The organism is Vibrio ouci, from assembly GCF_004551525.1.
Taxonomy (GTDB): Bacteria; Pseudomonadota; Gammaproteobacteria; order Enterobacterales; family Vibrionaceae; genus Vibrio; species Vibrio ouci.
On sequence record NZ_SATR01000012.1, the window covers coordinates 57,672 to 115,342 of the forward strand.

The 57,671-nt window shown below is 45.1% G+C and carries 47 protein-coding genes (2 of these 47 cut by a window edge); 35 read left to right on the plus strand and 12 right to left on the minus strand.

Annotation, left to right across the window (positions count from 1 at the left end):
- On the minus strand, window positions 1–1,005 hold the 5' portion of the coding sequence (locus ELS82_RS09825; RefSeq protein WP_134835326.1) for a methyl-accepting chemotaxis protein. 993 nt of this gene lie to the left of the window's left edge; only the first 1,005 of its 1,998 coding nucleotides appear in the window; its start codon is at window positions 1,003–1,005; its stop codon lies off the left edge, out of view.
- A 254-nt stretch (window positions 1,006–1,259) separates the two neighbouring features.
- On the opposite strand from ELS82_RS09825, the gene ELS82_RS09830 reads away from it, so the two are divergent.
- The gene (locus ELS82_RS09830; RefSeq protein WP_134835327.1) at window positions 1,260–2,726 is read left to right on the plus strand and encodes a protein adenylyltransferase SelO; all 1,467 of its coding nucleotides are present in this window, start codon (window positions 1,260–1,262) and stop codon (window positions 2,724–2,726) included.
- Here ELS82_RS09830 and ELS82_RS09835 read toward each other — a convergent pair.
- On the minus strand, window positions 2,723–5,836 hold the full coding sequence (locus tag ELS82_RS09835) for a response regulator (protein WP_134835328.1): 3,114 nt from the start codon (window positions 5,834–5,836) through the stop codon (window positions 2,723–2,725). The two genes, ELS82_RS09830 and ELS82_RS09835, sit on opposite strands and share 4 nt — an antisense overlap.
- Window positions 5,837–5,842: 6 nt before the next feature.
- Window positions 5,843–6,808 carry an ABC transporter substrate-binding protein gene (locus tag ELS82_RS09840; RefSeq protein WP_134835329.1) on the minus strand — a complete coding sequence of 322 codons (966 nt, stop codon included), beginning with the start codon at window positions 6,806–6,808 and terminating at the stop codon, window positions 5,843–5,845.
- Window positions 6,809–7,010: 202 nt separating this feature from the next.
- Here ELS82_RS09840 and ELS82_RS09845 point away from each other — a divergent pair, with 202 nt between their 5' ends.
- The 9 genes from ELS82_RS09845 to ELS82_RS09885 all read left to right on the plus strand — a co-directional run bounded on the left by ELS82_RS09845 (window position 7,011) and on the right by ELS82_RS09885 (window position 17,152).
- The gene (locus ELS82_RS09845) at window positions 7,011–7,733 is read left to right on the plus strand and encodes a response regulator (RefSeq protein ID WP_134835330.1); all 723 of its coding nucleotides are present in this window, start codon (window positions 7,011–7,013) and stop codon (window positions 7,731–7,733) included.
- Window positions 7,723–9,177: an ATP-binding protein gene (locus tag ELS82_RS09850; RefSeq protein ID WP_134835331.1), complete on the plus strand. Its 1,455-nt coding sequence runs from the start codon at window positions 7,723–7,725 to the stop codon at window positions 9,175–9,177. The genes ELS82_RS09845 and ELS82_RS09850 overlap by 11 nt, the downstream gene beginning before the upstream one ends.
- 143 nt (window positions 9,178–9,320) lie before the next feature.
- Complete coding sequence (locus ELS82_RS09855) at window positions 9,321–10,568, plus strand: ABC transporter substrate-binding protein (RefSeq protein WP_053438328.1); 1,248 nt, start codon at window positions 9,321–9,323, stop codon at window positions 10,566–10,568.
- Between the two features lie 115 nt (window positions 10,569–10,683).
- Entirely contained in the window at window positions 10,684–11,607 is a 924-nt protein-coding gene (locus tag ELS82_RS09860) for a carbohydrate ABC transporter permease (protein WP_134835332.1), read from the plus strand.
- Window positions 11,604–12,461 carry a carbohydrate ABC transporter permease gene (locus tag ELS82_RS09865; protein WP_134835333.1) on the plus strand — a complete coding sequence of 286 codons (858 nt, stop codon included), beginning with the start codon at window positions 11,604–11,606 and terminating at the stop codon, window positions 12,459–12,461. The genes ELS82_RS09860 and ELS82_RS09865 overlap by 4 nt, the downstream gene beginning before the upstream one ends.
- A 5-nt stretch (window positions 12,462–12,466) precedes the next feature.
- Window positions 12,467–13,582 carry an ABC transporter ATP-binding protein gene (locus ELS82_RS09870; RefSeq protein ID WP_134835334.1) on the plus strand — a complete coding sequence of 372 codons (1,116 nt, stop codon included), beginning with the start codon at window positions 12,467–12,469 and terminating at the stop codon, window positions 13,580–13,582.
- A 425-nt stretch (window positions 13,583–14,007) separates the two neighbouring features.
- The gene (locus tag ELS82_RS09875; RefSeq protein WP_134835335.1) at window positions 14,008–15,003 is read left to right on the plus strand and encodes a TRAP transporter substrate-binding protein; all 996 of its coding nucleotides are present in this window, start codon (window positions 14,008–14,010) and stop codon (window positions 15,001–15,003) included.
- A 97-nt stretch (window positions 15,004–15,100) separates the two neighbouring features.
- Window positions 15,101–15,787 carry a TRAP transporter small permease gene (locus tag ELS82_RS09880; protein WP_134835336.1) on the plus strand — a complete coding sequence of 229 codons (687 nt, stop codon included), beginning with the start codon at window positions 15,101–15,103 and terminating at the stop codon, window positions 15,785–15,787.
- 3 nt (window positions 15,788–15,790) lie between these two features.
- Window positions 15,791–17,152 carry a TRAP transporter large permease gene (locus ELS82_RS09885; RefSeq protein WP_134835337.1) on the plus strand — a complete coding sequence of 454 codons (1,362 nt, stop codon included), beginning with the start codon at window positions 15,791–15,793 and terminating at the stop codon, window positions 17,150–17,152.
- 163 nt (window positions 17,153–17,315) lie between these two features.
- Here ELS82_RS09885 and ELS82_RS09890 read toward each other — a convergent pair whose 3' ends face one another.
- Both ELS82_RS09890 and ELS82_RS09895 read right to left on the minus strand, forming a co-directional pair.
- Complete coding sequence (locus tag ELS82_RS09890) at window positions 17,316–18,659, minus strand: sigma-54-dependent transcriptional regulator (protein WP_134835338.1); 1,344 nt, start codon at window positions 18,657–18,659, stop codon at window positions 17,316–17,318.
- Window positions 18,660–18,675: 16 nt separating this feature from the next.
- Window positions 18,676–20,457 (minus strand): sensor histidine kinase, encoded by a 1,782-nt coding sequence (locus tag ELS82_RS09895; protein WP_134835339.1) that lies wholly within the window; start codon window positions 20,455–20,457, stop codon window positions 18,676–18,678.
- 506 nt (window positions 20,458–20,963) lie between these two features.
- Between ELS82_RS09895 and tig the strand changes: the two genes are divergently transcribed.
- From tig to ELS82_RS09965, 14 genes are all read left to right on the plus strand, one after another.
- Window positions 20,964–22,268 (plus strand): trigger factor, encoded by a 1,305-nt coding sequence (tig, locus tag ELS82_RS09900; RefSeq protein ID WP_134835340.1) that lies wholly within the window; start codon window positions 20,964–20,966, stop codon window positions 22,266–22,268.
- Window positions 22,269–22,373: 105 nt separating this feature from the next.
- On the plus strand, window positions 22,374–23,000 hold the full coding sequence (gene clpP / locus ELS82_RS09905) for an ATP-dependent Clp endopeptidase proteolytic subunit ClpP (protein ID WP_053438318.1): 627 nt from the start codon (window positions 22,374–22,376) through the stop codon (window positions 22,998–23,000).
- Window positions 23,001–23,065: 65 nt separating this feature from the next.
- Entirely contained in the window at window positions 23,066–24,349 is a 1,284-nt protein-coding gene (gene clpX, locus ELS82_RS09910) for an ATP-dependent protease ATP-binding subunit ClpX (protein ID WP_053438317.1), read from the plus strand.
- A gap of 129 nt (window positions 24,350–24,478) precedes the next feature.
- Window positions 24,479–26,830, plus strand: a complete 2,352-nt coding sequence (lon, locus tag ELS82_RS09915; RefSeq protein ID WP_134835341.1) for an endopeptidase La — start codon at window positions 24,479–24,481, stop codon at window positions 26,828–26,830.
- A 193-nt stretch (window positions 26,831–27,023) separates the two neighbouring features.
- Window positions 27,024–27,296 (plus strand): non-specific DNA-binding protein Hbs, encoded by a 273-nt coding sequence (gene hbs / locus ELS82_RS09920; RefSeq protein WP_004414742.1) that lies wholly within the window; start codon window positions 27,024–27,026, stop codon window positions 27,294–27,296.
- Between the two features lie 177 nt (window positions 27,297–27,473).
- A complete protein-coding gene (gene ppiD / locus ELS82_RS09925; protein WP_134835342.1) occupies window positions 27,474–29,333 on the plus strand; it encodes a peptidylprolyl isomerase in 1,860 nt (619 codons plus the stop codon).
- Window positions 29,334–29,468: 135 nt separating this feature from the next.
- Window positions 29,469–29,762, plus strand: coding sequence for a ComEA family DNA-binding protein (locus ELS82_RS09930; protein WP_134835343.1), 294 nt, complete (start codon window positions 29,469–29,471; stop codon window positions 29,760–29,762).
- A 141-nt stretch (window positions 29,763–29,903) separates the two neighbouring features.
- Entirely contained in the window at window positions 29,904–30,584 is a 681-nt protein-coding gene (gene cmk, locus ELS82_RS09935) for a (d)CMP kinase (protein ID WP_134835344.1), read from the plus strand.
- A gap of 103 nt (window positions 30,585–30,687) precedes the next feature.
- Window positions 30,688–32,358, plus strand: a complete 1,671-nt coding sequence (gene rpsA, locus ELS82_RS09940) for a 30S ribosomal protein S1 (protein ID WP_134835345.1) — start codon at window positions 30,688–30,690, stop codon at window positions 32,356–32,358.
- 211 nt (window positions 32,359–32,569) lie between these two features.
- Window positions 32,570–32,851: an integration host factor subunit beta gene (gene ihfB, locus ELS82_RS09945; RefSeq protein ID WP_053438311.1), complete on the plus strand. Its 282-nt coding sequence runs from the start codon at window positions 32,570–32,572 to the stop codon at window positions 32,849–32,851.
- A gap of 138 nt (window positions 32,852–32,989) precedes the next feature.
- Window positions 32,990–33,268: a LapA family protein gene (locus ELS82_RS09950; RefSeq protein ID WP_134835346.1), complete on the plus strand. Its 279-nt coding sequence runs from the start codon at window positions 32,990–32,992 to the stop codon at window positions 33,266–33,268.
- Window positions 33,269–33,298: 30 nt separating this feature from the next.
- A complete protein-coding gene (lapB, locus tag ELS82_RS09955) occupies window positions 33,299–34,468 on the plus strand; it encodes a lipopolysaccharide assembly protein LapB (RefSeq protein ID WP_053438309.1) in 1,170 nt (389 codons plus the stop codon).
- An 89-nt stretch (window positions 34,469–34,557) separates the two neighbouring features.
- On the plus strand, window positions 34,558–35,253 hold the full coding sequence (gene pyrF / locus ELS82_RS09960; RefSeq protein ID WP_134835347.1) for an orotidine-5'-phosphate decarboxylase: 696 nt from the start codon (window positions 34,558–34,560) through the stop codon (window positions 35,251–35,253).
- 242 nt (window positions 35,254–35,495) lie between these two features.
- Window positions 35,496–36,683: a hypothetical protein gene (locus ELS82_RS09965; protein WP_134835348.1), complete on the plus strand. Its 1,188-nt coding sequence runs from the start codon at window positions 35,496–35,498 to the stop codon at window positions 36,681–36,683.
- 32 nt (window positions 36,684–36,715) lie between these two features.
- Here the strand turns inward: ELS82_RS09965 and miaE are convergent, their stop codons facing one another.
- Both miaE and ELS82_RS09975 read right to left on the minus strand, forming a co-directional pair.
- A complete protein-coding gene (gene miaE / locus ELS82_RS09970) occupies window positions 36,716–37,486 on the minus strand; it encodes a tRNA isopentenyl-2-thiomethyl-A-37 hydroxylase MiaE (RefSeq protein WP_134835349.1) in 771 nt (256 codons plus the stop codon).
- Window positions 37,487–37,561: 75 nt separating this feature from the next.
- Entirely contained in the window at window positions 37,562–38,326 is a 765-nt protein-coding gene (locus ELS82_RS09975) for a DNA repair protein (protein WP_134835350.1), read from the minus strand.
- 296 nt (window positions 38,327–38,622) lie between these two features.
- On the opposite strand from ELS82_RS09975, the gene cysB reads away from it, so the two are divergent.
- The 6 genes from cysB (at window position 38,623) to ELS82_RS10005 (ending at window position 45,499) form a co-directional block, all read left to right on the plus strand.
- Window positions 38,623–39,597, plus strand: coding sequence for an HTH-type transcriptional regulator CysB (gene cysB / locus ELS82_RS09980; RefSeq protein ID WP_053438304.1), 975 nt, complete (start codon window positions 38,623–38,625; stop codon window positions 39,595–39,597).
- 54 nt (window positions 39,598–39,651) lie between these two features.
- Entirely contained in the window at window positions 39,652–40,845 is a 1,194-nt protein-coding gene (locus ELS82_RS09985) for a methyltransferase (RefSeq protein WP_134835351.1), read from the plus strand.
- Window positions 40,846–41,151: 306 nt separating this feature from the next.
- Window positions 41,152–42,117 carry an ABC transporter substrate-binding protein gene (locus tag ELS82_RS09990; protein WP_134835352.1) on the plus strand — a complete coding sequence of 322 codons (966 nt, stop codon included), beginning with the start codon at window positions 41,152–41,154 and terminating at the stop codon, window positions 42,115–42,117.
- Window positions 42,118–42,186: 69 nt separating this feature from the next.
- Entirely contained in the window at window positions 42,187–43,113 is a 927-nt protein-coding gene (locus tag ELS82_RS09995; protein WP_134835353.1) for an ABC transporter permease, read from the plus strand.
- A complete protein-coding gene (locus ELS82_RS10000) occupies window positions 43,110–43,904 on the plus strand; it encodes an ABC transporter ATP-binding protein (protein WP_134835354.1) in 795 nt (264 codons plus the stop codon). The genes ELS82_RS09995 and ELS82_RS10000 overlap by 4 nt, the downstream gene beginning before the upstream one ends.
- 134 nt (window positions 43,905–44,038) lie before the next feature.
- A complete protein-coding gene (locus tag ELS82_RS10005; RefSeq protein ID WP_134835355.1) occupies window positions 44,039–45,499 on the plus strand; it encodes a sensor domain-containing diguanylate cyclase in 1,461 nt (486 codons plus the stop codon).
- Here the strand turns inward: ELS82_RS10005 and dusC are convergent.
- Both dusC and ELS82_RS10015 read right to left on the minus strand, forming a co-directional pair.
- Entirely contained in the window at window positions 45,496–46,449 is a 954-nt protein-coding gene (dusC, locus tag ELS82_RS10010) for a tRNA dihydrouridine(16) synthase DusC (protein WP_134835356.1), read from the minus strand. The two genes, ELS82_RS10005 and dusC, sit on opposite strands and share 4 nt — an antisense overlap.
- Window positions 46,450–46,511: 62 nt before the next feature.
- A complete protein-coding gene (locus ELS82_RS10015; RefSeq protein WP_134835357.1) occupies window positions 46,512–47,066 on the minus strand; it encodes a prepilin-type N-terminal cleavage/methylation domain-containing protein in 555 nt (184 codons plus the stop codon).
- A gap of 262 nt (window positions 47,067–47,328) precedes the next feature.
- On the opposite strand from ELS82_RS10015, the gene ELS82_RS10020 reads away from it, so the two are divergent.
- The 4 genes from ELS82_RS10020 to serS all read left to right on the plus strand — a co-directional run bounded on the left by ELS82_RS10020 (window position 47,329) and on the right by serS (window position 51,510).
- Window positions 47,329–47,943: a YecA/YgfB family protein gene (locus ELS82_RS10020; RefSeq protein WP_134835358.1), complete on the plus strand. Its 615-nt coding sequence runs from the start codon at window positions 47,329–47,331 to the stop codon at window positions 47,941–47,943.
- A gap of 93 nt (window positions 47,944–48,036) precedes the next feature.
- Window positions 48,037–48,633: an outer membrane lipoprotein periplasmic chaperone LolA gene (gene lolA, locus ELS82_RS10025; RefSeq protein ID WP_053438296.1), complete on the plus strand. Its 597-nt coding sequence runs from the start codon at window positions 48,037–48,039 to the stop codon at window positions 48,631–48,633.
- A 2-nt stretch (window positions 48,634–48,635) separates the two neighbouring features.
- Entirely contained in the window at window positions 48,636–49,982 is a 1,347-nt protein-coding gene (locus tag ELS82_RS10030; protein ID WP_134835359.1) for a replication-associated recombination protein A, read from the plus strand.
- A gap of 220 nt (window positions 49,983–50,202) precedes the next feature.
- On the plus strand, window positions 50,203–51,510 hold the full coding sequence (serS, locus tag ELS82_RS10035; RefSeq protein ID WP_134835360.1) for a serine--tRNA ligase: 1,308 nt from the start codon (window positions 50,203–50,205) through the stop codon (window positions 51,508–51,510).
- A 138-nt stretch (window positions 51,511–51,648) separates the two neighbouring features.
- Here the strand turns inward: serS and ansA are convergent, their stop codons facing one another.
- Together ansA and sppA are read right to left on the minus strand one after the other, a co-directional pair.
- On the minus strand, window positions 51,649–52,665 hold the full coding sequence (gene ansA / locus ELS82_RS10040; protein ID WP_134835361.1) for an asparaginase: 1,017 nt from the start codon (window positions 52,663–52,665) through the stop codon (window positions 51,649–51,651).
- Window positions 52,666–52,823: 158 nt separating this feature from the next.
- Complete coding sequence (gene sppA / locus ELS82_RS10045) at window positions 52,824–54,674, minus strand: signal peptide peptidase SppA (protein WP_134835362.1); 1,851 nt, start codon at window positions 54,672–54,674, stop codon at window positions 52,824–52,826.
- 208 nt (window positions 54,675–54,882) lie between these two features.
- Here sppA and ELS82_RS10050 point away from each other — a divergent pair, with 208 nt between their 5' ends.
- A complete protein-coding gene (locus tag ELS82_RS10050; RefSeq protein ID WP_134835372.1) occupies window positions 54,883–56,886 on the plus strand; it encodes an NADPH-dependent 2,4-dienoyl-CoA reductase in 2,004 nt (667 codons plus the stop codon).
- A 47-nt stretch (window positions 56,887–56,933) separates the two neighbouring features.
- Here ELS82_RS10050 and purU read toward each other — a convergent pair whose 3' ends face one another.
- Window positions 56,934–57,671: the 3' portion of a formyltetrahydrofolate deformylase gene (gene purU, locus ELS82_RS10055; RefSeq protein WP_004414684.1), read on the minus strand. The gene runs 96 nt beyond the window's last position; 738 of the gene's 834 nt are visible here — the last part of the coding sequence; its start codon lies off the right edge, out of view — the gene reads right to left on this strand; its stop codon occupies window positions 56,934–56,936.

The following is a 57,671-nucleotide window of genomic DNA, read 5'->3' on the forward strand; positions in this document are numbered from 1 at the left end:
AGTGCGTAATGACGCCACTAGTACTGAAATCAGCACCAAGCCTGCACAAAGCATTGTCGCCAGCAAAGTACTCATTTGCCACGTTGCCGCGCTAGCTTGGCTAGTCGCGATTTCCGTCATGTCGGCTTGTAGGCGATTACGAATTTGATTGACCAGCTTGATACGTTCCGTTGCTGCACTAAACCAAGCTAAAGGAGAAGGGCCTTGTAAATGAGCTAGAGTGTCTTTTTGCGCTAGGTAACTTTGCTGAATTTCCTCAACTTGTTGCCAAGTCGCATTGCCTTTGGCAGCGTTTAGCTGATTGATATACGCTTGTGGCATCGTCAGTAGAGTCATTCTTTCACTGTAGTCACCTGATGCGAGGTATTGCTGGATAGCCGCATATTGCGCTGGCGACGATTGTTTTCTTGCGAAAGCCCCGTTTAACGCACCACGAACTTGGCCGGCTCGCTCTTTAATAACCATGATGGCGGTGAGTGAGTTGCCAAGGCGGGTTATTTCTTGGTTGTTTACCGCTGAGATTAAAATCGATGAGTTATCAATCGCTAGCTGATTCAGATTGGAATAATAGCCAAATGGTGAAATCGTCGGAGATAATGTATCTACTTGGGCGCGAACATCCGATAACTTGGCCAGCTGCGTCAGCAAATCTTGCTTGAGTTGATTAGTTAAACTTGCCGCAATGTATTCAGGGTTGAACGCTTTAAATGCACGGATATGTTGATCGGCTTTTTGGCGCTGTTCAGAGAGTTTACTCACTTGCTCTGGCGAACCTTTACTGCCTAATACGCCTGCAGTTAAACCACGCTCTACTGCTAGGTTGTGCGCAAGGTTATCGTACAGTAACGTCAGTTGGATAATTTCTTGATCTTTATGGGCTTGATCGACCGTTGTTTTTTGACTGAGAAAAAGCTCTACAGACAAGAATACGGCAATGAGTAGCGGAACCCCTGCGAGGGCAGTAACAATGTGGTGTATCGAAAAGCGCTTCATCAATGAATGCATACCTAGTCTCCTGACAAAGTTGTTATATTTTTATATATGCAACTATAGACGAAACGGATATTTTTTAGAGTGACCAAACACCAATAGTTATTGATAACCCTATTATAAGTATTGAATTGTGCGGAAAATAATCTTTAGCTGTTCGACAATTATCATCAAAAATAGGCTAAGGTATTGATAGATAAAGGCTGGCGTTAATTTATAAAATAGACGTATGCTGGCTTCATAATATTGGCTTTTTTCATGGTTTGTATATGTCCACAACTGTCACACTCTCTCAGCGTTATGCTTCTCTGCCGCAATGCTTTTACACGTTCGTTAAACCACAGCCGTTAGACGATTCCCGTTGGGTCGCTTGGAACGAGGCGTTGGCGATTCAGTTTGGACTGCCACAGTCGGCTCCAACTGGCGAACTTAAAGCTTTACTAAGCGGCGAACAGTGTGATGAAAGTAGACCGCCACTTGCCATGAAGTATGCCGGGCATCAATTTGGAACGTATAACCCAGAGCTAGGTGATGGACGGGGCTTGTTACTCGGTGAAATGACCGCCCAAAACGGTCAAGTATACGATCTGCATATTAAGGGCGCAGGATTAACCCCCTATTCGCGTATGGGAGATGGCCGAGCAGTACTGAGATCAACCATTCGCGAGTACCTATGCAGTGAGGCGATGGCGGGACTAGGTATACCTACCACTCGAGCGCTTGGAATGCTGGTGAGTGACACGCCAGTGTATCGCGAGAAAATGGAGCAGGGCGCTTTGTTACTTCGAGTGGCAACTACTCACATTCGTTTTGGTCATTTTGAGCATTTCTTTTACACCAATCAACTTAGCGAACTAAAGCTATTGGCCGATAAAGCCATTGAGTGGTATTGGCCAGAGTGCCTAGAGCACGATAAACCTTATGCGGTGATGTTTAATAATATCGTCGAGCGTACCGCAGAGATGATTGCGCTGTGGCAGGCTTATGGTTTTGCGCACGGTGTGATGAACACCGATAATATGTCGATTGTCGGCGAAACCTTTGATTATGGGCCGTTTGGCTTTTTGGATGATTATGAGCCTGGCTATATTTGTAACCACTCTGATTATCAAGGCCGCTATGCTTTCGATCAGCAACCAAGAATTGGGCTGTGGAACTTATCTGCATTGGCGCATAGCTTATCGCCGTTAGTTGCGCGAGAAGACCTAGAGAGATCATTATCTGGCTATGAAACAAAACTTGGCCAACACTTTAGCCGCTTAATGCGCGATAAGTTGGGTCTGCAAAGCAAGCATGAGGGAGATTCTCAGTTGTTCGCTTCGATGTTCGAATTGCTGCATCAAAACCGAGTCGATTACACCCGCTTCATGCGCACGTTATCCTGCCTTGACCGGAGTGATATTAGTGAGGTATACGATCTCTTTATTGACCGAGAGGCCGCGAAGTTGTGGCTAGCGAACTATTTGCAGCGCTGCGAGGCAGAAAGGGATGAGCAAGGCCAACAAATTAGTGATGCACAGCGCTGCGTACAGATGCGTAAAGCGAACCCTAAATACATCCTGCGTAATTATCTTGCTCAATTAGCGATTGATAAAGCTGAGCAGGGGGACTTTTCCGAGGTTTATCAATTAGCGCAGCTATTACGTCAACCCTATGCAGAGCAGCCAGAGATGGAAGTGTATGCCAACTTACCTCCAGACTGGGGTAAGAAAATGGAAATCAGCTGTTCCTCTTAGTCCGACGGACTCCACACTTGGAGTTTCTCTTTGAGCAAGGTGCGATTTAATGGCTTGGTTAGAAAGTCGTTCATGCCTGCGTCTTTGCAGGCTTTGCGATCACTTTCCATTGCATTGGCTGTCATCGCAATAATCGGGATATTTCTTACTTCGTTCCCCCCCTCTCCGTTGCGAATTCGGTGGGTGGCTTCGTAGCCATCCATTTCGGGCATTTGGCAATCCATCAATATCATATCGAATGACTGTGAACCTGAAAGCGCATCGAGTGCTTCTTTACCATTATTGGCAATCGTGCTGTTGAGCCCCATCTTGTGTAAAACGCCGGTGATGACCATTTGGTTGACACGATTATCCTCGACAACCAGCAGCTTTAAGCCGCTTTTCAATTCGGGTTCTGGCTGTGGGGCGGGCTCTAACGCAGATAAATAGTTGTGGGTGACCAATTGCTCCCCAGGTGAGAAATCAGGGCTGGCAATGACCTTTAGCGCGTTAAGTAAATCTTGAGTAGTTGCCGGCTTAACGAAGTAGCCGCTGAAGCCATAAGTCTGAAACGCATTTTGCTGAGAGATAGCTTCGATATAGGTCATCATGATGAGTTTGATCGATTGAGTCTTTGGATTGGCTTTCAGATTTTGGCTCAACTCGAGCCCACTTACATCGGGCATCTGCATATCTAATAGAGCAATATCAAACATCGGGAATTGCTCGTCATTGCGGCGTTGGCAAAGTTCAAGGGCTTCTTTCGCACTAGAAGCAGCAATGACTTTTGCGCCCCAGTGTTGTAACTGTCGCGTAATGGCTTCGCGGTTAATCGCATTATCATCAACAACCAAGATATTGAGCAATGACACGTCGACAGATGGAATGACTTTTGTCGATTGGTCCGATTTACCGACCAGAATATGAAATGAAAACTCGCTCCCTTTGCCCGTTTCACTATTGACCGTAACACGGCCTCCCATGGCATGGCATAGGCGCTTAACAATCGCTAGCCCTAAACCAGTACCGCCATAGCGACGTGTGGTAGACGCGTCAACTTGACTGAATTTATCAAACAGGGAATTGAGTCTATCTTGGGGTATGCCGATACCTGAATCTCTCACCGAAGCTATGAGCTGCCAGTTGTCCCCATCGTGCTCTTCCAAGCGTGCGCTAATCACCACTTCGCCCTGTTCTGTAAACTTCAACGCATTGCTGACTAAGTTAGAGAAAATCTGCCTAATTCGAGTACTGTCGGCAAGAATCATTGAGTGTTCAACTTGGACCATATCTAGAATGATCTCGACATTCGGGTTGGTTAAGCTCGCCGCCATCTGTTCAGAGAAATCACCGAGCATATGCCTTAAATTAAAGTGTTGGCGCTCAAGCTCAAGCTTGTCGGCATCGATTTTGGAGAAGTCCAAAATATCGTTGAGTAATGCCAAAAGGGAGAGGGCACTAGTATGAGCAAGGTAAGCTTGATGTGATTGAGAGGTGTTAAGATTGTTCTCTAATAGCAGGTCGAGCATACCAATGATGCCATTCATCGGTGTGCGGATCTCGTGACTCATCACAGCCAAGAATTCGCTTTTTGACTTCGCTGCTTCTTCGGCTTCTTCTTTGGCCGCGATCAACGCTTGCTCTCCATCCTTCTGCTTGGAAATATCTTTGATTACACCAGAAAATATCACGCCGTCATTGGTTTCGACCTTGGCAATGGATAAAAGGATTGGGAACTGCTCGCCTTCTTTATTTACCGCTTGAAACTCTCTGCCAAGACGGCCTTCCTTGTCTTTAACACCAATGATTTTGCTGCGTCCTGTCGCATTATGTTGGTCGATAAAGGTTTGGTGCATGGAGGCGTACTTTTTAGGCATTAAGTTTTCTACAGGCATGCCAATCGCATCGTGCTCTAAATAGCCAAACATTCTCTGGGCAGCTTGGTTAAAGCTAAGGATCTTGCCTCTTTGATCAATGGTGACGATGCCGTCAGCAGCGGTATCCAAGATGGCCTCAAGTTTTTGACTAAGCAGTATTTGGCTTTCTTCGGATACTTGTTTTAGCTTCATCTCCTCATCAAGTCTCTTTATCGAGATGGTGTTGGTATGGATACGTTGCAGTAAGTGGTTAATCGTTGAGGCGATAGTATTTGCTTCTGGGCTAGCAAAATTAGGCAGTCTCTGTTCTGGCCGATTAGAGCTGATTTTACGAATACGTGAGTCGAGTTGATTGAGGGGCTGAACGATCAGAGCCCGTAAAGAAATCCATAACGCCAAAGTTAATATGACTGCCGAAAGGGAAAAAATGAACAACATCATTTGCTTGATGGCACTGAGACTACTGAGTGCTTCTTCCTCATCGAATGTGACGGATAGCAGGTAGTTAACTTGATCAAAGAACATATCCTTTTCAGCACTTATTGGCATTGCTGGTGGCGTTGCATTACCAACGGTGATGGGCGCAATATTACTCAATTCGTCAGATAGCTTGATTTGAGTGACAGGATAGAAGGCGTGCTCAAGACGCAGCAGCGTAGCATCGAGTAAATCCTTCATACTGGTTTGCCAGTCAAATGAGATTAGAGTCCAGCCGATCACTTGCTCGCGGAATAATATTGGGCTGACAACCCACTGAGAAATTGCCTCCTTGTCTACAAGGAAAGGGTCAATGCCTGGCGTGCTGATGACGGTATTACGGATAAACAAAGGACTAAACATACTGCGGGTAAGCAATTTTTCGTATAGCCATTGCTCACCATAGAACTTATCTTTTTGGTAATTGATGGTGGAGGTTGAAAAAACATGACCGTCATAGTCGACGATAAAGATGTAATTGACGAACTGACTGTTTTTTATCGAATCATTCAACTCCTGAGCAACACCTCGATTGATGCCGAGATCAAGTGCTTTGATGACTCTACGATTCTGACTGTTGAGGTTGGCAATTGACGTCACTTTTTGGTTATAGCCATCAATAATGCCTTCTGCGAGCTCTAGTGACCCATTAAGATTTTGGTGAGCGTTATAGCGAATGGTCCGTTCTGAGAAACTAGCAATGTAATAACCCGCGCCAAGGAAAATACAGACGATAAGCAGGGTAACGATGGCCAGAATTTTCTGCGTTAAGCCCATAATTGATTAGTACCATTGGAAACGCAATGAAGTGAGGTCTTCTGTATCAATCCCCAGCCGCTCCATACTGTTACGATTAATCAAAAAGGTGGGTTGATCTTGTAAGCTCGATTGAAGATGTCGCGGTTCTTTACCATTGAGAAGAATATCGGCAGCCAAGGAACCAGACTGCTTACCCAGTTGATAAAAGTCAGCGACGGGTCCAAATGTCGCGCCTTTTTGTATGCCTTTTTTGTTTGAACTCAAAATCGGGATATTCGATTGATCGGCAATAGTGATTAAGACCTCTTCTCCACCATTTTGCAGCAACGTGTCGGTAGTTGTAATGAACAAGTCGATACTGGGCGCGATAAGTGAAGCTTGCTGTTTGAGTTCCTGAAGGTTGTTCACTTCAATATCATGAACTGCGATGTTTTTTCTCTTTAATAGGCGGATTAGGTTTGATGCTTGGATCTTGGAGTTAGGCTCACCAATACGATGAAAAATAGCGGCAGACTGTGTGTTAGGGACCAGAGTGTCAATCAATTGAATATAGTGTTGCAGTGGGATGTAGTTACTGGTGCCAACAAGGTTATTACCTGAATATTCAAATGAATCGATAAGCCCAGAGTCAGCAGGGTAGGTGACGATAGAAAACACGATCGGTGTTGTTTCCGGAAATGTTCGTTTGACAATGATGGTACCGGGGGTCGTCAGAGAGTAAACCAAATCCACCTCTCGAGCCGACATGGATAAAATCATTTGTTCTTGGACTTGTTTATCACTCGATGGTTGAGCTGAGATGAAGGATACATTGTCCAAATTCACCCCATTTTCAGCTAACCCATCTTTGAACCCTTGAACGTTCTCGGGGTATCCAGTCCAAGTCGCGAGCGCGATCTTATATGAAGGCGCTGCATATAAAGAAAACGGAACAAATAAAATCACCAATGTAGTTAATAAAGAGCGGGATAACCTTGTGCCGATTTTCATTGCGTCACCTAGCGTAATTGTCCTATTTATTTGTTTAGCTTAGACGGAAAGCGGGTGTTTTGAAGAGTTTACGTTGCTAATTTTGTTAATGAGATGTGACCTGTGTCCGCGAGAGTTTCAAATTATGGCCATTTGTCGATCAATGAGTCTCGGATAAATGATTACACTCGCTTTATAAATTGAAGTAGTAGTAGGTAAGGGTATGACAGCCAAGATCCTCGTTGTCGATGACGATCAAGAAATTTGTGAGTTGTTAGAAGAGTATCTAACTAAGCAAAGTTACCAAGTGAGTGCGGTTAATGATGGCGAGCAAATGAAGGCCGAGATTGATCATCATGGTTATCCTGATCTGATTTTGCTTGATGTTATGCTGCCTGGTGACGACGGGTTTACCCTATGTCAGCACATCCGTCGTCAATCTTCGGTTCCGATTATCATGCTGACAGCAGTCTCAGATGATACTGACCAAATCATTGGTTTAGAAATTGGTGCTGATGACTATATTGCCAAACCCTTTAACCCTCGTCATTTAAATGCACGCATCAAAGCGGTCATGCGCAGAGTCTCTCAAGCCGAAGAACTCCCTGCCAGCTCAACGGCTAAATCGATCGTGTTTGGCGATTGGCAGCTAGATCCTTTAGCGCATCGTATTACCCATTTAGAAAACCATCAGAGTCATGACCTATCTGGTAGTGACTTTGCGCTGCTGATGTTGTTTTTGAAGCGACCCAATGAAGTACTTGATCGAGATACGATATCTTTCGCTACTCGAGGGCGCGAGGCGTTACCATTTGAGCGAGGTATCGACGTACAACTGAGTCGACTTCGCCAGCGTTTAGGTGACAGTGCTCGATTTCCTCATTACATAAAAACCATGCGAGGCAATGGCTATATCTTGGCGGTTCCGGTGAGCTATGAGCAATAGGTCTTGGTTGCGGTTATTTAAGCCCAATTCACTGGTTGGTCGCACGTTAGGATTGACGCTACTAGCGGTCATTTTAGCGCAGGGTGTTGCCACCAGTATTTGGTATACCGAATCCAAACACAAAGAGTTGGCGGGCATACGAGATGCGTCAGAGAGCATGGCGAACATGTTCGCTTCAACCGTGACTTTCTTCCAATCCCTGCCAGTAAAGTATCGCCATATCGTGCTAGACCAGATTCGCAATATGGGCGGGACAAGGTTCTTTGTTTCGTTTAATAAAGAGCAGTTGATTGTCGAACCGATCAAAGATACGCCGTTAAAGTTGGCGTCGATTCACGCCATAGAATCCGTCCTGAACAACAAGTTACGTAAAGCAGAAAGTATCTCAGTCGATTTTTCTCACCCTGATAATCTACGTCTGCTTAAAAACGATATCTACCTGCACGATCTGCCTAAGTCATGGGCGCATCACACATTGACCCTAAAGCCCATCGACCCGCCGATTCTTGTGGTACAGATTGAGCTCGCGACTCATGAGTGGCTCTATATAGCTGCGTTATTGCCAGCCCCGTACGTCACCCTTGACGATACCTTGATTGGGCGTGAGCAAATACTGTTTCTCATTTTCTCAACGACGATTTTATTGGCGTTGACCTATCTGCTGGTACGCAGGCAAGTTAAACCTCTAAAGCGCTTAGCAAAAGCGGCCAATGAAATGAGTATGGACATTGACCAAGCGCCACTTAAAGAAGAGGGAGCGAGCGAGCTAGTGACCGCGACGCGAGCATTTAATCGTATGCAGCAACGCATTCGTCGCTATGTCGCCGATCGAGAACATCTGTTTTCGGCTATCTCCCATGACTTGAAAACCCCGATTACTCGTTTACGACTTCGTGCAGAGTTGCTTGAAAGCGATGAGAAACGTTCGAAGTTTAACCGCGATCTTGATGAGTTAGAGATGATGGTGAAAGGGGCATTGCAGTGTGTAAGAGATACTGACTTACATGAAAATAATGCTTATATCGATCTCAGTGAATTAATTACTTCCATTGTCGAGCCGTTGAATCAGTACCAGCAGCAGGTTGTGTTTACGCCTTCTGATATGGAGCCGATTGTGGCTAAGCCGCTCGCCATGAAACGTGTACTAAGTAATTTAGTTGATAACGCAGTGAAGTATGGCATGAAAGCGAGCATCGAAATCAGCACTGATGAAGAGTGGATTAAAGTGGTGATCTGCGATCAGGGACCGGGCATACCAGAAGATAAGCTTGAAGCTGTGTTTGAGCCCTATTTCCGCTTAGCGACAGATGATGACGGGCACGGCTTAGGGCTCGGAATTTGCCGTAATATTCTCCACGGACATGGTGGAGATCTCATTATTGACAACTTGCCTACTAAGGGGCTTCGCGCGCAAGTCTTTATTCCTTCTAGCTTAGAAGTCTAATGTAACATTGTTGTTACATTGTCTTTACGGTTTGTTTCAATCAAAAAATTCTATTTGGTTAGACTCGTTTTAGTACAAGCAAGAACGCTTGGGGTCATTGAGCTGTTGGCCTGAATGTCTAATCCAATACATGGAAGATAATAATGAAACTTAATAAAACCCTACTTACTCTATCCCTTCTTTCTGCTGCGAATGTTGCAAGTGCTGGCGAAGTTGAAGTGCTTCACTGGTGGACCGCAGGCGGCGAAGCGAAATCGGCAGCTGTGCTTAAAGATATGCTTGAGCAGCAAAACCATACTTGGAAAGATTTTGCGGTTGCTGGTGGCGGCGGTGAGTCAGCGATGACAGTACTGAAAACGCGCGCCGTATCAGGTAACCCACCTTCTGCTGCGCAGATCAAAGGGCATGACATTCAGGAGTGGGGTGGTTTAGGCTTCTTAACTTCTCTTGATAGCACAGGTAAACAAGAAAACTGGGATGAAATCCTACCTTCAGTCGTCACCAAAGTGATGAAGTTTGATGGTGAATACGTAGCAGTACCTGTCAACGTACACCGAGTGAACTGGATTTGGGCTAACCCAGAAGTGCTAAAAAAAGCGGGCGTAGAGCTGCCAACTACATTGGATGAGTTCTTTGTCGCGGCTGAAAAAATTAAGGCTGCGGGCTATGTTCCATTGGCACACGGTGGCCAGCCATGGCAAGACGCGACTGTATTTGAAGCTGTCGCGCTCGATGTACTAGGCAGTGAAGATTATAACAAAGCCTTTGTTGATCTCGATATGAGCGTATTGTCTGGCGACAAGATGGTTGAAGTGTTCACCAAGTTCCAAAAAATTCGTGATTACATTGATGCAAACTCGCCAGGTCGTGATTGGAACGTTGCAACTTCTATGGTGATCAATGGGGAAGCTGCAATGCAAATCATGGGCGACTGGGCGAAAGGTGAGTTTACTGCAGCGGGCAAGGTTCCAGGTAAAGATTACATCTGTGCACCAGCGCCAGGTACAGCTGGCCAGTTTACCTTCAATATCGACAGCTTTGCCTTCTTTGAGCTCAGCGACAAAGGCAATCAAAAAGCGCAGCAAGATCTTGCGCGCACCATCCTAACCAAAGACTTCCAAGAAGTATTCAACCTCAACAAGGGCTCTATCCCAGTACGTTTGGATATGGACATGGCGAAGTTTGACCAATGTGCTCTAGATTCAATGGCAACCTTTAAAGCCAGTGCGAAGTCGGGTGACCTTGTACCAAGTATGGCGCATGGTTTATCAACAACAAGCTACGCTCAGGGCGCTATCTACGACGTTGTGACTAATTTCTTTAACGATGCTGACGCCGATCCTCAGCAAGCTGCACAGAAACTAGCCAAAGCGGTTAAAGCAGCGATCTAAATCTTCGTTGATATCAAACACCCCCAAAGGGCGTTCAGGCTTGTGGGGAGCCTGTTCGCCCTTTTCCTTTACCCAAATAGCAATTTGATTTGGGTTGATGACGTAAGGATTCGTTATGGAGCATGTTGTAAATCGGTACGAGAAGAAGTCTACAGCGAAGCCAAATTTGGCCGATCGACTTCAACACTGGCTACCGAAAATAGTTCTTGCCCCGACCGTGTTAGTAACTGTGGTATGTATCTACGGCTACATTTTTTGGACGGCGGCACTTTCAATGACCAACTCCCGTTTTCTACCAAGTTTCAACTTCGCTGGCTTTGTGCAATATGAAAAGTTGATGGAAAACGATCGTTGGATCACTTCAATTACCAATTTAGGCATTTTCGGTTTGCTGTTTATGCTGGTCGCAATTGGCCTTGGCGTTGGCTTAGCCATCTTGCTTGACCAAAATATTCGCCAAGAAGGGGCAATTCGCACCATTTACCTCTACCCAATGGCGCTTTCGTTCATTGTGACGGGTACTGCTTGGAAGTGGATTTTAAACCCGGGTTTAGGCATCGAGAAGTTGATGCAAGACTGGGGCTTTACCGACTTTAAATTTAACTGGCTAGTTGATTCAGATATGGCGGTTTATACCTTAGTGATCGCCGCAGTATGGCAATCGTCAGGGTTTGTGATGGCGATGTTCCTTGCTGGCTTGCGTGGTATTGATGCTTCCATTATCAAAGCAGCGCAAATCGATGGCGCTAATCTGCCGACCATTTACTGGCGCATCATTATGCCATGTTTAAGACCGGTGTTTTTCAGCGCAGTGATCATTACGTCACATATCGCAATTAAGAGTTTTGACCTAGTTACTGCTATGACCGCTGGTGGACCGGGTTATTCATCAGACTTACCAGCGCTATTTATGTATGCCCATTCCTTTACCCGTGGCCAAATCGGCCTTGGTGCAGCCAGTGCGATGATGATGCTGGCGGGTATCTTAGCGATTCTTGTGCCGTATCTTTATTCTGAACTTAGGGAGAAGAAGTCATGATGCAGAGTATCAATTTCTCTCGACTGTTTATTTACTCGACATTGCTGTTCTTCTGTCTTGTTTATTTAATGCCACTGTTTGTGATGGTGATTACCTCGTTCAAAACGCTGCCTGATATCAAAGCGGGTAACTTAATGAGTTTGCCAACCGAGTGGGTGTTTGATGCATGGTTTAAAGCGTGGGACAGCGCGTGTACCGGCGTAAAGTGTGAAGGGGTAAAAGGCTACTTTTGGAACTCTTTCCAGATGGTGATTCCTGCCGTGGCGATCTCTACCTTGCTTGGCGCATTTAATGGTTACGTTGTGACCAAATGGCAGTTTAGAGGCTCTAACCTATTTTTCAGCTTGTTGCTGTTTGGTTGCTTTATTCCGTTCCAAGTTGTCCTTCTGCCAATGGCAACGGTACTTGGCAAACTAGGCTTAGCGAACACCACCGCAGGTCTTGTGATTGTGCATGTTATCTACGGCATGGCGTTTACGACGCTGTTCTTTAGAAACTTCTATATCAGCATTCCTGATGAGTTAGTCAAAGCGGCTAAATTGGATGGAGCGGGCTTTTTTACCATCTTCTTCAAAATCCTATTGCCGATCTCTACGCCAATCATCATGGTGACGGTGATCTGGCAGTTCACAGCGATTTGGAATGACTTCTTATTTGGTGTGGTTTACTCCGGTTCAGAAACGCAGCCAATAACGGTGGCACTGAATAACTTAGTCAATACCAGTACTGGGATTAAAGAGTACAACGTCGACATGGCGGCGGCGATCATTGCGGCACTGCCTACCTTATTGGTTTACGTCTTAGCAGGAAAATACTTTGTTCGCGGCTTAACGGCTGGATCGGTAAAAGGATAATTATCATGGCAACTCTAGAACTAAAACAAATCCGTAAAACCTACCCGAAAGCGGATCAAGAAACACTCAAAGGGATAGACATCAGCATTGATTCAGGCGAGTTCCTTATCCTTGTCGGGCCGTCAGGGTGTGGTAAGTCAACCTTGATGAACACCATTGCAGGGCTAGAGAATATCAGCTCGGGTGAAATCGTGATTGATGGTAATGATGTGTCTGTGGTTGAACCGAAAGATCGTGATATCGCAATGGTGTTCCAGTCTTACGCGCTCTACCCAAATATGACGGTACGCGGCAATATCGAGTTCGGCCTAAAGATTCGCAAGATGGCAAAAGAAGAGATCGATGCTGAGGTTAACCGTGTGGCAGAGATGCTGCAAATTGACCACCTTTTAGATCGCAAGCCCTCGCAACTGTCGGGTGGTCAGCGTCAACGTGTGGCAATGGGGCGCGCGCTTGCTCGACGACCTAAGTTGTATCTATTTGATGAGCCACTTTCAAACCTTGATGCGAAACTGCGTGTCGAGATGCGTCATCAGATTAAGCGCTTACACCAGCAGCTTAACACCACCATTGTTTATGTTACGCACGATCAAATCGAAGCAATGACACTAGCTGATCGAATTGCCGTGATGAAAGATGGCGAGCTGCAGCAACTTGGTACGCCACAAGAGATCTACAACAAACCGAATAATATGTTTGTGGCCGGCTTTATGGGGTCACCATCGATGAACTTCATTAAAACCATGGTCGATCTTGATGCACAAGAAAAACCAGTGATTAAGGTTACTGGCGGTAATGGGCAAGAACATCACATTAAGCTGCCAGCCTCAATGCGCGAGCAAGACGGCAAGGAAGTGGTGATTGGTCTGCGTCCTGAGCACATTACAGATACCGAAAACCAAGAGTCTGGCGCGACCACTCAGCTAGATTTAACGTTAGAAGTTCTTGAGCCAACAGGGCCAGATACTATTGCGATGATTAAAGTCAACGAGCAGGAAGTCGCATGTCGTTTATCGCCTGAATTTGACGTTACCGCAGGTCAAGTTGCGCCACTTCATTTTGATCTTTCCAAAGCGGTGTTCTTTGACGCGGCTACGGAGAAACGCATTGAATTTAACTAATGAGTGAATTTATTGATACCTTTATTAGTAATTATGAATGAAGTCTACTAGTCTTAGAGTCATAGCATGAAGTAACCATCATGCATTGTGAGTAGAGGTGGGCAGTCATGTCTCCTTATTGCTCACCTCATCTCTAGTAACGAAAATGGCAGCTTGTATAGCTGCCATTTGTTTTTATAACTCCACCGTAGACATCACTACTTGCTGATTTGGTATAAATTCACCCGTATTGGTCAATTCAATGGGTGGAAATCCCCCCATTTATTTCGAATAAATTTGAACTAGCAACATTTCTCAATAGCTGAAATTTCTAAGTTATTGAAATTTAATAACTTAAACTTCTTCTGTAAGTTGGCTTAGTTATTGCCCTTAGTTATGTATCAACACCCATTGATGGGGTTGTTCATTTAACAAGGAGAATAATAATGTTTAAGCCATTGACCCTACTATCTGCTTCGATTCTTGCTGTCACGAGCTTCAACGCTGCCGCTAACTGTGATCCAGGTGAAACGGTAATTAAGTTCAGCCACGTAACGAATACAGATAAACACCCAAAAGGTATTGCGGCTTCATTACTTGAACAGCGTGTAAACGATGAAATGGACGGAAAAATGTGTATGCAGGTTTTCCCTAACTCGACGCTGTATGATGACAACAAAGTGCTGGAAGCACTGCTTAACGGTGACGTACAACTTGCTGCCCCTTCTCTATCAAAGTTTGAAAAGTTCACGAAGAAATACCGTATCTTTGACCTTCCATTCCTGTTTGAAGATGTTGAAGCGGTTGACCGTTTCCAAAACTCTGAGTCGGGTGAGAAGCTGAAAAATGCAATGCGTCGTCGTGGTTTACAAGGTCTCGCGTTTTGGCACAACGGCATGAAACAGATGTCGGCAAACAAGCCACTTATCTCTCCTGAAGATGCGAAAGGTCTTAAGTTCCGTGTTCAAGCGTCAGACGTACTGGTTGCTCAGTTTGAACAGTTAGGCGCAAACCCTCAGAAAATGTCGTTTAAAGAAGTCTACGGCGGCCTACAGACTAAAGTTATCGACGGTCAGGAAAACACTTGGTCAAACATCTACGGTAAGAAGTTCTTTGAAGTTCAAGACGGCATCACAGAAACCAATCACGGTATCCTTGATTACCTAGTAGTGACATCTAAAGACTTTTGGAAAGGTCTGCCTGATGATCAACGTAACCAGCTAAACACCATCATTCAAGAAGTGACGGCAACACGTAATGCTGAGTCTTCACGTGTGAATCTAGCGAACAAGAACAACATTATCGAAGCGGGTGGTGAAGTACGTTCGTTGACACCGGAGCAGCGTCAGCAATGGGTAACGGCACTTCAACCTGTATGGAAGCAGTTTGAAAAAGATATCGGCACGGACCTAATCGAAGCCGCATTAGCATCAAATAAATAATAACAATAATCCCCCAACTATTGGCCCTCTTAATACCCTGCTTCAGGGTATATCGGGAAGAGGGCCTTTCTTTACCCGCGATAAAGTGAAGTAGCTTATGGAACAGTCAATTTTTGCCAGAATTGGGAAGGTGACAGACGCAGTAGAGGAAACTCTCATCGCGTTCTTTTTAGGAGCAATGACCTTGCTCACTTTTGCCAACGTAATATTTCGTTATGTATTTAATGACAACATCTTATGGGCGTTAGAGCTCACCGTATTTATGTTTGCCTGGATGGTACTTGTCGGTGCCTCTTATGGCGTGAAAAAACATTTCCACATCGGTGTTGACGTTATTATCAACCTTGCCCCAGAACAACTACGTAAGGCGTATGCAGTGATGGCTGCGGCTTGCTGTTTAGCATTCTCAATTTTGCTTTTGATTGGTTCTTGGAACTATTGGTACCCGTTTGCCACTGAGCGCGCTTGGTATGAAACCGACGACATTCCAATGCCGGAAATGCTGCAGTTTTTAGCGGATTGGTTAAATGAAGGTGAGCGCTATGAGAAGCTGCCACGTTTTATCCCTTATATGGCGCTACCGATTGGTATGGCTCTGCTGACTTTCCGCTTTGCCCAAGCAACATGGCAAATTCTTACTGGTAAGTTGGATCGCTTAATTGCAGGCCATGAAGCAGAAGAAGAGCTAGAAGCGTTAAAAGAAGAGTTAAAAGACGCCGGTGAAGCAATGGAGCCGAAAAATATCGGTAGTGTCGACAGCAATGATAAGAGCAAGGAGCGCTAAACCATGGAAATCCTATTTTTATTTGTCATGGTGATTGGCTTTATGTTGTTCGGTGTACCGATCGCCATATCACTTGGTCTATCGAGTATTATTTTCTTAATGCTTCACTCGGATGCTTCATTAGCATCAGTGGCGCAAACCCTATTTAATGCCTTTGCAGGGCACTACACCTTACTGGCGATTCCGTTCTTTATCTTAGCGTCGAGCTTTATGTCGACCGGCGGGGTAGCGAAACGAATCATCCGATTTGCGATTGCTATGGTTGGCTGGTTCCGTGGTGGTCTGGCGATGGCTTCGGTTGTGGCGTGTATGATGTTCGCCGCGCTGTCTGGCTCATCTCCTGCAACGGTAGTCGCGATCGGTAGTATCGTGATCGCTGGCATGATCAAAAATGGTTACTCAAAAGACTTTGCCGCGGGTGTGATTTGTAACGCGGGCACGCTGGGTATTTTGATTCCGCCATCGATTGTTATGGTGGTTTACGCTGCAGCGACCGATGTATCAGTAGGTCGTATGTTCTTAGGTGGCGTTATCCCAGGCTTGCTTGCAGGTGTGATGCTGATGATTGCTATCTATATTGCAGCACGAGTGAAGAACTTACCGAAGCAGCCGTTTGTTGGCTGGGGTGAAATGTTTGCCGCAGCCAAAGATGCCAGCTGGGGTCTACTGCTGGTGGTGATCATCTTAGGGGGTATTTACGGTGGTATCTTTACACCAACGGAAGCAGCGGCAGTAGCGGCGGTTTACTCATTCCTGATCGCCAACTTTATCTATAAAGATATGGGCCCATTTGCGGATAAAGAAAACCGTAAGCCAGCGTTAGTCAAAGTGGTTCAAGCGTTTGTTCATAAAGATACTAAGCATACCCTGTATGAAGCGGGTAAGCTGACGATCATGCTGCTGTTTATCATTGCCAACGCACTGATCTTGAAGCACGTATTAACTGAAGAACGTATTCCGCAGATGATCACGGAGTCGATGCTTTCGGCAGGCTTAGGCCCAATTACCTTCCTGATCGTGGTCAACGTATTGCTTCTGATTGGTGGTCAGTTTATGGAGCCATCAGGCCTATTGATCATCGTTGCGCCATTGGTATTCCCAATTGCGATTGCACTGGGTATTGATCCAATTCACCTTGGTATCATGATGGTGGTGAACATGGAGATAGGTATGATTACGCCACCTGTCGGGCTCAATCTGTTTGTTACCGCCGGGGTGGCGAAGATGTCGATGATGCAGGTGGTCAAAGCGGCCTTGCCGTGGGTTGGAGTCATGTTCCTCTTCCTCATCATCGTAACGTACGTACCTTGGGTATCAACGTGGTTACCAACAACGTTAATGGGACCTGAGATAATCACTAAGTAACGCAAACCCTAGACAAAAAAAGCCCCGGATAGACAGCTATCCGGGGCTTTTATTTTAGGGACATACTATTTGAACAGTAAGAGCTAATAACTTAACTCTGAATCATCAGTTCCGTTTGATAAAACCAATATAGATCCCCCAACATGAATAAAAAGTGAATAGGTTATTCACTTTTGTAGTTGTTTTTATCTAGGCCGTATTTCTGCATTTTGTCGTATAGGGTCTTACGCGCCAGTTGCAGGTGCTCCATCGTAGCTTTGATACTGCCATCGCATTGGTTAAGAGCTTGCTCAATAATGCTTTTCTCAAATTCAGCTACTTGTTGGGCAAGACTGGTTTCTTTGCTACTGACGTTATCACTCTCACCAAACTGAGAAAGTCGGCCAAGCAGGACGAAGCGCTCAGCGGCGTTACGTAATTCACGAACATTACCCGGCCAGTCATGAGCCATGAGTTGATGAATTTGTTGAGCTTCAATAGCTGGAGCAGATTTACCGTAGCGAGAATCAGCAACCAGTAAGAAGTGGTGGAATAGTGTCGCAATATCTTCCTTACGCTGCCTAAGAGGCGGTAACTCTAAGGTAACGATGTTGAGTCGATAATAGAGGTCTTCGCGAAAGCTACCTTCAGATGCGGCTTGTTTTAAATCGACCTTAGTGGCAGCAATGACGCGGATATCGATTGGGATCAGAGAGTTGGAGCCAACACGTTCTATCATCCGCTCTTGCAGCACGCGCAGTAAACGAATTTGCGCTTGCATTGGCATGGACTCGATTTCATCTAAGAATAGGGTACCGCCTTGGGCATGCTCAAGCTTGCCAACTCGGGCACTGTCAGCGCCAGTGAATGCGCCTTTTTCATGACCATAAAGCTCACTTTCAATCAAGTTCTCTGGGACTGCGCCACAGTTAATCGCGACAAAGTTATTATCTCGGCGAGAGCTTTGCTCGTGAATCGAGCGCGCAAACAGTTCTTTACCTGTCCCTGTTTCACCAAACAGTAGAATGTCGGCATTGGTATCGGCAATGTGAATAATGGTGTCCCTAAGCGCCTGAATAGAAGGGGTCTCACCAATAATACGCGGCCCAAGTGCTTGGCTGGCTTTAAGGCTACGTTTTAGCTCTTGGTTTTCGAGTGTTAATGCGCGCTTATCTAAAGCGCGGCGTGTGGTATCAATCAGCCGATCGATAGGGAAGGGCTTTTCGATAAAATCGTAGGCGCCGTTTCTTAGCGCGTTGACGGCCATAGAAATATCGCCATGACCAGTAATCAAGATAACGGGTATTTCCGCGTCCTGATGCAAAATACTGGAAAGGATGTTTTCGCCAGATAGGCCGGGCAAACAAATATCGGTAATCACGACTTTTGGCAGGCCATCGGTTTTGATTGCCAATAGCGCATCTTCGGCACTGGCAAAAAATCGTGCTGGGATTTCCTCTAGCTCGAAGCTTTGTTCAATGGCGAGGCGAATATCGCTCTCATCATCAATGAATATGACATCGTACATCGACTTTCCTTGATCGTTATTGTGTTGTCGTCGGTATCGTGAGTATGAACCGCGCTCCACCAAGTGGCGATGTAGTTAAGCTCAACTCGCCCCCCATTGCGTGTGTAATCTGATGGGAGATAGATAAGCCCAAGCCTAAGCCATTTTTCTTGGTGGTGTAAAAAGGTTCAAATAGCTGAGCTTGGCTATCAAATGGGATACCCGGCCCATTGTCATCGACCGCTAATTCGACTTTGCCATTATTATGCAGGACAGACAGAGCAACCTGTTTCGTTTGTTGGCCCTCAACCGCTTGTATCGCATTAGTCAGTAGATTAATCAGCACTTGCTCAAGTTGGATTGGGTTGATCTCGATAGTTGGTAAACTTGATTGGATATCAAGATTTAACTCAACCTGATTCGCCTTAAACTGTGGCGCGAGTAGCTCTTTCGCCGCCAATATAATTGGGGTTGCATCGGCTGTACTGATTTCATTGCTGTCGCTTTTTTTAGCGAACGAACGCAGCTGGCTACTTATCTTTGCCATGCGATCGGTCAGTGCCGAAATCCGTGTCAGGTTATCGTCTACGCGATCATATTTGGACTTTTCTAAAAAGCGCCGTCCGTTATCAGCAAAACTGCGGATGGCGGCCAATGGGTTGTTGAGCTCATGACTGATACTGGCCGACATCTGACCTAATACGGCGAGTTTGGCCGCTTGAATTAATTCATCTTGGGTTTGTCGTAACGCGTGCTCGGTTTTGGTCCGCTCCGCGACCTCCGCTTGCAGCTCAGATGTTCGTTCCATAACCAAAAACTCAAGCTTTTGTTTGGCTTCAGATTGAAGCTGCTCAAATTGTCTTTTCTTGAGATTACGCTGGAAGGTAAGTTGCAGTGATAAGTAAGCAATCACAAACAATAGGGTAGTGATCAACGAGAAGCTAAGCGTTGACCATAGTAGCGTCACTTTAGGTGTTAGCACTCGTAGGGTTAAATCGTGCTTTTCTAGAGGCCTCGAAGAGACCAGGTAGGAGTTTTCGAACCCTGTTGACAGTGGATTCGTTAGTTCTGAACGAGGTATCGACAAGTCACCTGCAAAACCAAACGAACGTATCGGCGAGTCGAGATACTGACGACTATTTAAGATGGTCTGGCGCTGAGCTTCCGATAGGGTCGTTAAACTCTTGAACAACCATTCTTCATTGCTCGACATAAAAATAACGTTGTAGTTATCCGTTGCGACAAAGGTATTAGTTTTGTTTTGCCAATTCGACTCAATCGCGGTGAGGTCCATTTTTATCACAATCACGCCAATGATTTCAGCGGCATAAGTGACCGGGTAAGAAAAATAATAACCACGCTGTTTCGAGCTTGAACCTAGGGCAAAGTACTGACTGGGTTGCCCCTGAATGGCATTGGAAAAATATGGGCGCCACGCATAATTTCGACCGATAAACGAGTGCGGCAAATTCCAGTTACTTGATGCGATAGTGTTGCCAAACTCATCAAGTAAATAAGCATCGGTCGATTGAATCGTACTATTCACTTGCTCTAGATAACGGTTGGTGAGTTCAATTTGCGCCGAGTTGTTTGGGTTCTGCAATGCTGAAATGAGCTCAGTGTCTTTAGCGATCAATTTCGGTAAATGAGCGTACTTGTCGAGTTTACTCGAGATAAATTCTGCGAAGCGTTCTAGCTGCTCTTTGTGAGTGTCAAATTGTTCTTCTTCGCTGGCATTCCAAACCCAACTCGCACCAAGCGTGATGACAGTGATATAGAGGATGCAAAGGTAGAACTTACTTCTTTGAAACGTCAACATTTACAGCCCTGTATCACTTACACATCCATATATAGCGTAAAGGTTTTTGTTATGAATGTGTTTATTGGTCTTAACAAAGTGAGGTATAAAACCGGACGTAGATCGAGTTTTGATCTTTAATCGAAAAAAAATATTAGTTTCTCTTGAAAAAGCTATTAATGTCCCCATTTCTGGAAACAAAGCATGCTTTATTGGCGCTTTTTTTAGCAGTTAAGTGAGTTTTTAGGTGAATCCCGTAGCGATCGTAGGGCTGGACTCGACAGCGGTTGATCTGGTCGGTAGAATGCTGCGTCTGAATTTTTATCCTGAGGCTAATCGGAGATACCTTTTTATCGAATCAAATTCGTAAGGATATCGCTAATTAGTCCGATGATTGACTCGTCAGTTGTCGATACTCGATTTATAGAAGAGTACTCTTAGAGTACAAACAAGGATGGGTTCTATCTCTGTTGCAGAGTAGAGCACATAAGCTCAGTTATCTGAGCCAGTTTTGAGGTTAATGAATAATGCAAGTTACTGTTGAAACGCTAGAGGGCCTAGAGCGCCGTCTAAACATTACTGTTCCTGCTGCAAACATCGAAGATGCTGTAACAGCTGAACTACGCAACATCGCAAAAAACCGTCGTTTCGATGGTTTCCGTAAAGGCAAAGTGCCTCTAAAAATGGTTGCGAAGATGTACGGCAAAGCAGTACGTCAAGACGTGATGGGCGAAGTAATGCAACGTCACTTCATCGAAGCGATCGTTAAAGAAAAAATCAACCCAGCAGGCGCACCTACTTTCGCTCCAGTTGAGTCTACAGAAGGTGCAGACCTAGTATTCAACGCAACTTTCGAAGTTTACCCAGAAGTTGAGCTAAAAGGCCTAGAGAACATCACTGTTGAGAAACCAACAACTGAAGTTCAAGACGCAGATGTTGAAGAGATGATCGACACTCTACGTAAACAGCAAGCAACTTGGGCTGAAGTTGAAGAAGCTGCTGAAGAAGGTAAGCGTGCTACTATCGATTTCGTTGGTTCTATCGACGGTGAAGAGTTCGAAGGCGGTAAAGCTGAGAACTTCCCACTAGAGATGGGCGCTGGTCGCATGATCCCTGGTTTTGAAGACGGTATCGCAGGTAAGACTGCTGGTATGGAATTCGAAATTGACGTGACTTTCCCAGAAGATTACCACGCAGAAAACCTAAAAGGTAAAGCTGCTAAGTTCGCAATCAAAGTAAACAAAGTTGAAGCTCGTGAGCTTCCAGAACTAAACGACGAGTTCGTTTCTAAGTTCGGTGTTGCTGAAGGCGGCGTTGACGCTCTTAAAGCAGAAGTTCGTAAGAACATGCAGCGTGAACTTAAGCAAGCTATTAAGAACCGCATCAAAGAGCAAGCTATCGACGGTCTAGTTAAAGAAAACGACATCGACGTACCAGCTGCACTAATCGATCAAGAGATCGGTACTCTACGTCAGCAAGCTGCACAGCGTTTCGGTGGCAACCCAGAAGCGGCTGCACAACTTCCACGTGAACTGTTCGAAGAGCAAGCTAAGCGTCGCGTAGTTGTAGGTCTTCTACTAGGTGAAGTAATCAAGTCTGAAGAGCTAAAAGCTGACGACGAGAAAGTGAAAGCACTTATCGAAGAAATGGCGACTGCATACGAAGATCCAACAGAAGTTGTTTCTTACTACGAGCAGAACGAGCAAATGATGAACAACATGCGCAATGTTGCTCTAGAAGAGCAAGCAATTGATGCAATCATCTCTAAAGCTCAGGTTTCTGAAAAAGAAGTTAGCTTCAACGAGCTAATGAACCAGCAACCAGCTGCTTAATAAGCAATTTATTGCTGAGAAGGTTGACTAAACGTTAACTATTCTGCTAACAATGGTCCGTATGATATGTATCATACGGGCCATTTATTTTAGGGACATAAGAATATGAGCTACCAAGAAAAAAATACAATGCCATCAATTATGGACGCGCTAGTACCAATGGTCGTTGAGCAAACTTCCCGTGGTGAACGTTCTTACGATATTTACTCTCGTTTGCTGAAAGAGCGTGTTATTTTCTTGACTGGTCAAGTGGAAGACCACATGGCAAACCTTGTCGTGGCACAGCTACTTTTCCTAGAATCAGAAAATCCAGACAAAGATATTTTCCTATACATCAACTCGCCAGGCGGCAGTGTAACTGCAGGTATGTCTATCTACGACACAATGCAGTTTATCAAGCCTAATGTAAGCACAGTATGTATGGGTCAAGCATGCTCGATGGGTGCATTCCTACTTGCTGGTGGTGCACCAGGCAAGCGCTATGTTCTACCTAACTCACGAGTAATGATTCACCAACCACTAGGTGGCTTCCAAGGTCAGGCATCGGATATTCAGATCCATGCTCAAGAAATTCTAACGATCAAACAAAAACTTAACACTCTACTTGCTGAGCACACTGGCCAGCCTCTAGAAGTGATTGAGCGTGATACTGATCGTGACAACTTCATGGCAGCCGATCAAGCGGTTGAATATGGTCTAGTTGATGCAGTTCTCACTCATCGCGGTGAATAACTAGCAACATTGCCATATATTGATATACACTCAAGTCATATAAGTAAAGGCTAAGAGGTTAGCGAATGACAGATAAAAGCAAAGAGAGCGGTAGTAGTAAGCTTCTTTACTGCTCTTTCTGCGGCAAAAGCCAGCATGAAGTTCGTAAGCTAATCGCTGGTCCGTCAGTCTATATTTGTGACGAATGTGTCGACCTATGTAACGACATCATTCGTGAAGAAATTAAAGATGTTCTACCGAAGAAACAGTCTGAAGCACTACCAGTGCCAAGAGACATTCGTGAACACCTTGATGACTACGTGATTGGCCAAGATTACGCGAAGAAAGTGCTAGCAGTAGCCGTTTATAACCACTATAAGCGTTTACGTAATGGAGATACGACGAGCGAAGGTGTAGAACTTGGTAAAAGTAACATCTTGCTAATCGGTCCTACAGGTAGTGGTAAAACGCTACTAGCAGAGACATTAGCTCGTTTCCTAGATGTACCATTCACTATGGCTGACGCAACAACGCTAACAGAAGCGGGTTACGTTGGTGAAGATGTAGAAAACATCATCCAGAAACTTCTGCAGAAGTGTGATTACGACGTAGCGAAAGCTGAGCGTGGTATCGTGTACATCGATGAGATTGATAAGATCTCACGTAAAGCTGAAAACCCATCGATTACGCGTGACGTATCAGGTGAAGGTGTTCAGCAAGCGCTATTGAAATTGATTGAAGGCACAGTTGCTTCAGTACCACCACAAGGTGGTCGTAAGCATCCTCAGCAAGAATTCCTGCAAGTAGATACATCTAAGATTCTATTTATTTGTGGCGGTGCATTTGCTGGCCTAGATAAAGTGATCGAGCAACGTGTTGCAACGGGCACTGGTATCGGTTTTGGTGCAGAAGTTCGTTCTAAAGACGAAACCAAGACTGTGGGTGAACTATTCACTCAGGTTGAGCCAGAAGATTTGGTTAAATATGGCCTAATCCCTGAGTTCATTGGTCGTCTTCCTGTAACGACAACGCTGACAGAGCTAGATGAGGATGCATTAATCCAAATCTTATGTGAGCCGAAGAATGCACTGACTAAGCAATACGCTGCTTTGTTTGAACTAGAAGATGCGGAGTTAGAATTCCGTGAAGATGCACTGCGTGCGATTGCTAAGAAAGCAATGGAGCGTAAAACAGGTGCTCGTGGTCTTCGTTCAATTCTTGAAGGCGTGCTGCTTGAGACCATGTATGAACTGCCATCAATGGACGACGTAAGTAAAGTCGTTATCGATGAGTCAGTGATTAAAGGTGAGTCTGATCCATTGCTGATTTATAGCAACTCAGATAACCAAGCTGCAGGCGCAGAATCTTAATACGAATCACATAATTAGATATCGGTAGAAAGGGAGTAATCAATTACTCCCTTTTTTTTATTCTTTCATTGAATCCAAACAATTAAGCCCCATATACTGCAGATAGGACTAAGCGGAAGAGAGAATAATATGAACTTGGAACGTTCCGAACGTATCGAGATCCCCGTACTACCTCTAAGAGATGTAGTCGTTTACCCGCACATGGTAATTCCATTGTTTGTTGGCCGAGAAAAGTCGATTGCATGTCTTGAAGCTGCAATGGATAACAACAAGCAAGTATTGTTAGTAGCGCAGAAAGAAGCGGATACTGACGAGCCAGCTCAATCGGACATGTTTGAAGTTGGTACCGTTGCGACGATCCTTCAATTACTGAAGCTACCAGATGGCACGGTGAAAGTGCTTGTTGAAGGTCAGCAACGTGCAAAAATTAACCACTTTATTGAGAATGAATTCTTCTTTGCTGAAGCTGAGTACCTAACGACAGCTGAGCTTGATGAGCGCGAGCAAGAAGTGATTGTACGTAGTGCAATTAACCAGTTTGAAGGTTTTATCAAACTCAATAAAAAGATCCCGCCAGAAGTACTCACTTCGCTAAATGGTATCGATGAAGCCGCTCGTCTGGCTGATACTATTGCTGCTCATATGCCTCTTAAACTTGCTGATAAGCAAGCGGTACTAGAACTTCTAGATGTGACTGAGCGCCTTGAGTTCCTGATGGGACAAATGGAATCTGAAATCGATCTGCTACAAGTTGAGAAGCGTATTCGCACTCGCGTTAAGAAGCAGATGGAAAAATCGCAGCGCGAGTACTACCTGAATGAGCAAATGAAAGCGATTCAGAAAGAGCTTGGCGAAAGCGAAGATGGCGTTGATGAATTCGAGACTCTCAAGCAGAAGATCGAAGAATCGAAAATGCCTCAAGAAGCGCGTGAAAAGACAGAGCAAGAGCTACAAAAGCTGAAGATGATGTCACCGATGTCAGCGGAAGCAACCGTAGTTCGTGGATACATCGACTGGATGTTAGGTGTGCCTTGGAACAAGCGTTCTAAGGTGAAGAAGAACCTAGCCAAAGCCGAAGAGATTCTAAACGAAGACCACTACGGTTTAGAGCGCGTTAAAGAACGTATTCTTGAGTACTTAGCGGTTCAAAACCGAATCAATAAGCTCAAAGGCCCAATTCTATGTCTTGTGGGTCCTCCTGGTGTAGGTAAAACCTCTCTAGGCCGTTCTATTGCAGCTGCAACAGGGCGTAAATATACCCGTATGGCACTAGGTGGCGTAAGAGATGAAGCGGAAATCCGTGGTCACCGTCGTACCTATATCGGTTCAATGCCGGGTAAGCTTATCCAGAAGATGTCTAAAGTTGGCGTGAAGAACCCACTTTTCCTTCTTGATGAGATCGACAAGATGTCATCGGACATGCGTGGCGATCCATCTTCAGCACTGCTAGAAGTTCTCGATCCAGAGCAGAACAACGCGTTTAACGATCACTACCTAGAAGTCGATTACGATCTTTCTGATGTTATGTTCGTTGCGACGTCTAACTCTATGGATATTCCAGGTCCGCTATTAGACCGTATGGAAGTAATTCGTCTATCGGGTTACACCGAAGATGAGAAACTGAACATTGCTAAGCGTCACCTTGTTGAGAAGCAAGTGAAACGCAATGGTCTTAAGCCACACGAGATTGAGATCGAAGATTCAGCCATCATCGGCATTATCCGTTACTACACGAGAGAAGCGGGTGTGCGTAGCCTAGAGCGTGAAATTTCGAAGATCTGTCGTAAAGCGGTGAAGAATATTCTGCTGGATGCTCAATTGAAGTCTGTGACTGTAAGCATGGATAACCTTAAAGAGTATCTAGGTGTTCAGCGTCACGACTTTGGTAAAGCCGATGACAGCAACCGTGTAGGTCAGGTAACGGGTCTAGCTTGGACTCAAGTCGGTGGTGATTTACTGACTATCGAAACTGAATCTATGCCAGGTAAAGGTAAGCTGACGCAAACAGGTTCGCTTGGCGACGTAATGAAAGAGTCGATTCAAGCGGCGATGACAGTCGTACGTTCACGCGCTGAGAAACTGGGTATCAACTCAGATTTCTATGAGAAGCGTGATATCCACGTCCACGTACCTGAAGGTGCAACACCGAAAGATGGCCCAAGTGCGGGTATCGCGATGTGTACAGCGCTGGTTTCTAGCCTAACAGGTAACCCTGTAAAGGCAGAAGTGGGTATGACGGGTGAAATTACCCTCCGTGGTGAAGTTCTACCAATCGGTGGCCTGAAAGAAAAACTGCTCGCTGCACACCGTGGTGGCATTAAAACAGTTCTGATTCCAAAGGACAACGAACGTGATCTAGAAGACATTCCTGATAACGTTATCGCCGATCTTAAGGTGATTCCAGTGCAATGGATCGACGAAGTTTTGAAAGTTGCATTAGAAAATGAGCCGTCTGGTGTCGAGTTTGCTGCGGTAAAATAGTGATATGTAGCAAAAATAAGTAAAAGATTACGCTGATAAGCATAAAAAGGCTTGTCAGCGTTTTTTTTGGACGCTAACGTTAGCGACTATAGCTTCGGGCCTTGTTATACAAGGGGTTGTCGCTAATTTGAAATGAAATGGAACGTTAAGCTACCTATAAAAAAATAACCAGGTGGCGCAAAGGGGAATCACAGTGAATAAAACACAATTAGTAGAAAAAATCGCAGAAAACGCAGACCTATCAAAAGCTTCAGCTGGCCGTGCGCTTGACGCATTCATCGAAGCAGTAGGCGATACTCTGCAGTCTGGTGATCAAGTTGCTCTAGTTGGCTTCGGTACATTCAGCGTACGTACTCGTGCTGCACGCACAGGCCGTAACCCTAAGACTGGTGAAGAAATCCAAATCGCAGAAGCTAAAGTTCCTGCGTTTAAAGCTGGTAAGGCTCTTAAAGATTCTTGCAACTAATCAAAAAATCGCCATTTAGGCTGATTTTTTCGAACCTTTTTAAATTATGCGCATCATACTGATGCGCATTTCTTTTTCTGGTATTATCGCGCTAATCAATTTTTATTTTAATGAAGTACATTGTGCCCAACTTTTCAATCATGTTGGTGCGATGTATAAGCGGAGAGTAGTTTAAGTATGATGGACCGATTACGCGAAGGCGTTAACAGCATCGCGGTTAAAATTATCCTGGGACTTATCATCCTATCTTTCGTGTTTGCAGGTGTTGGTAGCTACATTGTTGGCGGTTCAAATAACACAGCTGCGAAAGTAGGTAATGTTGAAATTGGCCGTGGTGAGTTTGAACAAGCTTACCAAAACGAACGTAATCGTATGCAAGCTCAGCTTGGTGATTACTTCTCTAACTTGTTGGCTGACCCTAGCTACGTAGAGTCTTTCCGCAAATCTGTACTTGATCGTATGGTAAACGACTTGCTACTTGAGCAGCACGCTGAAGCGTTGGGCTTACGTGTTAGCGATGCGCAAGTTCGTACACTGATTCTTGAAATGCCTCAGTTCCAAATTGACGGTAAGTTCGATCAAGAGATTTATCAAACGGCGCTTCGTCGTGCTGGCTTCAACGCAGAGAGCTTTGCAGAATACCTGCGTCGTGATTTAGTTCGTAACCAGCTACTCACTGCTATTCAAGGTAGTGACTTTACACTGCCGGGTGAAGTAGAAGCACAGAGCAAGCTACTGACTCAAACTCGTGAAGTGAAGAAAGTCACGCTATCTCTAGAAGACTTTGCGGCAAAGGCGCAATTGTCTGAAGAAGAAATCAACGACTACTACAAACAAAACCCAGAGCGTTACACACGCCCTGAGCAAGTGAAAGTAGCCTACATTGAGTTATCTGCTCAGCAGCTTAAAGACGGTATTGAGGTATCGGAAGAGCAAGCGAAGCAGTACTACCAAGAACACCTAGACAAGTACTCATCTGAAGAACAGCGCCGTGTAAGCCACATCCTAGTTGAAGGCGACGATGAAGCTAAAGCGCAGGCGATTCTTGATGAGCTAAATGCAGGTGCTGACTTTGCTACACTAGCTGAAGAAAAATCTGATGACTTCGGTAGTGCGTCTGAAGGTGGCTCACTAGGTTGGATTGAACGCGATGTAATGGACCCAGCATTTGAAGATGCAGCGTTTGCTCTAACGAAAGTGGGTGAAACAACAGGTCTGGTTAAATCAGATTTCGGTTACCACATCATCAAGCTTGACGAACTTAAAGATTCAGTTGCTAAGCCATATTCAGAGGTTGCAGCAGAAATCAAGCAAGAGCTAAAAGATCAGCAAGCAGTCGATCAGTATTATGAACTGCAGAGTGAACTTGAAAAGGTAGCGTTCGAATACCCTGATTCTCTAGATGATGCTGCTCAAGCAATCAACGCTAAGATTCATACTACTGACTTCATTTCTCAAGTCGACGCTCCTGAGCTACTGAAAACGCCAGCTGTATTACAAGCTATCGTTAGCCCAGAAGTGAAAGAAGATGGCCTAAACTCAGAGGTTATCGAAGTTGCACCTGAGCACGTGATTGTGGTTCGTGTTGAAGACGCACGTGATGAGATGGTTCTACCGCTAGAAGATGTTCGCGAACAAGTAACAACGACACTGGCGAAAGTGAAAGGTGAGCAGAGTGCTATCGAACTTGCTGATAAACTGGTTGCTGAACTTAAGGAAGGCAAGCAAGGTTTATTGGGAGAAAATGGTCTAGCATTCGGCGAAACAGAAACGGTTGACCGTAGCTCTCCACTAGCAGACGTAGTGTTCTCTATGGTGAAACCTGAAGAGGGTAAAGTAGAGTTTGCTCAGGCGAAAGACCTAAATGGTGATATCGTTGTTGTTGAACTAACAGATGTTTCTTCAATGTTCAACACTATGTATAACGAACAGATCGCTCAGCAAATGACACAAGCAAATGCTCAACAAGACCTTTCAGGCCTGATCAGCATTTTGCGTAAAACGATTGATATTGAATACTACGTTGTGACTCAATAGTCAGCGATAATGTAATTGATATATAGATTAAAACGGGCTGCAATTGCAGCCCGCTTTGTTTTTCTAGCTTAGCGTTATAGCTTGGTTGCCAGGTTGATTAATCTGTCCAGACATCTTGATAGAAAGGAAATCGAAATGTTTAAACAGATAGTGTTAATTATGGCGTTAATCGTGGCGGCTCCACTGAGTTTAGCGGCTGATAGCAAAACCAATCCTAAATACGAAGGGATTGAAATTACCGTTAATATCAATAGTGCAGGAGCGGAGGAGCTAGCGGCGCTACTTAATGGGGTTGGGCTAAAGAAAGCACAAGCGATCGTTTCGTATCGCGATGAGCACGGCAGTTTCAAAACAGCGCAGGAGTTAACCGCGGTTAAAGGGATAGGTGAGGGTTTAGTCACTCGCAACTTAGACAGAATCAAGTTATAAACCTGTACAAGAGCGCAATCGCGCTCTTTTTTAAATTTCCCCATTATCTTCCTAGAACCTCTACACATTTACCTCTATAATTTCACGCCAAACAAAGGTCAGTGCGCGGAGCAATGATCAGTAACTAACGCGGAGTAAAACATGTCGTCTCATACACCGGTAGTCACCGTTGATGGACCAAGTGGTGCAGGTAAGGGCACTCTTTGTATGCTGTTAGCAAACAAGCTAGGTTTTCACTTATTAGATTCTGGTGCCATCTACCGAGTATTGGCACTTGCTGCTATCCATCACGGTGTGAACTTAGAATCGGAAGACACACTGGTTCCACTTGCTACCCACCTTGACGTACAGTTTGTTGCGGAAGGCGACTTAGTGAAGGTTATTCTAGAAGGCGAAGATGTCTCTGGTGAGCTACGCAAAGAAGAAACGGGGATGGCGGCATCAAAAGTAGCAGCGTTACCTCGCGTGCGTGAAGCATTACTGCGTCGTCAGCGTGCGTTTGCCGAAGGCGAAGGCCTAGTTGCCGATGGTCGTGATATGGGCACGGTTGTTTTTCCTCAAGCTGAGGTGAAAATTTTCCTTGATGCTAGCGCTGAAGAGCGAGCGACTCGCCGCCTTAAACAGTTGCAAGGCAAGGGTTTAGATGTTAGATTTGACGACCTTTTGAGCGAGATCCAAGAGCGTGACGACCGAGATCGTAACCGCCCAGTGGCACCATTACGCCCTGCAGAGGATGCGCTTTTGCTAGATTCTACTACGATGAGTATCGACGAAGTGGTAGAAAAGGCACTACAATATATCGAATCTAAGCTAGTCGCCTAGGCGGCTAGGTCAGAGCGTTGGTCGCAAGGATGATGACTGGCGAATTTAATAACCCCACGCGGTAGGAAACCCGTGGACGTTTAATTTATTGAAGATTAAATAAATGACTGAATCTTTTGCTCAACTCTTTGAAGAGTTTCTAAACGAAACAGAATTCCAACAAGGCAGCATCGTTAAAGGTACTGTAGTAGCTATCGAGAACGGTTTCGTTCTTGTTGACGCTGGTCTTAAGTCTGAATCTGCTATCCCTGCTGAACAGTTCAAGAACGCTGCTGGCGAACTTGAAGTTGAAGTTGGTGCTGAAGTAGACGTAGCTCTAGACGCTGTTGAAGATGGTTTCGGTGAGACTCAACTTTCTCGTGAGAAAGCGAAGCGTCACGAAGCTTGGATCGTTCTTGAGAAAGCTTGTGAAGAAGCTGAAACTGTTGTTGGTATCATCAACGGTAAAGTTAAAGGCGGTTTCACTGTTGAACTAAACGGTATCCGTGCTTTCCTTCCTGGTTCTCTAGTAGACGTGCGTCCTATCCGCGACACTGCTCACCTAGAAAACAAAGAGCTAGAGTTCAAAGTTATCAAACTTGACCAGAAGCGTAACAACGTAGTTGTTTCTCGCCGTGCAGTTATCGAGTCTGAGAACAGCGTTGAGCGTGATGAGCTTCTAGAAACTCTACAAGAAGGCGCAGAAGTTAAAGGTATCGTTAAGAACCTTACTGACTACGGTGCATTCGTAGACCTAGGCGGCGTTGACGGCCTACTACACATCACTGACATGGCTTGGAAGCGCGTTAAGCACCCTTCTGAGATCGTTAACGTTGGTGACGAGATCCAAGTTAAAGTTCTTAAGTTCGATCGTGAGCGTACTCGCGTATCACTAGGTCTTAAGCAGCTAGGCGAAGATCCATGGGTAGCTATCGCTAAGCGTTACCCAGAAGGTCACAAACTATCTGGTCGCGTTACTAACCTAACTGACTACGGCTGTTTCGTTGAAATCGAAGAAGGCGTTGAAGGTCTAGTACACGTTTCTGAAATGGATTGGACTAACAAGAACATCCACCCATCTAAAGTTGTTAATGTTGGCGACGAAGTTGAGGTTATGGTTCTTGAAATCGACGAAGAACGTCGTCGTATCTCTCTAGGTCTGAAACAGTGTAAAGCTAACCCATGGCAATCTTTCGCTGAAGCGCAAGCTAAAGGCGACAAGGTTACTGGTAAGATCAAGTCTATCACTGACTTTGGTATCTTCATCGGTCTAGAAGGCGGCATCGACGGTCTAGTTCACCTATCTGACATTTCTTGGAATGTTGCAGGCGAAGAAGCTGTACGTGAGTACAAGAAAGGCGACGAGATCTCTGCTGTAGTTCTAGCTGTAGATGCAGAGCGCGAGCGTATCTCTCTAGGCGTTAAGCAAATGGAAAATGACCCATTCAACGCTTACGTTGCAGATAACAAGAAAGGTGCACTAGTTAACGGTACTGTTACTGCAGTAGACGCTAAAGGTGCAACTATCGAGCTTGAAGAAGGTGTAGAAGGTTACCTACGTGCTTCTGAAGTTTCACGTGACCGTATCGAAGATGCGTCACTAATCCTAAGCGTTGGTGACAGCGTTGAAGCTAAGTTCACAGGTGTAGACCGTAAGAACCGCGTAATCAACCTATCTATCAAAGCTAAAGATGAAGCTGAAGAGCAAGAAGCAATGGCTTCACTGAACAAAGCAGACGATGCTTCGTTCGGTAACGCTATGGCTGACGCTTTCAAAGCAGCTAAAGGCGAATAATTAAATCGCTTTTAAGAAAAAGGAGCCGAAAGGCTCCTTTTTTATGTTTACGTAATAACTAGTAGTAATACCAATCTCTACAAGATGTTCTGAAAAAAGCACTTTTTCACTACACACATTGTTCAATTTTTGTCTAAAATTGAAGGCAAGTGTTTGTTGGAACTGGTATTACTTACTATAATAAGTGATAAATTACTCTATGAGGGCAACTATGACTAAGTCTGAATTGATTGAAAGACTCTGTGCAGAACAGACGCACCTTTCAGCGAAAGAGATAGAAGATGCTGTAAAAGATATTTTAGAGCATATGGCGTCAACTCTAGAAGGTGGCGATCGAATTGAGATCCGTGGTTTCGGTAGTTTCTCTTTGCACTTCCGTGAACCTAGAGTCGGCCGTAACCCAAAAACTGGTGACAAAGTGGAGTTGGAAGGTAAATTCGTTCCACACTTTAAACCGGGTAAAGAATTACGTGAGCGCGTTAATCTAGGGTAAGCGACGTAATCTATTGATAAAAAGGCGGCATACGGAAGTATGCCGCTTTTTTATAACTCGAATTACAGAGATAACCATGGTTTGTTTCGAGCTTTTACTGCATAATCGTACGGCAGAACTAATCTTAGGTGATGGACTATGAAAATTATAAAAATCGTTCTTGTACTGGCCCTATTCTTAATTGCACTGGCATTAGGCTCTCAGAATCAAGCTATCGTGACATTTAACTACCTCATTGCTCAGGGAGACTTTCACTTATCTACACTGCTAGGTGTAGTATTCGTGGTTGGTTTCAGCCTTGCTTGGTTAGTATTTGGTGGCTTACACCTTAGATCGCAGCTCCAAGTTCGAAAACTGAAGAAGAAACTTAATAAGCTTTCTCCTCCAGCTGTTGAGCCGACTCAAGAAAAAGCTTAACAAGATTTTTATTAGGTAGGCTGTTACTTGATGTTAGAAATTCTCTTCTTATTACTACCAATTGCCGCAGCATATGGCTGGTATATGGGTAATCGCAGTGCCCAACAAGATAAGCAGAAACAATCTAATCAAATATCCCGTCAATACGTGACGGGTCTAAACCTGCTTTTATCAGATCAATCTGATAAAGCGGTAGACCACTTTATTGAACTTCTTCAAGTTGATAATGAAACTATCGATACGCACTTAGCGTTAGGTAATTTGTTTCGATCGCGTGGAGAGGTCGACCGCGCTATTCGCATTCACCAAAATCTCATCTCTCGCTCAGGTCTTACTATTGACCAAAAAAACATCGCGCTTCAACAACTAGCAAAAGACTACATGGCGTCAGGCTTTTTGGATCGCGCTGAAAAAATCTTCGAGCAGCTTGTGGATGAACCTGATCATAGAGAAGCGGCGCTTCAGCAACTTGTCGCGATCTATCAGCAGACGCGTGAGTGGAGTAAAGCGATTCACTACGCTTCTTTATTGGTTAAAATGGGCCGCAAGCGTATGCGTACTAGCATTGGCCATTTTTGGTGTGAGCTTGCAATGCAAGAGCAAGCTGACGGCAACCACGCGCAGGCTAGACAAAACTTCAAAAAGGCTTTAGCTGAAGATCCTAGATGCGTTAGGGCGAGTATTGCTCTTGGTAAGCTCTACCTAGAGGATGAAGATTACAAGCGCACTATCGCTCATTTAGAAGCGGTGTTGGAGCAAGATAGTGACTTTGTTAGCGAAGTTTTACCGACACTGGCTGAGTGTTATCACCATCTAGGTCAAGAAGATGAGCTACTGAATTTCTTACGCCAATGCATTGTAAGTAAAGCCGGCGTGTCGGCGGAGCTTATGCTGGCGCAAATGGTGGCCAAACATGATGGCCCAGGAGCGGCTCAAGAGCTATTGACTCGCCAGCTGGTAAAGAATCCAACCATGAAAGGTTTCTATCGCTTGATGGATTACCATCTAGCTGAAGCGGAAGAAGGGCGAGCTAAAGCGAGCTTAGATACGCTACAGAAATTAGTTGGTGAACAGTTAAAAGTGAAGCCCCATTACCGTTGTCGTAAGTGCGGCTTCTCAACCCATTCAATGTATTGGCATTGTCCTTCCTGTAAAGGGTGGGGGACGATCAAGCCAATCCGTGGATTGGATGGCGAATGATTTTAAAAGATTGGGTAAATCCCATAACAAATGGCAGCGGTGATCCCGCTGCTTTTTTTCGATTTGTTTAAAGTAAGTTAGGAGATGAAATGATCGACCAAAAAGTAATTGTCGCACTGGATTATGATAACCAAGCAGACGCACTCGCTTTTGTTGATAGAATCGACCCAAGCTCTTGCCGCTTAAAAGTAGGTAAAGAGATGTTCACACTATTTGGTCCTGATTTCGTTAAAGAGCTACACAAACGTGGTTTCTCTGTGTTCCTCGATCTTAAGTTCCATGACATTCCAAATACCTGTTCTAAAGCAGTGCGCGCAGCCGCAGAGATGGGCGTGTGGATGGTTAACGTTCATGCAAGCGGTGGAGAACGTATGATGGCAGCGTCACGCGAGATTCTCGAGCCTTATGGCAAAGATCGTCCGCTACTTATAGGCGTAACGGTACTGACCAGTATGGAACAGAGCGATTTGGCGGGTATTGGACTGGATATTGCCCCACAAGAGCAAGTGATTCGTCTCGCTAACCTAACTAAAAACTCAGGTCTAGATGGCGTAGTATGTTCTGCTCAAGAAGCTTCAATGCTTAAGAGTGAGCTTGGTAAAGAGTTCAAGCTTGTAACCCCGGGTATTCGCCCTGCAGGTGCCGCGGTTGGCGACCAGAAGCGAATCATGACTCCTGTTGATGCAGTTCAAGCTGGTTCAGATTACTTGGTGATTGGTCGCCCAATCACTCAAGCTAGCGATCCTGCAGCGGTACTTGCGGAAATCAACGCTACACTAAAATAGTGTATATACTTTAATATCTTAGGAAAGCCAGCGTTCGCTGGCTTTTTTGTCCTTATTAAGTTAGTGGTTACTAGCTTATACCTAGATCAATCTCTCAAACGTATATTTTAATTGGTATCAATTTATAAATTGAATCTAACTTTAGTTGTAAGCTTATCTTAATCAACAGCTCTACAGCTTGATGTACTCCCTCAGTCTTAATGATCTGTGCGTACACCAAGTTACTAATTTAGGTACTTTCTATGACAGACACACTAGCCGCAGCCGTTGGACCTGATCCGCTATCGGGACCTGCCCACAACAAAGTGACGCCAGCAGACGTCGCTAAAGTTAAAGCCGAAGTGTTAAAGCGAATTAATCAATCGGCTCACCTGTCGCAAGGTTTTCGATTAGTCAATCAAGCCGATTACCAATCAAGTTTAGCCGAGCTACGAGGCAAGCTAAAATCTAAAAGTTTCCAGCAGACAGACGAAGGCAAGATGTGCAAGTTAATGCACGATATCCTGACTGATGACGCGCATTTGGCGGAGTATTTAGACGAGGATATTGCCCAATACCTCGAAACAAATGAAGCTGGGAAGAAAATACTCAATACCAAGGCAATGGATTTTCATGGCAAAAACCAAGTAGCCAACGCCAAGCTGAAGAGAAAACAGCTATTCCTGATGTTTAAAGAAATCATTCAGGCTCAGGTAGAACTGAATACGTTCGCGCAAAGACTGAAAGTGGCGTTTGGCGCCGAAATCAGCTTTCCTCCTGGAGCGTATGGCGGCATCAAAAGTTACAGTGGGGCATTAGCTAAAATCACTACACGTATGAGAAACAACGATGTCGGTGATTTAAAAGATTGCGCGCGTATCACCGTAAAAGTGAAAAAGTTTAAAGATCTACAGGGGGCAAAGTTGTTCATTTGTGGAACTGAAGAGTTTAAAGCGGTTGCTTCGCATCAAAAATCCCTTAAAGACCGATATCAGCTCGCTGGCACCAGTAGCGCGTTAGCACAGCATAATGTCGAGCCCGATAGTAGCGGCTATAAAGATATTAAATTCTTCCTTAAGATGAGTGGTGGGCAAATTGCTGAGCTACAGCTGAATATTCCGGGGATGCTGATTGCGAAAAAGAAAGCTCACATAGTTTATGATATCGCGCGCACTAATCAGGATGCGTTTGATGGCAGACAGAAATTTCAGGTAACCAGTCCTGAAGTACTGGAAAAAGTGAAAAAGAAAATGGATGGTGACTGGTTTGGCTTCATCCGCTCAAAGCTAAATGGCATTGGGCCTGATGCGGATTGTGTAGAATCAATGATTGATGTACTTAAGAGTAAAGGCACTCTCATTGTTGAACCCAAGCAAGCAGAGGCGTTGAACCGAATTAGTAAACAGCTTTATGCTGCTGGATTAGGGGAAGCGTTACTCGACCCTAAGTAAATAAAAAAGGATGCACTAAGCATCCTTTTTTATTAAGCGGGAACACCACTATGGAACTTAAAGTCACTGTCGGGTGATGAAATTAGCTCGGCTTCTAAACGACCGAAGTAATCGATGCGTTCAGTGATATCTTTTCCAGCGATCTCTTCGGCTAGTGTCAGGTAGTCTTGATAATGACGAGCTTCAGAGCGAAGCAGTGACACGTAGAATTTTGCGATATCTTCATCCATATGAGGAGCAAGCTTAGCGAAACGTTCACAAGAGCGTGCCTCGATGTAGGCGCCGATAATAAGCTTATCAATCAGTGTTTGTGGCTCATGGGTCGCCATATGACCAATCAGCCCTTTGGCATAACGACTTGCTTGCACTGGTTCATAGGCCATCCCACGGTTGCCCATAATCTCAAGCACTTGATAGAAATGGTGTAGCTCTTCTTTGATCAGTAAAACCATTTTATCAATCAAATCTTGGCTATATGGCGAGTTTGATTTAGCCATGATTGCTTTAGATATATTACTTTTGCCTTTGAGAGTCTCTAGGCTACCAGTTTTGCGGTAAGCGAAATCTTCATAAGGCTTAAACCAATCTAATAAACTGTGGGCGCTCTCTTTATCTACTGCGTATTTTCGAATTAGGTACATTGCGGATTGGCCCGCTTTAAGCTCACATAATAAGTGATCGATAAGGACCACTTTGAGGTTTTCCGGTTTACGAGCTTCTTCAACCCATGCATCTGGAGTTGAGCACTGTAGAAAGCCGTTTATTGGCTCAAGTAGTGACTGGTATTGTTCTAATTCGATCATCTTGGTCTTACTTTACTAAATAAATAGAAAAAGGCCGCTAGTGCGACCTTTTTGAAAATAGCTGTGCGGATTATATTACCACTTTTTCTTCTCACCAAAGAGTGCGTCCATATCATTTTGGCGCTGGCTCTCTTCCATCTGGTGTAACTCTTCTGCGTTTTTAGTTTGGCGTTTAGACTCAAGTTCGTCGTACATAGTCTGCAGCTTTTCACGCGCTTGATTTGAATAAGCGTCGTTTTTAGTACTTAGTGCATCCAAGCCTTTTTTCAGTAACTGGATTGCGGTACCTGGCTGGCCACGAACTATTGCGTCGTTTGAACGCTTAATTACGTTTTCAATGTTGATACGTACTTGGATGGTTTCTAAGCGCGCATTCTCAGTGACATAAGCCTGAGTCTCAAAGCGGCCTTTGTTGTGCTCGCTGCGAATGGTGTCGCGTAGACGCTTCACCAACTTCAGCATAACAATCGCTTGTTTATCGCTGCTTGGCACTTTAAAGCTAGTGCTTTCGCCACCTTTGTAGTTCTCTTCAAGTTGCTTGATCTGATCTTTAACGTGGGCGACACGCTGCTCAAGATGTTTATTCTTCGGATCGAGTTCATGCATACTGAGAACTGCATCTAGGATACGAGTATTCAGGCACACCAATAGCTCTTTGCTGTATGGCATGTGATGAGCGTGGCCGATAAGCTCTTCTGTTGCATCAATAATTTGCAGGTAACGCGAACTTTCCTGTTTGCGCGCTGTTTCCGCTTTAACTTTATACTGGAGCATAATGTTATAGCCGAGAACTAACACCAGTAAGATGGCAACTAAAGCTATGATTAAACCAATATTCATAAATTCCGTATCTTATGTTTTTTAGTGGCTAGCCGTTAAGCATACACGATCCTGCCATGCGACTGTAACTGTTTCGCATTATTGCTCAACTTAGTAATTTTATTAATGAAAACTCTCTTTGCAAAGCTCAATCTGAGTATTTGGTTGCAAAATGCGCATTATCAACAAAAAACTGCCTGCTTTTCTAAACAGTCGCCCCAATTTGACTATCAATTTCACTTTTAAGGCGTTATAACTAAATATTATAAACTATGTTTGATCGCTGTGCGGCATCGATAAGGGATTACGAGGTCAGAATGAAATTACAACAATTGAAGTATATTGTTGAGGTTGTTAACCATAACTTAAATGTTTCTGCTACGGCGGAGAGCCTTTACACCTCTCAACCAGGCATCAGTAAACAGGTTCGTTTACTAGAAGATGAACTTGGAATTCAGATCTTCGAGCGTAGTGGTAAGCACTTAACGCAAGTGACGGGTGCTGGTGAAGACATTATTCGCATCTCTCAAGAGATTCTTGCTCGCGTTGAAAGTATCAAAGCGGTTGCGGGTGAGCATACTCATCCAGAAATGGGCACGCTGAATATTTCGACAACGCACACTCAGGCGCGTTATGCGCTCCCTGACGTGATCAAAGGTTTTACTGCTCGTTACCCGAAAGTATCACTGCACATGCACCAAGGCACGCCTTCGCAAATGTCTGAAGCTATTGCTAAAGGTACAGCGAACTTTGCCATTGCAACCGAAGCGCTTCATCTCTATCAAGATGCCATTATGCTGCCTTGTTATCACTGGAATCGTTCAATCGTTGTGCCTAAGAACCATCCATTGGCGCAGAAAGAGAAAGTGACAATCCAAGATTTAGCTTCATTCCCGCTGGTCACTTATGTGTTTGGTTTTACCGGACGCTCAGAGCTTGATACTGCGTTTAACAAATATGGTTTAACACCGCGAGTGGTATTTACCGCAACCGACGCTGATGTTATCAAGACTTATGTTCGTATGGGGATCGGTGTGGGTGTGATCGCAAGTATGGCCATCGACCAAGAGCAAGATACTGATCTGGTGGCGATCGACGCGAGCCATATCTTTGGTGCGAGTACCACAAGCATTGGCTTTAGACGCGGTACTTTCCTTCGCTCTTACATGTTTGACTTTATGGAACGCTTCGCACCGCATTTAACACGCCCAGTGGTTGAGCAGGCGCTATCTCTGAAATCTAATGCTGAGATTGAAGAGATGTTTAAGGATATTGACCTACCAGTTCGCTAATCCGCTACCATCTTGTGTGACTTCCCTCTAAACTAGCGTTTTCAGGGGGAAGTCATGTTACATCTATTCCAATCACTCGACCGTTTCTTAGTCGACAACCAATCGCTGTGGCGCTTTGAGCCCTTTTTTACCAGCCGTACCAATACGCTTCCTTGGCTGGCGGATAACACTTCGTTATGTACTTGGTTAGAGTCTTTATCCCCTGAGCAAATCGAGCACCTTAAACTGGATAATGATGCGCTCGTTGAGACAATCTCTGACTACCTACCTCAAATCACGCAAATTGCTACTTGGACTAATCTACCAACGCTAAAAACTCGAGGTCTGCAGTTGTCTCGCGGAGTCGACAGTGGCGTGCCGGGAAGAAAGCTACAACAGATTGTCTCAATGGGAGAGGCGGCGTTGAACTTACACCATGGCAGCGAATGGCTAGAGTGGTGTTCTGGCAAAGGGTTTTTAGGAAGGATTCTTGCCAGTCAATCAGGGCAGGCGGTGACCAGCTTTGAGTATCAACAAGCGTTGTGCGAATCAGGGCAGCATGAGGCGGATAAGCAGGGATTAACGATGAAGTTTGTCCAAGGTGACGCGTTTAGTCCTGACTCTATCGATGCGTTTAACTCCAATCAGCATGCCGTCGCACTGCATGCCTGCGGCGACTTACATGTGTCACTGATTCATTATGGCAGCCAAAAACAGCTGCCAGCACTGACGTTTTCGCCATGTTGTTACCATCTCATTCGTGCAGAGACTTATCAGCCAATGTCTGATGCGGCCAAGCGGTCTAGTCTAGCCTTGAATAAGTCAGAGCTGCGCATTCCGCTGCAAGAAACCGTCACGGGTGGTGAACGGGTCAAGCGACATCGTATCGAAGAGATGACGTTCCGCCTAGGTTTTGACTTGTTGCTAAAAGAAGCCAAGGGAGTGGAGCAATATCAGCCAATACCGAGCATTAAAAAGTCTCAATTGTCTGAAGGCTTTGCGGCTTTTTGCCACTGGGCGAGCGAACAAAAGGGTATTGAGTTGCCAGAGGTCGACTATGCTGAGTATGAGGAGAAAGGTCGTCAGCGTTATTGGCAGATGGAGCGGATGAGCCTTGTTCAGCAGCCGTTTAGACGAGCATTGGAACTTTGGCTGGTGCTAGATAAAGCTCTATATCTTGAACAATGCGGTTACAAGGTCAAGTTATCTCAATTCTGCTCCAGAGAAACAACCCCGCGTAATATCTTGGTTCATGCCACAAAGCGTTAAAAGTAACCTGTATCTCCTTTTGTTACTTAAATGTTAAAGTCTGCTTTTCTTTTCTCCGGCTTACTGGTAATAATTAGAGTGCACACAAATTGTGCAACTCAATAAATATAAACATTTAAACACAACAAAATTATTGCTTACACCAAGCCATTCGCAACCCGCCCGTAGCCGTTATCATCACTTGATACCGCAGGAAGTAGAGCGTGGTTGACTTAGCTCAAAAAGGACACGGCCAAATTTAGGCGAAGCCTTTTGCGCAAAGTATGTTTGATGGTCAATGGATTGGTATCACATCAAGGAGTTAAGATGAAAGCAGGAAAAGTTTTTGCGACCGCTGTTCTCGCAGGTGTCACATTACTCTCATCCACTAGTATTATGGCGAAAACGGCAAAAGTAGCCGTTTCGCAAATTGTTGAGCACCCAGCTCTGGATGCAGCTCGCCAAGGTTTGATCGATGGTCTAAAGGCCAAAGGTTATGAGCAAGGTAAGAACCTCGAATTTGATTACAAAACGGCGCAAGGCAACCCTGCAATCGCAGTGCAAATCGCCCGTCAATATGTGGGTGAAAAACCAGATGTGTTAGTGGGTATTGCAACTCCAACCGCGCAGGCACTGGTTTCAGCAACCCGTTCTATTCCTGTGGTTTTCACTGCCGTAACAGATCCTGTTGGGGCGAAGCTAGTAAAAAGCTTAGAGCAACCGGGTAAAAACGTAACCGGTCTTTCTGATCTTTCTCCTGTTAGTCAGCACGTTGAATTGATCAAAGAGATCATCCCAGATGTGAAATCTATTGGTGTGGTGTTCAACCCAGGTGAAGCCAATGCAGTCACTCTGGTTGATCTTCTTAAGCAAAGTGCTGAGGCTCAAGGTATTCAAGTTGTTGAAGCAACCGCGCTGAAAAGTGCAGATGTCCAATCTGCAACTCAAGCGATTGCAGCGAAATCTGATGTCATCTACGCACCGACTGATAACACAGTTGCAAGTGCTATTGAAGGTATGATTGTTGCGGCTAATCAAGCGAAAACACCTGTATTGGGTGGCGCTACGTCATACGTTGAGAAAGGCGCTATCGCGAGCTTAGGCTTTGATTACTACCAAGTTGGTGTACAAACTGCAGATTATGTTGCAGCCATCATTGAAGGCACTAACCCTGGCACATTAGATGTCAAAGTAGCGAAAGGCTCAGACCTTGTGGTCAATAAAACGGCTGCGGCGAAACTAGGTGTCACCATTCCTCAATCTGTACTTGAACGAGCAACAAGCGTTAAGTAAATGCTCTTACCTCAACCCGGTCTAGAACTGGGTTGAGGTTAACTAACATTTGCAGAAAGGGAGTTGTTGATGTCTGCTTTTGCATTTTTTGGTGCGCTTGAAATTGGTCTGTTATACGGACTTGTAGCTTTGGGCGTCTATTTAACTTTTCGTGTTCTCGACTTTCCAGATCTCAGTGTTGATGGAAGCTTTCCTATGGGTGCGGCTGTTGCTGCAACGGCAATCGTCTCAGGCATAAACCCATGGGTAGCGACTTTCATGGCAATTATCGCTGGTGCGGCGACGGGGTGGGTAACGGCTTTTCTCGCAGTCAGATGTGGCATCTTACACCTGCTCGCGTCGATACTGACGATGATTGCGGCCTTCTCTATAAACATCCGAATTATGGGGCGTCCAAACGTTGCCTTACTCGGTGAAGAAACCATCCTAACTCCATTTGAAGCCATCGGTGATCCAATGCTGGTTCGTCCATTGGTAGTTGGTGTATTGGTGCTGATCTCAGCATGGTTTGTGGTTCGTCTACTCAATAGTGACTTTGGCTTGGGCTTGAGAGCAACAGGTGTTAACGCTCGAATGGTCTCTGCGCAAGGTGCGAGTACCGCTTTTTACACTTACTTCGGTCTTGCTCTCTCTAACGGTTTTGTTGGATTTTCTGGTGCGCTATTTGCTCAAACCAACAGCTTTGCAGACGTGACTTCTGGCGTCGGTACCATTGTTGTTGGCCTTGCTGCCGTTATCTTAGGTCAGACGCTAATACCGGGTCGTAAGATTTGGGTCGCTGTTGTCGCCGTTATTGTTGGTTCGGTGATCTATCGTCTAGCGGTCGCGTTTGCATTAAGTTCTGGGATGTTTGGTTTGCAAGCATCGGACCTAAACTTGGTCACTGCAGTACTGGTTGCCGCAGCATTGATCGCACCAAAAATTAAAGGAAACCTAAAGTCAAAAAAGCGTAGTCGCCCACAAGCTCAAGGAAAAGAGTCTGGAGAAGTAGCATGATTCGATTGGAAGATATTCAAGTAACGTTTAATCCAGGCACAATCTTGGAAAACAGAGCGTTAAGAGGGGTGACTTTAGAAGTGCCAGAGCATCAATTTCTAACAGTGATTGGTTCGAATGGTGCCGGTAAATCAACCTTGCTTGGGGCGGTGACAGGTGAAACTCCTATGATTGGCGGTAAAGTTATTATTGATGAACTCGATGTAACCAAACAAACCGTCGATCAGCGTGCACAGCAATGTGCGAGAGTGTTCCAAGATCCACTCGCGGGTACATGTGGCGAGTTGACCATAGAAGAGAATATGGCTCTTGCTTACATGCGTGGTAAAAGGCGTGGCTGGAGCTTGTCGCTATCGTCCAAGCGTCGCCAGCTTTTCCAAGAAAGGATCAGTATTCTCGGCTTAGGGTTAGAGGATAGGTTGGGTGATAGCATAGGGCTGCTTTCCGGAGGGCAACGCCAAGCGGTGAGTCTCGTGATGGCAACGCTATCGGATAGTAAATTGCTGCTATTGGATGAACATACTGCGGCACTAGATCCTCGTATGGCGGCATTTATCATCGACTTAACCAAGAAAATCGTTAATGAGTTTAACTTAACTGTGATGATGGTAACTCACTCGATGAAAGATGCATTAGCTTGTGGTGATCGCACGGTGATGCTACACCAAGGGGAGATTGTGTTAGATGTCGCTGGAGAGCAGCGCCAGAATATGCAAGTTCCAGATCTATTAGAGATGTTCTCTAAGGTGAGAGGAGAAGAGTTAGCCGATGACAGTTTGTTGTTGAACTAGGCAAAAGTTGGCTGAATTTTAACGAGACTGACTCTTTGAAAATGATACTTATGTGTCATAATTGAAAACAATACGTTTCCAAGCCTATTTGCCTTGTATAGGTGAATAGGCTTTTATTGTTATTTGAGGGCGGGATGCAGGTAAAAAGGCATTTTAGTTTAAAATTTGTATTGTTAATGCCTTTGGTAATTGCCCTGTTGGTCTTAGCCTTAACAGGTAAGAACTATTACGATTCGGTTAATCGTGATATCGATGATGAGTACGAACGTATTACCGAAGCGTTGTCTCGCGCCAGTAAAGTGATCAGTGCGATTGATTACAGCTTTTCTAACTACTCCAAATCTAGCTACATTTTAATGTTAGAGCACAATATCCAAGTAAAAGATGGTTTGTGCCAAATGTGGCCGATAGATGCCTTGCTCTTGTCTGAAGGGCGACACCACGAGATTCCTGCCGTAGACATAAATTATATGCTGGTGGGTGACGCGAGCTTATGTGATCCAGAAAGCGAAGAGTATAAACGTGTATCTGGGCAGGTTTCTCTCGCTCCAGTGTTATCCTTTCTCCACGATATTGACTCCTATTTACTTGGTATCCACTATATCGACCGTGAAGGCTATCTGATGTCTTCGCCGGATACTTATGCGAGAAGCATTACTGCTGAATTACTCGCTACCTTGAAGGCTCGTCCTTATTGGCAGCAAACGGCCAATAATAGAGACTTAATTACGGTTACGGGTCCAGCACCGATGCCAACGACCAGTGTCTTAGTACTGAGTATGACCATGCCCGTTTATCAAGGTGAAGTACTTCAAGGTATGCTCTCACTTGATATTTCTTATGACGATATCCTCGATACGCATGGGAAGCTTGCGGGTAAATTAGGCATTGTTGATACTGGCTTCCTTTCCTTGCCAGACAATGCGATGCGCACGCTAGATCTAGAACTAGAGGGAGCAAGGGGTTCACACACGCTTTTTTATCAGTTTGACTTAGCAAAAGAGATTCGAAACTTTTTTATTTTTGAACGTTATAGCTTAGCGGTCGTGGCCTTTATTTACGTCTTCTCTGTTATTGTCTTGTTTTTCATTAATACTCGTGTCGAGCATGGTTACTTCAAAGAACTGGCCGCCAAAGATCCAATGACTGGGCTGCTTAACCGCCGAGGGTTGAAGGCGTTTTTGAAAACAGCGCAACATAGCGACTATATAGCGTTAGCGGTATTCGATATCGACAACTTTAAATCGATTAATGACACCTATGGCCATGATGTTGGGGACACTGTCATTAGCCATGTCGCCGATCAAATCACTCTCAATATTCGACAAAGCGATGTGGCGGCACGTATTGGCGGGGAAGAGTTTGTTATCTATATGACGGGTAACGATAAGGCGCTACTGCAAAAAGGTATGACTCGTGTTCAACTGGCGATTGTTGCGACTTCTGCTGACGCGGTAGAAAGTGGCTTTACGATTTCTGGTGGTGTAGAAATCGTCACTAAGGATGAAGAGCGCGGCTTTGATTCTTTATTCAAAGCCGCAGACGAAAAGCTCTACCAAGCCAAAACAACAGGTAAAGATAAGCTAGTATTCTAAGCTGATACCAGCTCATCGCGATATCGAGTAATGTACTCAACAATCGGCGCCGCTTTATTAAAGGTGCGGATTTCTCTAAACAACTCTGCTGCTTCTGGGTATTGTTGGCGTAAGTATGAGAACCACTGTTTTACTCGATTCGGATAGTAAAGACCTTTATCGCCTTTCATTTCATACTGCGAGTAAATCAGCAACAGTTCGACAACTTCAAACCACGACATTACTTTGTGGTTGTGTTTCACGACATTGCCAAGGTTTGGCACGTTAAACGCACCGCGGCATACCATCAGTGAATCAACACCCGTTGTCTCAATACAGGCTTGTCCGTCTTGGTAATTCCAGATTTCACCATTGGCGATCAATGGAATTGAAAAGCGCTGTCTAATCTGATTGATATAGTCCCACTTTATTTCGCTGGCTTTATAGCCGCCAGTTTTGGTGCGTGCATGAACGGTGAGCTCGTTTGCGCCAGCGCTTTGAATAGCATCAACAATTTCAAAACAGTCATCTGGGTTTTCCCAACCGAGGCGAATTTTTGCGGTAACAGGAGTACCCTGTGGCACTGCATCACGGCAGGCTTTAACCACGTTATGGATAAGCTCTGGGTGTTGTAGAAGGGCTGCGCCACCTTTGCTCTTGTTGACCAGTTTAGCTGGGCAGCCAAAGTTTAGGTCGATGCCTTTTGCCCCTAGCTCTGCAGCGCGAATCGCATTCTCAGCCATCCATTTAGGGTCTTGACCAAGCAATTGTACGTGTACAGGAACGCCGGACTTAGTTTGCGAGCCTTGGAGTAGTTCTGGACACAAGCGATGAAATACATGATCAGGTAATAGCTGATCGACAACTCGAACAAACTCAGTGACACATAAATCATAGTCATTGATGTCCGTTAGAATTTCTCTCATCAAATGGTCTAACACGCCCTCCATCGGGCCTAAAACTACTCGCATAAAAAACGCCTCTTTTTAAGGAGGCGTGATTTTAGAGGTTAGGGGCAGAAATGTCACGAGCTCTATGCCATTTCGGTCGTCTGTCTAGTTTCACCTGTTAGAGGAGAGTAATAGAGGATCGGTAACCTTTCTTCAATGGTAAAGCTTGGCGTGTAATAGTAATAACACTCGTTACCTGACGTATACCAGCTGACAATCTCTTCTTCTGACGGAAGTACCGTCCCTGGATCGTCATGTTGCGAACGTATCTCTAGGTCAGTATCGACCAAAGCATCCCACAGCAACACGCAGTCTCCACCACGAATAAGGATCGTATCATTATCATTTGGAGTCAGTGGTGTTTGGTTGACTGATATCGGGAATCCAGTTGTCGATGGGTAGACATCACCGTTACCGTAATCGACCACACCCGTTGGTTCACCTTCAGTTAGCCATTTGGCATGGTAAAGACCCACAGACGCTTCAAAGCTTGCAAATGCAGCGTCAGCGCGCGCAAGGTGGGCATCTCGCTGATAATTGAGAAAGCGCGGGGCAGCGGTCACAGCAAGTACACCAAGAATAACAATGACCACAACCAGCTCGATGAGAGTGAAGCCTTTATTGCGATAGTTTTTCATTGCAAATACTACAAAAAATAAAACAAATGTAAGGAAATGTAATTGTTCGCATCATGCGCCTAGAATTCAAATTCTCAAAGAGAAATAAGTGTCGGCGAAGAAAAAAGGCTAGGCAGAAATCTCTCTTGCTAGCCGTGACGGGTACATTGTCGAAATTTTACAAGGAGAGGCTATCGAATCAGGGAGGAAAGTCTCGAAGTGACCCAAGGCCTTGCATAGGGTTATAATGCGCCCAATATATGGTTAACACTAGAAAATGATAATGAAGTATCAATTACTGACACTAGAAGACTCAATTACTGATGAATCTCCGTTTTTTATTGAAGGTTTGACGCTCGCTGCCAATATGGCAACTAAGCCGTTAGCGCCTGAAACTTGGCTGCCTTCAGTATTTTCGCAGCAAGCAGACGCAGCGAAAGGGGCAATTGAAGGGCAGATTAATCAGCAATATGGCTTTCTAAAACGCAACGAGTATTCGCTGTTGGCACTGCTAGAAGAAGAGACTAAAGGCGAGCAGTTGGCTGATTTCGCAGAAGGTTTTATGACCTTGTGGCCAACCATTGAAGAACAATGGATGGAAGTGAATGTCGGTGATGGTACGCTGCGCATGTTACAAGCGATGCTGACTACCTTTATGTTGGCGATCGACGAAGAGCAAACGCAACATCAGATGAAAGAATCAGGTATTGAGTGCCCACCAAGCTTGGCGGATTTTCTCGATCAAATTGACTTGATGATTTCAGAGGTTGCACAGTCAGCTGATGAAGCGATGATTGGCGCCAAAGCTCAAAGTGTTAATCCATATAAAGATATTGGTCGTAATGACGCTTGCCCATGTAACAGCGGAAAAAAGTTTAAACAGTGCTGCGGAAAGTAGTTATCTCAACCGAACAAACTTAACCTTCTCCGGTCAAAGAGAAGGTTAAAGCACGTTATAACTAGATCAAACCAACAATCAGGGTAGAACTTAATGAAAAAATTGGCCGTATTATTTTTGATGAGCTTTTCAGTTTTAGCTGCGCCTAAAGATGAATTAAGCCAGCGTCTACAAAAGAACGATGGCTTTAGTGCGGACTTTGCTCAGCAATTGATTAGCCCTGAAGGTGACCTGGTGATGGAAGGGCAGGGTAAAGTCGAAATTGCGAGACCGAGCTTATTCCGTTGGACGACAACGGCACCAGACGAAAATGTACTGGTTTCGGACGGTCAATCGCTTTGGTATTACAGCCCGTTTATCGAACAAGTGAGTATTTACTGGCAAGAACAAGCAACAGAGCAAACACCTTTCGTTTTGTTGACGCGTAATCGCGCCAGTGACTGGGATAACTACAAGGTTGACCAGCAAGGTGATACTTTCATCCTGACGCCTACCGCAGCAGACAGTAACCAAGGTCAGTTCAAGCTAAACATTGATGAGCAAGGCGCTGTTCAAGGTTTTAGTGTGGTTGAGCAAGATGGCCAGCAAAGTAACTTTACGTTTAACAACATTAACCTCAATAAGCCAAAGGCAAACCGTTTTACTTTTGTAATTCCTGAAGGTGTAGAGGTTGATGACCAAAGGAACTAAATGTGAGTAATTTCTCATTCGATTTTTCAGGGGACGAAGATTTTCGTCCCCTTGCCGCTAGAATGCGCCCAGAAACGCTCGAGCAATATATCGGTCAGCAGCATATTCTGGGTGTCGGAAAGCCTCTGCGTCGTGCTTTGGAAGCGGGTCATATTCACTCAATGATTTTGTGGGGCCCTCCGGGTACCGGAAAGACGACCCTAGCTGAAGTCGCAGCCAATTACGCGAATGCGGAGGTAGAGCGTGTCTCTGCGGTTACCTCGGGTGTGAAAGAAATCCGCGCGGCGATTGAAAGAGCGCGTGAGAACAAACTTGCCGGTAGACGCACAATCTTGTTCGTTGACGAGGTGCATCGCTTCAATAAATCACAACAAGATGCATTTTTGCCGCACATTGAAGATGGCACGGTGACCTTCATCGGTGCCACAACGGAAAACCCATCTTTTGAGCTTAACAACGCATTGCTCTCACGGGCACGTGTGTACAAATTGACCTCGTTGGCTCAACAGGATATTCGTCTAGCGCTTAAACAAGCGATTGAAGATCAAGAACGAGGTTTAGGCAACGTAGAAGCATCTTTTGCTGAAGGTGTCCTTGAGCGATTGTCTGAGTTAGTTAATGGTGATGCTCGTATGTCACTGAATTACCTTGAACTTCTCTACGATATGGCCGAAGAAGATGAGCAGGGTGTGAAGGTAATTACCTTACCGCTATTAGCTGAAGTTGCGGGTGAAAAAGTCTCTCGTTTTGATAACAAGGGCGATATTTGGTACGACCTTATTTCGGTAGTACATAAGTCGATTCGCGGCTCTAACCCAGATGCGGCGCTGTATTGGTCTGCACGTATGATTGCCGCAGGTTGTGACCCGCTTTATATCGCCCGCCGTTTGCTTGCTATCGCATCAGAAGATGTGGGTAATGCAGACCCTAGGGCGATGCAAGTTGCGCTCTCTGCATGGGATTGTTTTACCCGTGTTGGCCCAGCAGAAGGTGAGCGAGCAATTGCACAAGCGATTGTTTACCTAGCGTGTGCACCAAAAAGTAATGCCGTGTATACCGCGTGGAAGCAAGCCTTAACGGATGCGCATAATCTGCCTGAGTATGAAGTGCCTGTTCATTTACGTAATGCACCGACCTCTTTGATGAAAGATCTTGGCTATGGGCAAGAGTATCGTTATGCCCACGATGAGCCAGGAGCGTATGCGGCAGGTGAACAGTATTTGCCACCTGAAATGGCAGAGACACGCTACTATCAACCGACAAATAGGGGCTTAGAAACCAAAATTGGCGAAAAGTTAGATTACTTGGCTAGTTTAGACGCAAAAAGCCCACAAAAGCGCTATGAATAAGCGAGCATTTTAGATACATTTATCCAATTATCCCTTCATACTTGAAGCCGCAGCTTTGTTAACTGCACCAATTCACCCTAATCACATAGAGCACCTATGCTCATAGGGCTGAATTGGTTTGTTTCCTCGCTGCAACTCCAATTATTTTGGGAACTATTTATTAGCGTTTGAGCACGATGCTTAAGCGCGATTTCACAACTAAAAAAGCATAGGATTAACAATGCTGGATTCTAAATTACTTCGTACAGAGCTGGATGAAACAGCTGCAAAACTAGCACGTCGTGGCTTTAAGCTAGACGTATCAAAAGTTCGCTACCTAGAGACTGAACGTAAATCTCTTCAGGTTGAAGTAGAAGAATTGCAATCCACTCGAAATAGTAAATCCAAGCTAATTGGCCAATTGATGAAAGCAGGCGATATTGAGCAAGCTGAAATTGAGAAAGCAGAAGTTACTCGTTGTAATGAGCTTTTTAATGACGCAAATGTTCAGTTGCTAGATATTCAAGCTGAACTTAATGAAATCCTAAACTCCGTTCCAAACCTGCCTGCTGATGATGTGCCAGATGGTAAAGACGAAGATGACAACGTAGAGATTTCTCGTTGGGGTGAGCCAAAAACTTACGACTTCGAACTAAAAGATCACGTTGATCTAGGTGAAATGGGTGGCGGTCTTGATTTCGCGAGCGCAACTAAGATCACTGGCGCACGTTTCATCGTTATGAAAGGTCAATTCGCGCGTCTACACCGTGCAATTGCCCAGTTTATGCTAGACCTTCACACTGAAGAGCACGGCTACTCAGAAATGTACGTACCGTACCTAGTTAACTCAGACAGCCTATTCGGTACTGGCCAGTTACCAAAGTTTGGTAAAGACCTATTCCACACTGAACCACTAGAAGAGAAAGTGAACGACGAAGAGCCGCGTAAACTGTCTCTAATCCCAACGGCAGAAGTACCGGTAACGAACATGGTTCGTGACACGATTTCTGATGAAGCGGATCTACCGCTTAAGATGACAGCGCATACGCCATGTTTCCGTTCTGAAGCGGGTTCTTACGGTCGCGATACTCGTGGTCTAATCCGTATGCACCAGTTTGACAAAGTTGAGCTAGTTCAGATCACTCGCCCAGAAGATTCAATGGATGCACTAGAAGAGCTAACTGGCCACGCTGAGAAAGTTCTTCAGCTTCTAGAGCTGCCTTACCGTAAAGTTGTTCTATGTACTGGTGACATGGGCTTCGGTGCTCGTAAGACTTACGACCTAGAAGTATGGGTTCCAGCACAAGAGACTTACCGTGAAATCTCATCTTGTTCAAACATGTGGGACTTCCAAGCACGTCGTATGCAAGCTCGTTTCCGTCGTAAAGGCGAGAAGAAGCCAGAGCTTGTACACACGCTAAACGGTTCTGGTCTAGCGGTTGGCCGCACTATGGTTGCAATCCTAGAGAATAACCAAGAAGCTGATGGTCGTATCGCAATCCCAGCTGTACTTCAGAAGTACATGGCTGGCGCAACGCACATCGGTTAATCGAAAGATTCGCTTGGTAGAAATGAATAGAGAAAAGGCGACTCACTGAGTCGCCTTTTTTTATTACTTAGCGAGTACTAAAAAGCCGACCTTACGTCGGCTTTGCTTACTTAACGATGTTGTTAAATCGAGTGTCGCTTAGATGCTCATCTCACCACGCAGAACTTGCTGCATTTTCACTTTTACTTGTTCGTAGCTTAAGCCTTGGCTTAGTAAGAAGTGAAGTTTTGCTAGTGCCGCTTCAGGTGTCATATCGTAGCCGCTAATTACGCCTGCTTCTGCAAGAGCACAACCTGTCGCGTAACCGCCCATGTTAACCTTACCTGCTAGACACTGGGTAAGGTTTACCACAAGCACGCCACGCTCTGAGGCATCTTTCAAATGGCCTAGAAGTTCAGGGTTTTGCGGTGCGTTACCTACGCCAAACGTTAGCAGAATCATCGCGTTAACCGGCTGTAGTAATGTATTGCGAATCACTTCATGCGAGATGCCTGGGTACATGGTAATAACGCCAATTGGCTGCGGCGTAATATCGTGAACCTTAAACTCACCTTCAGGCACTTTACCCACTTCAATATCACTGCTGATTTGAATGTTGATACCTGCTTCAAGCAGAGGCGGCAAGTTTGGAGATGTAAAGGCATTAAAGCCGTCAGCATGCGATTTAGTACTACGGTTACCACGCATCAACTTGTTGTTGAAAAACAGCGTCACTTCATTGATCGGGTAGTTAGCCGCAATGTGCAAGGCATTGAGTAAGTTTGCTTGGCCATCAGAACGAAGCTCGGCTAGAGGGATCTGTGAGCCGGTTACAATTACAGGTTTACCTAGGTTTTCGAACATAAATGACAACGCAGATGCCGTATATGCCATGGTGTCCGTACCATGCAGGATAACGAAACCGTCGTACTTGTCATAGTTATCGCGAATATCGTCGGCGATCTGTTGCCAATCTGCTGGCGTCATATCAGAAGAGTCGATCAGAGGATCGTATTCGTGAATGGTAAATTCTGGCATTTCTGGGCGGTGAAACTCTGGCATGCTTGCGAGTTGCTTTTCCATAAAACCAGCGACTGGAACATAACCGTGATCATGGGATTTTTGCATTCCAATGGTGCCGCCAGTGTAGGCGATATAAATATGTTTTCTAGCCATTGCTTTGAAACCAGTTAATCGTAGGGGGAACAGAGCGTGGGATTATATATTAATCTTAGCCAATAAAAAGGGGCATCCCGCACAGGAATACCCCTAAATTAGCAGTGTTTGAAACGTTGTATTGTAACTTTACGCTTTACTAGTGATTAATTGTGTAACTATTGCACTTGGCAGTTTAAACAAAATGCATATTGGCCTTTAGGATCGTTAAAGCTTTGCAGCATATTGGCATCTTGGATTACTTGAGCCGCCATAGGTTGCAGAGCTTGTGGCAATAGCGCCGTTGCATCGATGCCTAAGTTCACTTTGACTTGGTTCATAAAGTCTTGGATAAACTGCTGTGCTGGCGACAGTGGCTCTTCAACCCAGTAGACATTGTATTGCTCAACTTTGGCAAGTTCTGCGGCCAGTTTTACTGCGTCATCGAAATCGCCAATCTTATCAATCAATCCAAATTCTAATGCGTCTTGACCAGTCCAAACGCGGCCTTGTGCCACATCATCAACATTTTCTAGTGGAATGTCACGCGACTGACTGACTAGACCGATAAAGCGGTTGTAGCCGTGTTCAATACCCATTTGGAACGCTTGTGATGCGCCATCTGACAGCCCAGTCGTCACACCCACATCCGAAAATGGAGAAGTGCCGACACCATCGGTATAGATGCCTAGGTTATTTAAGCCTTTTTCAAATGTGGTAATCACACTGAAAATACCAATTGAACCAGTTAGGGTCGTTGGCTGAGCAACAATGCGATCGGCACTCATCGAAATCCAGTAACCACCAGACGCCGCTAGGCTAGACATTGAGGCCACAACTGGTTTACCCGCTTCTTTGAGCGCTTCAATCTCGTTGCGAATCACTTCTGATGCAAACGCGCTACCACCTGGGCTATCAACGCGAAGTACCACGGCTTTGACTTTATCGTCATTGCGAGCTTGGCGCAGTAGAGCAGCGGTTGTATCACCACCGACTGTGCCACGAGGTTGAGCGCCGTCCATAATTGCACCGCTAGCAACAACGATAGCAATATCGTCTTGAGCTAAGTCGAACTTAGGCGTCACGGTGGCTTGGTATTCGTAGAAACCGATATGGTTATAGCTATCTTCGCCATTGCTACCAAACACTTCGATAAGATCTTTACGAACCTGCTGGCGCGTTGCCAGTTGGTCAACAAGACCCTCATTCAATGATAGAGCGGCCAAATCACCATTATTTTTCTTTAGTAGCTCAAGAAAGGTATCCATATCAGGTGTGAGCAGCTTAGGCTCTAGCTGACGGTTTGATGCGACATCATCAATGTATGCGCCCCAAAGTTGACCTAACCAGCGAGACGCCGACTCTTTAGCCGGATCTGACATGCCATCGCGGATAAATGGTTCGATAGCGGATTTGTAAGTGCCTACACGGAAAACATGCGTATTGACATCAAGCTTCTCAAGTAGAGTTTTGTAGTAAAGCGAATAAGCACTGTAGCCCTTCAGCATTACCGCGCCGTCTGGTGCCAAGTAAATTTTATCAGCGTAGCTAGCCAGATAGTATTGGCTCTGATTGTACATGTCCCCAACAGCGTAGATAGGTTTGCCTGATGCTTTAAACTCATTAAGTGCTTTGGCAATGTATCTCAGCTTAGTTAGGTTTGTTTCTGGCAGATCACGTAGCGCCAATACTAAACCACTGACATTTTGGTCATCTTTCGCGTGGCGAATGGTGTCGACGATATCGAATAGGACATTTTCTTTCGGTAAGTCTCGGCCAAAAAATGAACCCGTTAATGAATCCATTGGATTAACGTATGTTGATTGTTCAACAATGGGTCCAGAGATATTAACGATCAATGCTGACTCTTTAGGTTCTGCAGGGGTAGGGGTATCTGCCGTTGTATAGAGAAAGTAGATAGCGCCTATACTTGCTAGAAAGATTAGGTTGACGAGAGCAAGACGAATAAAGGTGATGAGTTTCCAAATCCCCTTAAAGAACATGCCAACAAATTTAAATACTGTTTTCATTTTATCTCCGCTGCGACGTGCGCAGTTCAAGGCTTATTCGCTGTAAGACCTTATAAACTTGAATAAGTTACATCCTACTTAAACTAGTATACCCAAACAACCGCAAGATTGATCGGTGTTACAAAAATGTAAACAGTTGTTTGATTTTTGAGTTAAGAGCACTTACTCTGGTCAGACCACAATAATAAAGAGTAAAGTGATGTCTACCATGTACCCAAACCTACTTAAGCCATTGGATCTCGGGTTTACCCAGCTAAGAAACCGAGTACTCATGGGCTCAATGCATACTGGCCTTGAAGAACACAAAGAAGGTCTTGGCAAACTTGCGGCGTTCTATGAAGAGCGAGCAAAAGGCGGTGTAGGCCTGATTGTAACAGGTGGCTTCTCTCCGAATTTTCGTGGCCGACTGCATCCTTTCAGTGCTGAATTTAGTAAGACCAAACATGCCAAAGCGCATAAAGTCGTGACAGAAGCGGTTCACAGACAAGGCGGTAAGATTGCGCTGCAGCTTTTACACGCGGGTCGCTATGCGATGCACCCTTTTTCTCAGAGCGCATCATCGATCAAGGCGCCAATCGCCAAGTTTGCACCAAGTGAGATGAGCAACCGCCAAATCAATAATACCATTAGTGCCTTTGCCAATAGTGCTGCGTTAGCAAAAGAAGCGGGCTACGATGGCGTAGAGGTCATGGGCTCTGAAGGTTACCTACTTAACCAGTTTATCTGTAAGCGCACTAACATGCGTTACGATGAGTGGGGCGGTAGTTATGAAAATCGCATTCGTTTTCCACTAGAAGTGGTTAAAGCAATCCGCAAAGCAGCGGGTGAAGAGTTCATCATTATCTTCCGCTTATCTATGCTTGACCTTGTTGAAGAGGGTAGCACGTTTGACGAAGTGATTATGTTAGCTAAAGAGCTAGAAAAAGCGGGCGTGACCATTATTAATACCGGTATTGGCTGGCATGAAGCGCGCATTCCGACGATTGCCACTCAGGTACCGCGTAGCGCGTTTACATGGGTGACGGAAAAAGTACGTCCTCATGTGTCAGTGCCAATTATCACCTGTAACAGAATCAATACCCCGGAAGAAGCTGAGAAGATTCTAGCGAGCGGTCAAGCCGATATGGTTTCGATGGCGCGCCCTTTCTTAGCCGATCCGCATTTTGTGATTAAAGCTGAGCAAAACCAGTCGCAAATGATCAATACCTGTATCGGCTGTAACCAAGCATGTTTGGACAATGTGTTTAAAGGCAAGCGTGCAGGGTGTCTGGTTAACCCATTAGCATGTCGTGAAACAGAGTTAGTAATTAAACCGGCTGAGACGAAAAAGAACATTGCAGTTGTGGGGGCTGGTCCGGCTGGCCTTTCTTGTGCAACAACACTTGCTGAGCGTGGACACAATGTAGATCTGTTTGAGCGTAATGACCGCATTGGAGGCCAGTTCCGATTAGCGATGCAGATCCCAGGAAAAGAAGAGTTCCGCGAGACGATTCGTTACTTCGCTAATCGAATCGATGAAACGGGCGTTAAGCTTCACCTAGACACAGAAGCCAATTACGATCTGTTGGCAGAGTACGACGAAGTGGTGATGGCTTCCGGTGTTGAGCCTCGTAAAGTCAAAATCGAAGGTATTGATACACCAGAGAAAGTGGTTGATTATCAAACCCTGATCCGTGATAAGACCTATACAGGCAATAAGGTTGCGATTGTTGGTGCTGGTGGCATCGGTGTTGACGTGGCGACCATGCTCACTGAGCCAAGTGGCCATAACTTAGATGATTGGTTACATGAGTGGGGCATCGATAAAGAGATTGCCCATCCTGGCGGTCTATTTCCTTATCCAGACTCAATGAGTGAAAAAACCGTTTGGGTGCTACAGCGCCGCAAGGGACGAGTCGGTAAAGGTCCGGGTAAGACAACCGGCTGGATTCATAAACGCACATTAGAAAAGCGCGGTGTGAACCTTTTAGGCGGCGTTAGCTACGATAAGATTGATGAGCAAGGGCTTCACATCAGTGTCGATGAAAAAGCGCAGCTACTGGATGCAGATACGGTCGTGATCTGTGCGGGTCAAGAGTCTGTGCGTCCATTTGAAAACCAATGGCATCTGCTTGGAGACAAACTCCATATTATTGGTGGTGCTGATTACGCTGGTGAACTGGACGCAGTGAGGGCAATCAAACAGGGCGTAGAACTCGCAGCGAAACTGTAAAACAAAAAAGGCTTCCAAATCGGAAGCCTTTTTTCTTGCAGAATAGATTAAAGAATCACGGTCTTATTACCGTACACAAATACGTGGTCATTTAGCACTTTGTTTAGCGCTTTACTTAACACATTCTTCTCTACATCACGGCCTGCTTGCGCCATATCTTGCGCATTGAAGTTATGATCCACTGGAATGACGTCTTGCTTGATGATTGGGCCTTCATCAAGGTCGTTGGTGACAAAGTGAGCGGTTGCACCGATGATCTTCACGCCACGCTCATACGCTTGTTGGTAAGGTTTCGCGCCAATAAATGCTGGTAAGAAACTGTGGTGAATGTTGATGATCTTGTGGTTGTACTTCTCGACGAACGATGGCGTTAGTACGCGCATGTATTTAGCCAGTACCAAGTAATCCGCTTGATATTGGTCGATCACTTTGAGCATCTCTTTCTCATGCTCTTCGCGATTCAACCCTTCATGAGAGACATGGTGATAAGGAATATCGAATCTCTCTGTTAGGCTTTGCAGCGTATCGTAGTTACCGACAACCGCAGCAATTTCCACATCTAGGCTACCGTCATAATTCTTCATCAGAATGTCACCTAGACAGTGTGCTTCTTTGGTGACTAATACCACAATACGCTTACGGTTAGAGCCGATCAGTTTGCGTTTAGCCCCTTGAGGCAGTGCTTGATCGAGGTCAGCAAGCAAGGTTTCATCGTTAAAGTAGCCTTCAAGCTCGGTACGCATGAAAAAATGGCCGCTAGTATTATCGACGAACTCGTTATTGTG

Excerpts from the sequence above, each read along its gene's own strand:
- ELS82_RS09865 (WP_134835333.1), top strand. The coding sequence starts at position 11,604 with ATGATGCAGAGTATCAATTTCTCTCGACTGTTTATTTACTCGACATTG.
- ELS82_RS10020 (WP_134835358.1), top strand. The coding sequence starts at position 47,329 with ATGAAGTATCAATTACTGACACTAGAAGACTCAATTACTGATGAATCT.
- ELS82_RS09870 (WP_134835334.1), top strand. The coding sequence starts at position 12,467 with ATGGCAACTCTAGAACTAAAACAAATCCGTAAAACCTACCCGAAAGCG.
- lapB (WP_053438309.1), top strand. The coding sequence starts at position 33,299 with ATGTTAGAAATTCTCTTCTTATTACTACCAATTGCCGCAGCATATGGC.
- ELS82_RS09850 (WP_134835331.1), top strand. The coding sequence starts at position 7,723 with ATGAGCAATAGGTCTTGGTTGCGGTTATTTAAGCCCAATTCACTGGTT.
- ELS82_RS09975 (WP_134835350.1), bottom strand. The coding sequence starts at position 38,326 with ATGAATATTGGTTTAATCATAGCTTTAGTTGCCATCTTACTGGTGTTA.
- ELS82_RS09845 (WP_134835330.1), top strand. The coding sequence starts at position 7,011 with ATGACAGCCAAGATCCTCGTTGTCGATGACGATCAAGAAATTTGTGAG.
- rpsA (WP_134835345.1), top strand. The coding sequence starts at position 30,688 with ATGACTGAATCTTTTGCTCAACTCTTTGAAGAGTTTCTAAACGAAACA.
- ELS82_RS09990 (WP_134835352.1), top strand. The coding sequence starts at position 41,152 with ATGAAAGCAGGAAAAGTTTTTGCGACCGCTGTTCTCGCAGGTGTCACA.
- ELS82_RS10050 (WP_134835372.1), top strand. The coding sequence starts at position 54,883 with ATGTACCCAAACCTACTTAAGCCATTGGATCTCGGGTTTACCCAGCTA.
- ELS82_RS09830 (WP_134835327.1), top strand. The coding sequence starts at position 1,260 with ATGTCCACAACTGTCACACTCTCTCAGCGTTATGCTTCTCTGCCGCAA.
- ELS82_RS09950 (WP_134835346.1), top strand. The coding sequence starts at position 32,990 with ATGAAAATTATAAAAATCGTTCTTGTACTGGCCCTATTCTTAATTGCA.
- ELS82_RS09880 (WP_134835336.1), top strand. The coding sequence starts at position 15,101 with ATGGAACAGTCAATTTTTGCCAGAATTGGGAAGGTGACAGACGCAGTA.
- ELS82_RS09840 (WP_134835329.1), bottom strand. The coding sequence starts at position 6,808 with ATGAAAATCGGCACAAGGTTATCCCGCTCTTTATTAACTACATTGGTG.
- ELS82_RS09985 (WP_134835351.1), top strand. The coding sequence starts at position 39,652 with ATGTTACATCTATTCCAATCACTCGACCGTTTCTTAGTCGACAACCAA.
- ELS82_RS09995 (WP_134835353.1), top strand. The coding sequence starts at position 42,187 with ATGTCTGCTTTTGCATTTTTTGGTGCGCTTGAAATTGGTCTGTTATAC.
- cysB (WP_053438304.1), top strand. The coding sequence starts at position 38,623 with ATGAAATTACAACAATTGAAGTATATTGTTGAGGTTGTTAACCATAAC.
- ELS82_RS09835 (WP_134835328.1), bottom strand. The coding sequence starts at position 5,836 with ATGGGCTTAACGCAGAAAATTCTGGCCATCGTTACCCTGCTTATCGTC.
- ELS82_RS09875 (WP_134835335.1), top strand. The coding sequence starts at position 14,008 with ATGTTTAAGCCATTGACCCTACTATCTGCTTCGATTCTTGCTGTCACG.
- tig (WP_134835340.1), top strand. The coding sequence starts at position 20,964 with ATGCAAGTTACTGTTGAAACGCTAGAGGGCCTAGAGCGCCGTCTAAAC.
- lolA (WP_053438296.1), top strand. The coding sequence starts at position 48,037 with ATGAAAAAATTGGCCGTATTATTTTTGATGAGCTTTTCAGTTTTAGCT.
- dusC (WP_134835356.1), bottom strand. The coding sequence starts at position 46,449 with ATGCGAGTAGTTTTAGGCCCGATGGAGGGCGTGTTAGACCATTTGATG.
- ELS82_RS09855 (WP_053438328.1), top strand. The coding sequence starts at position 9,321 with ATGAAACTTAATAAAACCCTACTTACTCTATCCCTTCTTTCTGCTGCG.
- clpX (WP_053438317.1), top strand. The coding sequence starts at position 23,066 with ATGACAGATAAAAGCAAAGAGAGCGGTAGTAGTAAGCTTCTTTACTGC.
- ELS82_RS09860 (WP_134835332.1), top strand. The coding sequence starts at position 10,684 with ATGGAGCATGTTGTAAATCGGTACGAGAAGAAGTCTACAGCGAAGCCA.
- lon (WP_134835341.1), top strand. The coding sequence starts at position 24,479 with ATGAACTTGGAACGTTCCGAACGTATCGAGATCCCCGTACTACCTCTA.
- ELS82_RS09965 (WP_134835348.1), top strand. The coding sequence starts at position 35,496 with ATGACAGACACACTAGCCGCAGCCGTTGGACCTGATCCGCTATCGGGA.
- ansA (WP_134835361.1), bottom strand. The coding sequence starts at position 52,665 with ATGGCTAGAAAACATATTTATATCGCCTACACTGGCGGCACCATTGGA.
- clpP (WP_053438318.1), top strand. The coding sequence starts at position 22,374 with ATGAGCTACCAAGAAAAAAATACAATGCCATCAATTATGGACGCGCTA.
- ELS82_RS09885 (WP_134835337.1), top strand. The coding sequence starts at position 15,791 with ATGGAAATCCTATTTTTATTTGTCATGGTGATTGGCTTTATGTTGTTC.
- miaE (WP_134835349.1), bottom strand. The coding sequence starts at position 37,486 with ATGATCGAATTAGAACAATACCAGTCACTACTTGAGCCAATAAACGGC.
- ELS82_RS09895 (WP_134835339.1), bottom strand. The coding sequence starts at position 20,457 with ATGTTGACGTTTCAAAGAAGTAAGTTCTACCTTTGCATCCTCTATATC.
- pyrF (WP_134835347.1), top strand. The coding sequence starts at position 34,558 with ATGATCGACCAAAAAGTAATTGTCGCACTGGATTATGATAACCAAGCA.
- sppA (WP_134835362.1), bottom strand. The coding sequence starts at position 54,674 with ATGAAAACAGTATTTAAATTTGTTGGCATGTTCTTTAAGGGGATTTGG.
- serS (WP_134835360.1), top strand. The coding sequence starts at position 50,203 with ATGCTGGATTCTAAATTACTTCGTACAGAGCTGGATGAAACAGCTGCA.
- ELS82_RS09930 (WP_134835343.1), top strand. The coding sequence starts at position 29,469 with ATGTTTAAACAGATAGTGTTAATTATGGCGTTAATCGTGGCGGCTCCA.
- ELS82_RS10015 (WP_134835357.1), bottom strand. The coding sequence starts at position 47,066 with ATGAAAAACTATCGCAATAAAGGCTTCACTCTCATCGAGCTGGTTGTG.
- ELS82_RS10000 (WP_134835354.1), top strand. The coding sequence starts at position 43,110 with ATGATTCGATTGGAAGATATTCAAGTAACGTTTAATCCAGGCACAATC.
- ppiD (WP_134835342.1), top strand. The coding sequence starts at position 27,474 with ATGATGGACCGATTACGCGAAGGCGTTAACAGCATCGCGGTTAAAATT.
- ELS82_RS10005 (WP_134835355.1), top strand. The coding sequence starts at position 44,039 with ATGCAGGTAAAAAGGCATTTTAGTTTAAAATTTGTATTGTTAATGCCT.
- ihfB (WP_053438311.1), top strand. The coding sequence starts at position 32,570 with ATGACTAAGTCTGAATTGATTGAAAGACTCTGTGCAGAACAGACGCAC.
- ELS82_RS09890 (WP_134835338.1), bottom strand. The coding sequence starts at position 18,659 with ATGTACGATGTCATATTCATTGATGATGAGAGCGATATTCGCCTCGCC.
- cmk (WP_134835344.1), top strand. The coding sequence starts at position 29,904 with ATGTCGTCTCATACACCGGTAGTCACCGTTGATGGACCAAGTGGTGCA.